This is a genomic window from Paludibacter sp. 221 (assembly GCF_010501035.1).
In the GTDB taxonomy this organism is placed as follows: Bacteria; Bacteroidota; Bacteroidia; order Bacteroidales; family Paludibacteraceae; genus QVMH01.
Window position 1 is genome coordinate 23812 of sequence record NZ_QVMH01000002.1, and the last position, 57671, is coordinate 81482.

Here is a 57671-nt window from a genome sequence, read left to right on the forward strand (position 1 = left end):
GGTAATGCTCTATCTGTATCTAAAGCCCCGCATGGGGCGGGATATCTATCTATATCATAATCTCGCCTCTGCGAGGCTTGTTTGCTTGCCGTAAGCTACGCTACGCTTGCATACGGTTATGCATCTCTCGCCACTGCGTGGCTTCCTTTTAGTTTATTTGTGTTCAGTTTCTGTTTCACAGGCTTTTTAATCCCCGTGATTTATTAACTGTGGATTTTAAATCTGTTATTAGAAACACTCGTAGCTAACTCAACTCACTTTCCTTCAGGCGTTCTGCGTTTTCGGCTATTATCAGTTGGTCTATTACGCCTTGTATGTTGCCATCCATAAAGTCCGACAGATTGTAGATGGTATAGTTTATACGGTGGTCGGTGATACGTCCTTGCGGATAGTTGTACGTCCGGATTTTGGCCGAGCGGTCGCCTGTCGAAACCATTGTTTTGCGCTTCGACGAAATGGCCGACAGGTGCTTTTGCAATTCGATATCGTACAGTTTGTTCCGCAGCATTTGCAATGCCATCTCGCGGTTAGCCAACTGCGAGCGTGATACCTGACATTGTATCATAATGCCTGTAGGCTTATGCGTAAGCTGCACCTTTGTTTCCACTTTGTTTACGTTTTGCCCTCCCGCACCGCTCGAACGTGCTGTTTGATATTCGAGGTCGGCAGGGTTTATTTCCACGTCTACCTCTTCTGCTTCGGGTAGTACGGCAACTGTGGCAGCCGAGGTATGCACACGCCCTTGTGTTTCGGTTTGCGGCACACGCTGTACGCGGTGAACTCCCGATTCGTATTTCAGCGTGCCGTATACGTTTTCGCCAGTTACCTCGAAAATTATTTCTTTGTAGCCGCCTATAGTGCCTTCACTTTCGCTCGTTACCTGCATTTTCCAGCCTTTGGATTCTATGTACCTTGTGTACATCTTGAATAGGTCGCCGGCAAAGATAGCCGCTTCGTCGCCGCCAGTGCCCCCACGTATTTCCATAATTACGTTTTTTCCGTCCTCAGGGTCGGCAGGTATAAGCAGTAGTTTTATGTTTTCTTCCATACCGGGTAGCTTCGGCTCTATCTCTTCAATCTCCATTTTTGCCATTTCCCGCATTTCGGAGTCGCTTTCGGTATCAAGAATCTCTTTTGCCTGTTCCAGATTCGAGAGAGCTGTTCTGTATTCGTCGCGCGCATCCATCAGCTTTTTCAGTTCGCTGTATTCCTTGGTCAGCTTTACGTAACGCTTTTGGTCGCCCAGCACCGAGGGGTCGGTTATAAGTGTGGCTATTTCTTCGAATTTTGGTTGTAACCCGTTTAGTTTTTCTAATAACGATTTTTCTGACACGGTCTTTTTTTATTTAAGTATTTTATAAAATTAATGTTACATGTTTTATTCTTGATTATCAGAGAATAAATTTCGTAACTCGTAACTAAATACTTGTAAAATGTGCTTACAATTTATAAAGTTTACGATTTGTTTTCTTCAAGCAGATTGGCTGAGAATTATTTCTCCTCCATCTTGCTTGTTATATTCGACAATAATCTGGCAAAACGCCATTCGATGTTTTCGCGGTATTGCTTCTTTGTCATCAGGCTATAGGGCTTTTCCAGCCTTACATTTGCTGTGAATATACACTCGATGGTATTATCTGTTCTCTTGGCAATGTCGAACTTGGCATCGACATGATTAATTACGTTGTCGCAACGGAGCATCTCATACCGGATGGTTATCCTATTCCCTTCTTGATGCTTCGATACTGTAGTTTCATACCCTGTATTTGTAAAATCCTTTTTCAGGAGTTTGATACCAATATCCATCACTCCATCCACTTTGTTCTGAGTTTCGTTGTAGTTGTGCGATTTCAGATTGAATGTGATAAAATCGTCTTGTTCCCCTCTTAGTTTCAGTCCTTTCAGTGCCCAGCCGAAAAGCCCTTCCAAGTTGGTGTTGTACTGGTAAACAAACAGGTCTGCGATTTTCTGAACATTTTGCCACGAGGCGTTGCTTGCAATTTTTATGGTTGTAATAAATTCTCCTTTTTTATATTCCGACGAAATATCGGGTTCGCTCTGTTGTGCCAATCCGGTAGTAAAAGCAAGAAAAATGCTTAACGATACTAATATTGCTTTTTTCATATTTCTTCTTTAAAGTATTTAGCAGATGGGTATTTTTGGAGAAAGGAAAAAGGGAAAACAAGAAAGTGCTTTCAACTTTCAATTTTTATCTTTTACCTTAGAGGTTGTTTTAAGTTTTTCACAAAGAAACAGTTATAGTTTTACATATGTCTTTTTCGCAATAAATTATGTCCTTTTTTGAAAAAATTCCCAAAATTTATCTTGTGAGTAAAATTTAAACAACCTCTAAAACCTCACCTCTATAACCCGCAGTTGCTTGCGTTTTCACGTTTTTGAGCTTCGTCTTTCAGGTTTCGCGCCAGTTGCTCAAAACGCCATTCAAGATTCTTTTTATATATTTTCTTGGTAATGAATATATTGAAAAACCATCCGAACTTTACCCTTAAGTCCAGTGTACACCACGCGCTGTTTGCGTTTTCGCGTACAATTTTAAAGGTAGCGTCGGCTTCCCTGATAAATCCGGTAGCCGTCAGTATATCATATTGTACTACCACTTGCTCGTCAGTAAGCTCTTTTTTGTACATTTTTCCCTCGATTGTGATATCGGGTACTGTCAGTATTTTAGGCACGATTACATCCATTTTTCCCCGTATAATCTCTGTTTCGGGGTTGTATTCGCTCGATTTCAGGTAATAAATGATAAACTCATCGCCCTCGCCACGCAGATTCATATCTTTCAACGCCCATGTAAACAGGCTGTCCAGATTGCTCCTGAACTGGATTATAAAATCGTCCATCAGGCTGTTTGTGACCTCTTCCGAAGCATCAATCCATACCTTACATTCGGTAGTGAACCGCCCGTCTTCATAAAAAGTACGAATCGAATCTTCGGGCTCACTTCCGATAAGAGGGAATGAACAAAGAAAAAGAACGTTCAGCAGGATGATAGTATTTTTCATTTATTGCAGTAATCAACCTGTACGAGTTGATTAAGAAACTGTTTTGAATTTTACGAATATTTTTAAGTCTGCTTTTTTTGATATTCTTTCATACTCATTTTCGCCCTTTTTCGTGTTTTTCAATTTAAATTTTTCTCAAACAGCCCGCTGTTATACGAAAAACTTAAATTAAAATCCTTCGAAAAATAACCTATGAAGAAATTCAAAACAATATCTAAATATCCGGATTTCTCACTGCAAAGATATAATAATGTATCCAATTCTGAATCTTAGAAGTTGTTTTTATTCGGTGAATCCTGCTTATGAGAATTTTGAAAGGTGTTTTACGCAAGATTTAAAACAACCTCTAAAGAAGCCGGAGTTTTTTTGCAGGTTTTTCGAGAAATGCCGGGGTACGGCCTACCCGTTTTACAAAAGTTAGCTGCACGCCGCCTGAGCTTAATGCTATTTTACGGCTTTTTGTATAGTAAGTGTAAATCAGGTTGTTGACGTATGAGAGGCTTATACTCCAGCTTTCGGCATTATATCCGGTGGCAAAGCGCGGAATTGCCGTAGGGTAAATCATGAATTTCTGGTCGTTGGTGAAGCCGAGGTTAAAACCTGCCGAAGCAGAAAGGCTGATAAAATACCGTTCTGTTATAGCCCAGTTGTAAGCGTATCCCGCACTTGGGCCTATCTGGAAATTAACTTGTTTCACACAGTCCGGATTACTGAAGAATCCCGGAATATCAGAATGAACCTCGTTGTAATAGATACCGCCTCCCAGCAGAAAACTGCCTGCCGATTTCACTTGCCGTTCCTTTTGGTTGAACGCTGCGCGGTACGAGAATCGTGACGAATTGAAAATATATTGTCCAAAAAAGCCGAGCTTGATTGTTTTCAGGTCAGGATGAGTTTCGTAATTATTTTGATTATTATCGTTGTAAAACCCTTCGTAGTATTGCCCCATGAGGTCGAATACGATTTTTCGTCCGTAATTATGATATTGCAAATCCAACGACCGTGTATGCCCTTTTTCTTTGTCGCGTAGGAAATCGAATCCATAACTGACACTCACTCCCATTTTGCCCAAAGTGAACCCCACGCCTATGCCCGGCGGGCGGTTGGGGTCGTAAGTATTTTCTTCCAACAGGTTTTCGTGAAGCAGGGAGGCTATCTTGTTTGAAGCATATACTTTAAGCGAGAAATTTTGAGCAAAAGGCTTTATATAGGTGCTGTCGGTTTGCGAATAAGAGCAAAGAGGGGTGATGACTAATAATGTGAAAATTATTCGGGTTAAAAAAGGTTTCATAGCGTTGGAGAGTATTTCGCATACAAAAATATTTATTTTTATACATGCGGTTTCAATTTTTCGACGAATGGGCTTTTTTGAACGTCCAATTCTTACTCATGTCGAAAAAACGGTGTTACATGTTTTTATTTTGTAGTAGTAGCATATTTTTATATTTTTTGTTATCTACTAAAGGTTTTTGACAGTTTCGGTGAACTTTTCTTTGTACATTTGTAATGTTTATGTTCGGTTTGACGATGAGATTTAAAATAATTTTTCTTTTCTTGTTCTTTGCTGTGTTTTTTCAGGCTTTTGCCGAAGAAAACATTAAGGGTGCGCCGGGTAATACTCCGGCTCAACCTAAGGTTTTCATCGATATTGAAAAAGCCTTTAATGACTCCTTGCAAATAAAAACAGACCTCCGGCAAATAAATCTTCCTGATTCGGTAAAACCAGATTTGAAGCATGGAGTGTCGGCTGATACCCTTTCGCAGAAGGCCGAAGCGGATACTGTTCCGGCTATGCCTTTGGTTGGTGCGGTTTCGGCTAATGTTGCTTTAAACGATTCGCTCCCTTATGTAGATAGTGTGCAAAATACTGATACACTGGTTTTTGTCCGTGAGCCGTTTGTTCCCGTAATGCTGGATAGCATAGTCTATGTGTCGAACCCGCTTTTTAATGAGCTGGTTTACATGGAAAAAGATGTGGAGCTGGACTGGAAGAAAGATAATCCTTTCACTTTTCATACAGGACTGCAAAAAACGCTTACCGAGCCGCTTGAATCGATAGATATTCCTTCGGCCGACGAAACTCTGTTCGAGCTGAGGAATGGCGCGCGCGCGTACATAGCACAAACCAAGCCCGAACTGTATAAAAAAACCTCCAAAGAGCTACCTAAGGTGAGTTGGAGCCAGTTTCAGGCTATTGTTACCACTCCTGTAGAGCAAATACAACTGGACGAAGAGCATGCTCATGTGCCCGTCACTACAAGCGACCGAATCATTATCCGCCGTAAGAAGATAAGTCCTTGGGTAGGCAGGGCAAATAGTTTGTTGCAGTTTTCGCAAACATATATCTCTCCCAACTGGCACAAAGGTGGTAACAATTTTACTTCTATTTTAGGAGTTTTGTCGGGGCGGTTGGATTATGACAATAAGAAAAAAATAAAGTGGGAGAATAGTGCCGAGTGGCGTGCCGGGTTCAACTCGGTGGATGGAGATACGGTAAGGTTTCTGAATCCTAACGACGACGTTTTTAAAATATACAGCAAGTTTGGGCTGAAAGCCACAGGTAATTTCTATTACAGTACCTCGGCCGAATTTCAGACACAGTTTTTTGAGAATCCTAAAGCCGTGAATTCGCATGAGTTGAAAGCGGCTTTTCTTACTCCTATCCGGGTAAATATAAACGTCGGTATGGACTATAAATACAAAAAGCTGTCGGTGGTGCTGTCGCCGGTATCTTTCAAGTATATATATGCTACAGATACGGTAAATGTGAACCCTAACCAGTTTGGTATCAAGAGTGGAGAGAATAATCTGAAAGAAATTGGTAGCAGGTTGGTGGTCGAGTTGAAAGACTATCGTCCGATACAAGGGTTGAAACTGAACTCGAAATTCAACTTCTATACCAATTACGAAAAAGTGGAAATAGACTGGGAAATCGTTGCCGAATTAGCGATTAACCGTTTCTTGTCTACCCGCCTTATGCTGAATCCGCGATTCGACAATACGGTCATCATGCCCGACCACGAGAAAGCCAAGATACAAATGAAAGAAATGCTCACTGTGGGCTTCTCCTACCGGCTTTATTAAAATTATACGCGTACCGGATAGGAATGATGTAAGACATAATTATAAATCCGCTTTGCTTGGTGCTGAAAGCGGATTTTATATAAGAGGTTGTTAAATTTTACTCGCAAGATAAATTTTGGTGATTTTTTAGGGAAATTTTGACTTCATTTTACGATTTTAGCGGGCTAAATGAGCAAAATGAGAGGTGAAATTTTACAAAAAAGGGCATAATTTATTGCGAAAAAGACATATGTAAAACTATAACAGTTTCTTTGTGAAAAATTTAAACAACCTCTTAGTTCGAAGAATGTGTTTTTGGTGCTTTTTTACAAGGGTATTTCGGCTACTTTTATTTCTTTGCCGAACTCGTCGATGTAAAGGGTGGGGTTGTCATTAAACTTGAATACATACACCAATGTCTTTTCTTCGCTGGTAGTGTACATTTTCGCGTTTTTATGATTGTATAATGGAATGTGGTATTCCATCTGATAGCGCTCGTTGGGGTGTTCTCCTTCTGTTTTTTCCAATAAAGCATTGAGTACAACGGTTGGGACTTTCTCTTTTTCCGACATCTCCCAATATGTAGCGAGCCATTCCTTGTGCGAGTCGAAACATATGGTTTTATATTTTTTTTCGTACACTTCAATGCAGAGTGGCTCTGCGTGTATATCGGCATCAACAATTACAGTTTCGTCGTTGTTGCAATTGGATTGCAGGTACAACAATATGTCTTCGTCTATCTCCAGCGGGCGGTTTTCCCAATCGGTATCAGTTTTTTTGAAAAGGTCTCCATTGCGGCGGAAAAATAAATTTGATATTTTGTTTCCGGTTTCCACCTCAAAAACGTATCTTGGTTCTATCTTTGGGTTTGCTTCCATGAAGTCTACCCTCATAACGTTTCTTATTTTACCGTATTTATTTTCAACTATTGGTACAATCTCTTCCGGATAATTCTTGCTGTTTAGTTCGGTTTCTGTCATTAGCCATTTGCCATTGGCAGCAAACCACGCACGGCAGAAAAGTCCGTCTTTGCGGAACGAACCAACGGGGTAACCGTCAATAATATCCCACTCCAAGTAAAGCGCGTCGGGGTATTTGTCAAACAAAGCGTCCTCTATTTCGGGGGTTACGTAAAATTTCGAGTCGGAATTGCAAGAAGTGAACAACAATAGGATTCCTATTGTCAGTATAGTGATGATTTTAGTTGTTTTCATGTTTCTTTTGACCTTCGTTGTTTAGTCATAAGTAGATGATGCACAGCATCTCTAAATACAAAGATAAAAAGAAATTACCGGAATAATGCAAGAAAGGTGATTTTTTTAACACTTGTGTCTTTCTAACTCGTTTATTATGAGTCTGTTTGGTTGTTTGCGAGGCGGTTTGTGTTAATAATGAGGCATTTGAAAAACTTGTAAAGGGCGATAATTGTTCTAAACTATTGTTTGTACGGTGCTGTCAATATGTCATAACATGCTTGGATGGCATTTTTTTTGTAAAACCATAGCGGTTTCAGACTTTAAAAAACATATAAAATCATATATATTATGGCAAAAGGAAATATAGGGGTTACGAGTAACGATATTTTCCCCATTATCAAGAAGTTTTTGTATAGCGACCACGAAATTTTTCTTCGTGAGATAGTGTCTAACGCGGTAGATGCCACCCAAAAGCTGAAAACGCTGGCATCGGTAGGCGAGTTTAAAGGCGAATTGGGCGACCAGACCGTTCATGTTAAACTGGATAAAAAGGCAAAAACCATTACCATATCCGACCGTGGTGTGGGTATGACTGCCGAAGAGATTGATAAATATATCAATCAGATTGCTTTTTCGGGAGCCGAGGAGTTTGTGAAAAAGTATAAAGACAATGCGCAGGCTATTATCGGGCATTTTGGGCTTGGTTTTTATTCTTCGTTTATGGTTTCTAAAAAGGTAGAAATCATCACACGCTCGTTCAGAGAGGATGCTGTGCCTATGCGTTGGACGTGCGACGGTACGCCCGAATATACTATGGAGGAAACGAAGAAAGAAGACCGTGGTACCGACATTGTGTTGCATATCGATAGCGAGAACAAGGATTTTCTGGAAGAAGCACGCATACAGGAATTGCTGACAAAATACTGCAAATTCCTGCCTGTGCCTATTGCTTTCGGTAAAAAGAAAGAGTGGAAAGACGGAAAAGAGGTGGAAACGGCCGAAGATAATATCATTAACGATACAAACCCGCTTTGGACACGCAAGCCTGCCGACCTGACCGACGAGGATTATAAAAAATTCTACCGCGAGTTGTACCCTATGAGCGACGACCCGCTGTTCTGGATTCACCTCAATGTAGATTATCCTTTCCATCTGACAGGGGTGCTGTATTTTCCTAAAATTAAGAAAAACATTGACCTGCAACGTAATAAAATACAACTTTACAGCAATCAGGTTTTCGTAACAGATTCGGTAGAAGATATTGTGCCCGATTACCTTACCTTGCTGCATGGTGTAATCGACTCGCCCGATATACCGCTGAATGTATCGCGCAGCTACTTGCAAAGCGATGGCAATGTGAAGAAAATTTCGGGCTATATTACCAAAAAGGTAGCCGACCGCCTGAACGATATATTCAAGAAAGATCGTGCACAGTTCGAAGAAAAATGGGACGACCTCAAAGTCTTTATCCAATACGGTATGCTTAGCGACGAAAAATTCTACGAACGTGCCGAAAAGTTTGTACTGCTGAAAAACGTTGACGGCAAATACTTTACATTGGATGAATATAAAAATCTGGTGAAAGCAAATCAGGAGGATAAAGAAAGTAGCCTGATTTACCTTTACACTACCAACAAAGACGAACAGTACAGCTACATTCAGAGCGCTAAAGACAAGGGCTACGACGTACTGCTGATGGACGGGCAACTGGATGTGCACGCAATAAGCCAGTTGGAGCAAAAATTGGAAAAAACCCGTTTTGTACGTGTGGACAGCGATACGGTTGATAAACTTATCCAAAAAGACGAGCACAATGAAGTGACGTTGACCGACGAACAGCGTGATGCGCTGGTTGCTATTTTCGACTCGCAAATGCCGGAGATAGAAAAAACCAATTTCATTGTTACTTTCGAGCATCTTTCGCCTGCCTCAAACCCTGTGTTTGTTACTCAGAACGAGTTTATGCGCCGGATGAAAGACATGTCGGCCATGCAGGGCGGCATGATGAGTTTTTACGGCGAAATGCCCGACAGCTACAATCTGGTGGTGAATACGGCTCACCCGCTTATCGAAAAACTGCTGAAGGATGAAGAATCGGCAACAAAAGATAAGGTAGAGCCTATTGTGAAAAATCTGTCGGATGCTGAAAGCAGAAAAAATGCTTTGAAAGAAAGCCAAAAAGATAAAAAAGACGAGGAAATACCAGCGGCTGAAAAAGAGGAACTAAACGACTTGCAGAAAAAAATAGATGAACTTACAACCGAGAAAAAATTGGTGTACAAAACTTATGCAGGCGAAAATACTCAGGTAAGCCAGCTGATAGACTTGGCATTGCTGGCAAATAATATGCTGAAGGGCGAAGCGTTGGCTAAGTTTGTAAAACGTAGCGTTGAATTGCTATAACAGATAATAGCAGAATTTATATATAGAAAAACCTGCTGGCAAGAAAACACTCTGTCAGCAGGTTTTTTTTATGTGTCTGTGTTCCACTTTTTTCTTAGAGGTTGTTTAAATTTTCCACAAAGAAGCTATTATAGTTTTGAATATATCTTTTTCGCAATAAATTATGTCCTTTTTTGTAAAATTTCACCTTTCAATTTACTCATTTAGCCCGCTAAATTCGTAAAATGAAGTCAAAATTTCCCTAAAAAATCACCAAAATTTATTTTGCGAGTAAAATTTAAACAACCTCTTATAGCGGTTTACTTGTCTGATTCATCGTCCCGCCAGTGCTCCGGCTGGTTCAGTACGTCGGCGCATTTTATTTTTCCTTTTCCCGCGTCAAAACCTTTGTCGCTGATTGGCTGAACCATCCAGTAATCGCTGTATTTTTCCGGAATAGGATAGGGGGGCGGATAACCCAAGTTTTCTGCTCCGGAAATAAATCCGTATTTAGGATAATACTCTTTATGTCCCAAAACAAATACAAGATGTGAGCCTTTTTCCTGCAATAGTTTGATTCCGGCTTTTATCAATGCTCCTCCAATCCCCTGCCGTTGATATTGAGGTTTTACTGCCAATGGTGCGAGAATGTGCATCATTGGCTGTTCCTGCTCGCTGTCGAAGCGGGCTCTGGTAAAAAGGATATGGCCAATGGCTTCTTCATTGCAGAATGCAAGCAGCGACACGATAGGCTCGGCAGTGTGGTCGGTTAGTAATCCGGCTACCAGTTCGGCTTCTTTGTCGTAACCAAATCCTTGTTTTACTACGGTCATTATATCGTTGAGGTCGTTCGGATTCGTTTCTCTTATTTGGATATTATTTGAAATCATTTTTTGTGATAATATTGCTGAGTTGACATGGGGATATAATGATTCCTTGTCAAATCTTTGTTTGTAAATATGTATAGACATGAAAATAACTCCGGCATGAACAGCCTGAGTAAAAACGAGAGGATAACCTTAAGCAGAAATGCTCAAAGGTTATTTACTTCACCAAATCCTTCTTAAAATTAATAAACATCCAAAAGTTTTAGTTACTGCAAAGATATTTAAAAATATGCGATTTATAAGCGAGTCAAATAAAAGAATAGCTTGTTTTTTTAGTTCCATGACAAAAAACTGAATAGCAATCAGTAATTTACTGACATTAAATGATTTTGTTTAAGTTATCGACTTCCTTTTGCCTTGATGCAAAAGGAACAAAAACTAATTTCATTGAAGCGCCTACGCTCAGCAAAATTCAAGTAAACTTGATTCAGCTTTCGCTTAAACGGCGCATTCAAAACTGTGCCCGCTTCGCACGAAAAACAGTTCCCCCAATCCCTCCAAAGGGGGACTTTTTAGCCTCCCCTTCGGGGAGGTTTGAAGGGGCTTCTGTTTTTTCGGCTCACCGGACAAGGTCAAAAGAGCACTTATAATAGATTGAAGAAATATTCGACATTTTTTTGTCATGTACTGAGCTGCAAATAATTTGTAATGATTTTGTTTATAGTTTTTTAATGATGGTTTTATAACCATGAAAAACTATATATAAAACAACTGATTACATTTCTTGTTTTTAATAAGTGTAGTTTCAACTGGCTATACTTGTTGAAATAACTTGTTTTTCAATAAAAAAAGTTACATTTGTAATAATAATTTAAAAATTAAAGAGCAAAATATATAGTTTATGGAAGTGACCAGATTGTTTGATTTACTGGATAATTATTTGGAAAAATTCCCTCAACAAGATGCAGCATTGGCATGTAAGAGAGAAGGAAAGTGGATAAAATACAGTATTCAGGAGTATATTGAGATAACTAATAATGTTAGTTATGGATTACTTAAGCTCGGAGTAAAGCCGGGTGACAGGGTAGGGATTGTTAGTGGAAACCGTCCGGAATGGAATTTTCTTGATTTTGCAGCTATGCAGATAGGAGCTGTTTCTACACCTATTTATCCAACCATCAGTCAGGATGATTATCGCTATATTTTGAATCATGCTGAAATGAAAATTATCTTTATAGAAGGTAAAGACCTTCGTAGAAAGTTAGAACCAATTTTGCCCGAAGTAAAGACTTTGGAGCATATATATACTTTTGTCGACCAGGGCAATGGCTATAGTTATTTAGACCAATTGATAGAAATAGGAAAGCAGAATCCCCGTCCGGAAGAGCTTAGGGCGATGAAAGAAACTATCAATGAGCACGATGTTGCTACTATGATATATACTTCGGGCACAACAGGCAATCCCAAAGGGGTAATGCTTACACATAGCAATATCGTCAACAACTTTAAGAATGTGGCACATACTCCAGCCAAATGGAGTAACAAGGCTTTGAGTTTCCTGCCTATTTGCCACGCATACGAGCGGGTTATGGTATATCTTTACCATTATCTGGGCATGTCGGTTTACTATGCGGAGAGCCTTGCTACGATTGCGGAAAATATGAAGGAAGTGAATCCTACGATGATGACCTGTGTGCCGCGTTTGCTGGAGCGGATTTATGATAAACTGTATGCTGCCGGAAAAAAACAAAAAGGAATCAAGAGAAGCCTTTATTTCTGGGCTTTCAATTTGGCTACTCAATATCAAATAGATGGGACAAGTGCTTGGTATAACAGGAAACTGAAAATAGCAGATAAACTTATTTACTCCAAATGGCGAGCTGTGCTGGGAGGAAACTTCGATATTATTGTTTCGGGTGGTTCTGCTATACAGCCTCACATGGCAGCTTTCTTTTCGGCAATAGGGATGCCCGTATACGAGGGGTATGGTTTGAGTGAAACTTCGCCTGTTATTGCAGTAAGCCAGCGTGGTAAGAACGTACGCAAGTTTGGTACGGTAGGGCCTCCATTGCCGGGTGTCGAGGTGAAAATAGGTGAACGCGACGAAATCCTGTGTCGTGGGCATAATGTGATGAAGGGTTATTATAAAAATCCGGAATTGACCGCCGAGGTTATAGATAAAGACGGGTGGTTTCATACAGGCGATACAGGTAAATTCACTCCCGAAGGACTGCTTATTATTACCGGCCGTCTGAAGAGTATCTTTAAAACGTCTTTTGGTAAATATGTCAATCCTCAGTTGGTCGAATCCAAGTTTGCCGAATCTCCTTTTATTGATAATATAATGGTAGTGGGCGAAAACCAGAAGTTTGCTGCAGCACTTATCGTTCCTGATTTCACGTATCTGAAAGAGTGGAGTAAAGAAAATGGTATTAAATATACTAACCCGGCTGAAATGATACAAAATCCTGAGGTTGTGAAAGTATTTAAAGCCGAAGTGGATAAATACAATCAATTTTTTGGAGATTATGAACAGGTCAGACGTTATAAGCTATTGCCTGACGAATGGACTCAGCAGAATAGTGCGCTTTCTCCTACGCTTAAAGTAAAACGAAATGTAATAGGAGAGAGGTATAAAGACGAAATCGAAAAACTATTTCAATAAAAAATAATACGTTTAAGGAGCCGGCTGATAGCTGGCTTCTTTGTTTTTAGTCAAAAAAAATTTTAGGGTTTGCAATTTTTGTAAGATTTGAGCGACTAATATAGAAAGCAGACGAAAAATGAGTAAAGCGGATATAGAAAAAAAGTTTATAGAAACAATAAAAGAAAATGAGCGGGTTATTTATAAGGTGTGTTTGTTTTATGCTTCAGACGAATTTCCCTTGAATGACTTGTATCAGGAAGTAGTGCTGAATCTATGGGCTGCATTTCCAAAGTTTAAGAATCAAAGTTCTTTTTCCACCTGGATTTACAGGATTGCCCTTAATACTTGTATTTCGGGGATGAGGAGAGAGATGCGACGCCCTAAAGGTAGTGGCTTTTCAAGCGAATTGCAGAATTCATTGATTGAGCCGGAGGATATGGGCGAAGAAATAAAAGAAATGTATCACCTTATTCACAACTTGAAAACAATGGAACGGGCAGTAATTCTGCTTTACCTCGAAGAAAAAAGTTATCAGGAAATAGCTGATATAACAGGCTTGACGGTTAGTAATGTGGCTACAAAACTAAAGCGCTCAAAAGATAAACTAAGAAACAGTTTGAATTAATCACGAAAGAGGTTGTTTATTTGAAATCCTTTTGCAATAAGATTTATTCAAAACTGCTTTTTAAACAAATGTCGAATTATTAAAATCAGAGTATTATGGAAATAGATGAATTAAAAAAAATATGGGTGTCATTAGACCAACAAATTGGGAAACAAAATATTGTGAAAGAAAACATACTTAAAGAAGTTATTCTTGCCAAATCGGATAAAGCGTTAAGCCGGTTGTTGAATTTTGACATTTTTGGATTGGTGTTAACCATAGCTGTAATCCCGTTTTTGTTGTTCGTTCTTTCTCAGGATGTACTTAAACCTGAAATCCTACGCATATTGCTTTGGTTTTTTATTGCTTATATGATAATAGACCTCGTTCCAATGATATGGAGAATGGTTTTGCTGTCGAAAGTGGACTTCTCGAAAGATGTTGCAGGTAATATAAAGAATATCCAGCGTTATAATGTGTTTATCAGGGTGGAGAAAACCATTACTTTTGTTGTGATAATGCCGATACTTATCTTTTATCTTGTTTTTCCTGTTTTTAGTATGAATCTTGAGTTATGGAGGGCAGGTGCTCTTATTGGGGCTTGCCTTGTAACCATTCTCTTTGCTTACTGGCAATATAAGAGGGTATATGATAAAAACATTAGTTCTATGTTGAAAAGCCTTGAAGAGCTAAGGGATTTGAAAGAAGAGTAATGCGTTTATAGCTTTTCATTTATAATGCTTTGGGGATGTCTCAAAAGGGAAAAGAACGCCGCTCGATACTTCGCTTGGCGTAGCCAAACGAACAAGTTCGAGCGGCGTTCAAAAAAGACTTTTTAGCCCCTTTTTTTATTAACATAGCTTCGTTGCTTTGTTTGCCCAGCTTACTTACTATTTGTATTTTTGTTGAGTGAAAAAAAGGTATTTTCTATATTGCTCCTATAAAGGTACGGCTTATCATGGCTGGCAGGTACAGCCTAATGGTGTGTCGGTGCAGGAGGTGTTAACCGATGCTTTGCGTACAATACTGCGTGCCCCTCATTTGGATATAGTAGGGGCGGGAAGAACTGATACGGGGGTGCATGCTAAAATGATGGTAGCGCACTTTGACGCTAAAATTGTTGATTTTACCCTTAATGACTTATGTGGTAAGTTGAATAGTTTTTTGCCTGCTGATATTGCTGTGGAAAAAATAGCCGAAGTGAAACCGGATGCACATGCCCGGTTTGATGCTGTGTCGCGTAGGTACGAATATCATGTTGTGCTGCAAAAAAAAGTTTTTACAACAGATTTTGCTGCGAGGATTCATCATCCGCTTGATTTTGAAAAAATGAATGAAGCTGCTGCTGTGTTGTATGAGTATCGTGACTTTACAAGTTTCAGCAAGTTGCATACCGATGTAAAAACTAATAATTGCACAATAACGCATGCCCGTTGGGCTAAAGAGGGCGACGAGTGGGTGTTTACAATAGAAGCAGACCGTTTTTTACGCAATATGGTGCGTGCCATTGTTGGGACACTTTTTGAAGTGGGCAGGGGAAAGCTGTCAGTCGAAGGCTTTCGGGCAGTTATTGAAGAGAAAGACCGCTGCAAGGCCGGAACATCTGCGCCCGCTCAAGGCTTGTTTCTTGTAGATGTAAAATATCCGGAAGAAATTTTTAAAACATAGAATTTGTATGAAAGAAAAAACACTGAGGGGGTGGCTCATCTTCTGGACTTTATTTATTAGCGTTGGGGCTTTGGGTGGAGCATTTATGATGTTTTATGATACCTCAGGCGAGGCTTTGGGTATGGCTCCTATGCTTCCGTATTTTCAGGTTTTGCCTTTTGCCGACGTTTTATTCCGTAACTTTTTAATACCGGGCATTGCCTTGTTCTTTGTGAATGGGGTGACGAATCTTATTGCATTTTACTTGTTGATGAAGAAAAATAAATACGGAAGCATCGCGGGTATGTGTTGCGGAATAATTCTGATGCTTTGGATTTGTATTCAGTTCTATATTTTCCCACTGAACTTTATATCTACGATTTATTTCCTTTTTGGAATACTGGAGGTTCTAACGGGCTTTTTGCTATACAACAGAGAAAAGAGCTCGTCTCATTGATTTGTCCTTTTATGTAAGGGTAACCAAAATCTAGAAGATTTATGTCCGTTTGAGATTAAAACTCTTGGTTTAAGACTAGTTAAGTAAAGATATGGATTACTTAACTAATCTTGAACCTTTCATATAAATACTCTTCATTTAAAATCTAAGTTGAATGAAAAAACATCCATATCAGAACGAACGATTAAGCATCATCTCACCTTCTTCATTAAAAATCTTCACGTGAATTTTACGTGGTGTGGATTCTACCCACAAAATGCTTTTATTGTCATTTATTACTATCGGAAACGTATTGTCATACTCGCCCGTCTCAATCAAAGCGTGGCGGTGTGTATGCCCACTAAACATTATATCTATATTGCTATTATTCAGTACCGGCATGAAAAGCCTGTTGACCTCACTCAAACTATGAGCTCCGGGACGGGGAGGTTTCGTAGTGTCCACATTTACCGGATGTCCGCCAAAAGGTGGTATGTGGATAATAACAATACGCTTGCGGGCATTGACAAATTCATCGGTCAAAACAACTTTTTTCAGCCACTCTGCCTGCTCCTCCCTATACTGGTCGAAAGCCGTGATTCCGTAATACTCCCGATGATGGTCGTACTTATCCTCGCCCGAATCCAATACCAGAACAGCCGTTTCGCCATACATATACAACCCATAATACTTACCATCAGGACGCAGCACATACTCCTTAAGCCTGCGGGCTAAAGGGCCCCTGGTTTCGTGGTTTCCTCTGGTGATTATAAACGGTTTTTCGGTAGCAAACTCATCTACCGACACGTCAATAAAACTTGTAAAAGGCTGTTCGGGTTTATAAAAGTAAGTCATTATATCGCCGTTAAGAAAAACAGCATCAGCATCTTTCAGAGGGACATGTGATAATAGTTTTTTATACTTTTCGGAGTTGTCGTGCATATCATTCACTACAACGAAAGCACTTTTTTTAGCCCGGTTATCTACCGTTTTAAAATGATACCATCCCGAAGCAATACTGTCGCCATAAGCAAGGGTATAGGGCTGAAATTTTGTAATTTCTTTCGACACCAAACGGTACTCGTATGATGTATTAGGGGTCAGGCCTGTTATTTCTATCGTATTCATCGTATTATATGCCTCTATAAGCCCATCGTTATATGCACAATACTTTTGAACATTTTCACTTCCTTGTTTGCGTAATTCTACATAAGAAAAGCCTTTGGACGATGTCGTAAAATACACATATGTGCCTGTATCCGTAGTACCCTGCAAATAAGGGCCATGATTAAATACATATTTATTATCTGTATTCTCCGACTCTTGCGCATTAACAAGAGTAAGCGAAAAAAAAGCCATAAAACACAGCAGGATGTTAATTGAGTTTTTCATATTCTTATAAATATTTTTGAATTTAAACGTTATTTTCTATTTTTGCCACTCTTTTTCAACCTACATCAGCAACAACACAATACACTAAAAACAAGAAATACATACTATAATATCCTCTAAAAAAAAGAGAATTAAAATTACTTATTTTAATTCTCAAAAATACATCTTTTTTAAAGGATAAGTTAAACAAAATGTATTTTTCTTTTGTTAGAAGGGCAAAAGAGTAAGAAAATGAATGTAAAAATTAAAACAATAGAAATAATGAAATCAAAAAAAGCTATTTTACTGGGATTAATACTGGTGCTGGCATTTCCTATTGCAGCACAAATTACATCAACTGATGCACAGTTGCGTTCGCAAGAATCTAAAGCTGCAGAAGATGGATGGCATGCCGGAGGAGTAACAACCGTAAACTTCTCACAATTGTATCTGAGCAATTGGGCTGCCGGAGGTGAAAACTCATATTCATTAAACGGATTAGTAAGTTTGTTTGCATCGTACAAGAAAAACTCGCTGACATGGGACAATACATTGGATATGGGTTACGGATTCGTAAATCAATACCAATCGCAAGGATACCGTAAAACTGATGATAAATTTGAATTCAACTCGAAAGTAGGTTACAAGGCGTTCTCCGATTTCTACTATTCCGGTTTATTGAATTTTAAAACTCAGTTTGACAAAGGTTACGACTATAAAGCAGACCCCGAAGCCTTGAACCCTATCTCTAAGTTTTTAGCTCCGGCTTATTTAACGGCTGCATTGGGGCTAAGCTACCAGCCTAACCGTTATTTCAGCGCATTGATAGCACCTGTAACAGGACGTATGACAATAGTAAACGACGAAAATCTTTCGAGCATCGGTGCTTTTGGAGTTGACCCGGGAAGCAAAACAAGAATGGAGTTTGGTGGTTATATCCGTACCATTTACAGCAAAAACGATTTTAAACCGGAGTTTTTAAAAAATGTAACTTTAACCTCTAAACTCGATTTATTTTCGAACTATCTGGATAATCCTCAGTACATCGACGTAAACTGGGAAGTGCTTATATCTCTGAAAGTAAACCGTTTCTTATCGGTGAACCTGAACACTAATCTGGTATATGACTATGACGTTAAATTTGCTGACCCTGATGGCGGAGAGCCTAAAGATAAGGTTCAGTTTAAAGAACTGCTTGGGGTCGGATTCTCACTGAATTTCTAAATACAAGCCTGATATAAAAAAGAGAGGATGTGTCAAAACTACGATTTTGTCACATCCTCTTTTTCTTTAAAGATTTATCTTTTCGTTTCTTTTAAGCCGTTCTCTGGTTATCTTCTTGCCATTTGATTCGTTTTTCCTAGTATATAAATTTAAAACAGTTTCTAATTGTTTGGGGTATTCACGGCGCAAAGTAGCATCGATATACATCAAATAAAAATGCTTGAAGTTTTTGAAACTACTAAAATGATAGAGTATCAATATGGTCATGATCTCACTATCGGACATTTGATGGTTGCGATTTCTCCTTTTTATGTCGGTATTGCAAGGTAATGCCTTATTTTCGTTAACTAATTGTGCATATCCTTTACAAAATTCATTTGCGGCACAAAATACTTCTGTAACTTCGTCTTGGGTAAGTAAGCTCATATTGTTGTATGAGCTTATTGTTTGTCAAACTTAGAGATAACAATTTTATGCTTACTTACCTAATTTTTAATACACTTTTCTTATCTGGAACTCAGGTTATTATTAAAAACAACTTTACATAAATAAAAAACGCTGTAAAAATCTAATTTACAGCGTTTTTATTGTTTTTATTCAGGCTTTGTTTATGCCATTTTATTTGACTTCTTCAAAATCTACATCAGTCACATCATCTTGCGAATTTGCTCCGCCTTGATTTTGTTGTTGTCCTCCGAAATCAGCTCCCGGCTGAGGACCTCCTTGTTGTGCGTTTTGAGCATTATACATTTCCTGACTTGCAGCTTGGAATACTGTATTTAACTCATTAGTTGCAGCATCAATTCCGGCAAGGTCTTGCGCTTTATGGGCTTCTTTCAGCTTGTTCAACGCAGCTTCAATCGGGCCTTTTTTATCTGCAGGAAGTTTGTCGCCAAACTCGTTCAACTGTTTTTCGGTTTGGAAAATCAAACTGTCGGCATGGTTCAATTTGTCGATTTTTTCTTTTTCCTTAGCATCAGCTTCAGCATTGGCAGCAGCTTCGTCTTTCATACGTTTGATTTCTGCATCACTCAGTCCCGAAGAGGCTTCAATACGTATATTTTGTTGTTTACCAGTAGCTTTATCTTTAGCCGAAACGTTCAGGATACCATTCGCGTCAATATCAAATGTCACTTCGATTTGAGGCACTCCACGTGGGGATGGTGGTATTCCGTCCAGATTGAAACGGCCAATGGTTTTATTTTGGTTAGCCATAGGGCGTTCACCTTGTAGAATATGAATTTCTACCGAAGGCTGATTGTCGGCAGCAGTAGTAAACGTTTCAGTTTTCTTAGTAGGTATTGTAGTATTTGCTTCAATCAGTTTAGTCATTACACCACCCATAGTTTCAATACCTAACGAAAGCGGAGTAACATCAAGCAGCAATACATCTTTCACTTCACCTGTCAATACACCACCTTGAATTGCAGCGCCTACAGCAACTACCTCGTCAGGGTTTACACCTTTCGAAGGAGCTTTGCCGAAGAATTTTTCTACCGCCGACTGAATAGCCGGAATACGGGTAGAACCTCCTACCAAGATTACTTCGTCTATATCACCTACGTTAAGTCCTGCACTTTGCAAAGCTGTTTTACAAGGGTTAATCGTGCGTTGCACAAGGTCGTCTACCAGTTGCTCAAATTTAGCACGGGTAAGTGTACGAACCAAGTGGCGTGGCACGCCATCCACAGGCATAATATATGGCAGGTTAATTTCGGTAGAAGTAGTATTCGACAATTCGATTTTAGCTTTTTCAGCAGCTTCTTTCAAACGTTGAAGAGCCATCGGGTCCTTGCTCAAATCAATTCCGCTATTCTCGTTTTTGAACTCGTCAACCAGCCAGTTGATAATGCGTTGGTCAAAGTCGTCACCACCAAGGTGAGTATCACCGTCAGTCGATTTTACTTCGAAAACACCATCGCCCAATTCGAGTACCGATACGTCGTGAGTACCACCACCACAGTCGAATACAACGATTTTCATATCCTTGTTCGATTTGTCGAGACCGTAAGCCAAAGCAGCAGCAGTAGGTTCGTTCACAATACGTTTTACGTTTAGTCCGGCAATTTCGCCTGCTTCTTTCGTAGCTTGGCGTTGCGAGTCGTTAAAATAAGCAGGCACGGTAATTACCGCATCGGTAACTTCAGCACCAAGATAATCTTCGGCTGTTTTTTTCATTTTTTGCAAAATAATAGCCGAAATTTCCTGTGGAGTATAAAGACGTCCGTCGATGTCAACACGTGGAGTATTATTATCGCCTTTCACTACTTTATATGGCACACGGTTTACGTCTCCCTGTACCTGATCCCATGCTTCTCCCATGAAACGTTTGATAGAGAACACGGTTCTTGTTGGATTAGTAATAGCCTGACGCTTAGCAGGGTCACCCACCTTGCGTTCGCCACCATCCAAAAATGCAACAACCGAAGGTGTTGTGCGTTTACCCTCGCTGTTGGAAATAACGATAGGCTCGTTACCTTCCATCACAGCCACACAAGAGTTTGTGGTTCCTAAGTCAATTCCAATAATTTTTCCCATAATTAGTATGTTTTATTTTTATATTATTCGATAGTATTTTTTACTTTAAATCCTTATACTGTTTGTTGTCACAAACAATCTGCACCTCTTTTTACAAACGATATGCCATCCGGAATATGACAGTTTATTTTACGATTCGAATGACAAAAAAGATGTTTTCAGCCTTCAAAATCGCATTTAAAACTGACAAAAGGACAGTTGATGTCATGAAAATTTCATTCTGAACAAAAAACATATACCTTTGTACATCTACAGAGAATCTTTTGTTAAAGTCGTATGTTATAAACAATCTAACCACAAATTAGTTTTTTACACCACAAATATTTTAAAACCCAAGCAGGAAAGCCAATGGCGACAGTTTACTTAGGATTAGGAACCAATCTGGGCAATAAGCGCGAAAACATTGAGAACGCAATTTATTATATATCCCAGCAGATAGGAGAAGTAATATCTATTTCTTCTTTTTTTGAATCTAAACCGTGGGGATTTATGTCTGAAAATGACTTTTTAAATGCAGTTATTTCTGTCACTACTACAATTTCGCCTACTCTGTTGTTGGAAAAAACACAGGAAATAGAGCGGGAAATGGGGCGGAAAACAAAAACAAAAGAAGGTGGTTATTCCGACAGGTTGATTGATATCGACATTCTGTTTTATGACACGCTCGTATTAGACACTCCCAAATTAAAAATCCCGCATCCATTAATTCAGAAGCGGGACTTTGTATTAATTCCGTTAGCAGAAATAGCACCGAACTTAGTCCATCCGGTACTGCAAAAGAGCATACGCGAAATGATTAAAACATTGAATCGTTGAACTGTCAGCAAAACAACTATCAATTAAACGCTCCTACAGTTCACCCGTTTTTCACTTCACATCTGCCGAATGATAATCTTTCAACAGCTCTAATGCTTTGCGGTAATCCTTTTCAAAAACATACACTTTAAGCCCTTCGTCTATATCTTTGAACATTGGGAATAGTTCCACCACCTGTTCCTCGCCCACAAGAGCTTCAATACCATTTCTTTTCAATATCTCACTATCCAAATTAGCATTCGCTATATTTTCGTACGTCTTTAATGCAACAACTTTATCTTCCATAATCCTTATGTGTGTTTTAATTATTACTCTTTGTAAATATAACGATATTTCACGAAAAAATGTTTAAGCTCATGCGAACTTTTATTATTTTTACATCATTAAATACATACACTCACACAACATCTATTACATTGATTCAGAATAAAATATGAAAGTTTACAAATTTGGAGGAGCATCAGTACGCTCGGCAGAAGGGATAAAAAACATAGCAGATATAGTTTCAAAAGAAACTGAAAACCTGTTTATCATCATATCGGCTATGGGAAAAACAACCAATGCGATGGAAATTGTATTGGAGAATTTCATGAAAGCCGACCGCCAAGCAGCACTAAATAAATTGGCCGAAGTAGAGGCATACCACTCCCAAATTGTAGCCGAACTGTTTGAGCAAGATACCGCAGGAACAGAAGTTTTAAAATCTGTTTTCGGCGAAATAAAAGGGCATATCAATACAGGCATTGGCGACGATTACGACCGTTGGTACGATTGTTTAGTGTCGTACGGTGAGGTTATTTCCACTAAAATTATATCTGCCTATCTGAATAAATGTAACGTAAGTAATGCGTGGCTGGATATGCGTGAACTTTTGGTTACGGATAGCAACTACCGCGAAGCAAACGTACGGATGGAAGAATCGCAGGAAAAAATGGAAAAATCTGTCGATTTCAGTAAAAGTAAAATTTACATAGGTCAGGGCTTCATAGGCGCCAATACTCAAGGCAACCCCACCACACTTGGCCGCGAAGGCTCTGACTATTCAGCAGCCGTAGTAGGAAACTTGCTTGATGCCGAAAGCGTAACAATATGGAAAGACGTACCGGGCATTTTGAATGCTGACCCACGCTTGTTTGAGAATACGGTACATATCCCGGAAATGACATATCTTGATGCTGTAGAATTGGCTTACAGCGGGGCACAAATAATACACCCGAAAACCATAAAACCACTACAAAACAAAGAGATACCACTCTATGTTCGTCCCTTTGGCAACCCTGAGGCAAGCGGCTCGGTAATTAAGGCAACGGTAGAAAACCCTAAAGAAGTTCCGGTTCTAATCGTACGGAAAAATCAGGTGCTCGTTACCATACGCCCGCGCGATTTCTCTTTTGTACTCGAAGAAAGCCTGCCTTGGCTCTTTACCATTATACACAAACACAGGCTGAAAGTATCGCTTATTCAGAGTTCGGCTATCAGCATTTCGGTAGGAGTAGACAACACCCGCTATCTGGAAGGTGCATTGGATGAGTTGGCAAATGACTTTAAGGTGTCGTACAACACGGGGATGGAACTGCTCACCATTCGCGGAATAAACCCTGACATCGAAAAAGAAACTACAGCAGGCAGAGAGATATTGCTTTCGCAGCGCACACGGCGAATAGGACGTTTCTTGATGAAAGAAGTTTAGTACATGACAAAAGTTACTCAATATCAATAAACTTTCAAAGTTGTATCTTATTCAGAAAACTTACGACATAATTTACAGTTGCATCAAACCAAGGATTGAAGAACCAGAATGTATGAGGGCTATCGTCAATCTCATGTGTTTCGGAATATATGCCCATACTATCCAGTTTTTGCACCAATTCATCTCTCCCATTATGAAAACGGGGGATAGAGCTATTAATAAAACATACCGGAACCGAGTTGCCCGACACATGAGACAGAGCCGAAGCATCTTCCCAATTACAGGGATTCTCGCTATACGTACCTCCCAGCCAAGTAGCATCCACAGGCATTTTGGTCTTTTCGAGCCTTGCACGTTCAGCCCGTTCAATAGTAGCCTCGTTCAGAAACGTTGATATACCATCAATATTTACTACCGCTCGGATATAGCTGTCTTTATTCGCCGTGCCCACAAGACACGCCAGTTGCCCACCTGCCGAGCAACCCGAAATTACTATCCTGTTTTTATCTATTCCTAATTTTCCTGCATTTGCATACACCCACTTCACAGCATCCTCCACATCCTGTACTCCGGCAGGATATAATGCTTCGGGAATCAACCTGTATTCCACAGGGATACATACAAACCCTTCGCGTGCAATGTGGGTAGCCAAGGGAGTTTGCATCGAAAGGTCGCCCGAATTCCAGCCTCCTCCGTGCACCATGAGCAGTGCAGGATATTCCGCTTCATTATCCGGACGATACACATTCAAGTGAAGGTTTCTACCTTCCCCTGTCTTTTTGTAAACCACTTTCTCCTCAGCATACAAACCTTCAAATACAGGCTTCACTATTTCAATATAGGGTCTTTTCTTTTTTTCCTTTATGTAACTGGAATAAATGGTATAGGAGGTATCACGGGGTACTCCATCAATTAAAACCACCTGAGCCGAAAGAGGCAATGCGATGATTAAAAACAAAAGCAGACAATAGTTCTTCATAACATGTTTTTGAGAAACAAAATTAATAAAATCGCTCCGATTATGATAGTAAAATAAAACAAGACATTAACCGTTATAAATTGTAAAAAATCGCTCATTAATTCGTAAGTCCTCATTTCCAGGCGGATAAAATTACCGTGTTTCAAAAAAGCTTATTATCTTTGTAAAATTGTTTACAAAGCAAAAGCAGTATTAAAGTGGACAAACACGTTTGCCCCGGAATTAAAATTGTAATAAACCGAAATTTGTTTACCTAACCACGTTTTTATTATTTCTATGTTCAAAAAAATTTACTTAGCACTTGCCCTCCTCACGGCAAGTACATCTTTTATAAAAGCGGGCGACCATCTACCCGAACTGAATGTAAGCAAGCTACTACAGGACTATTTAGATTACAAACACCTTTACGACTCAATTAATGTTTACGAAAGGATGCTGAACGATTATTCAGACGACCTGATGGAAGATCATCCGGCCGACGATATTTACCGCAACATCTGGACACGGGAGAGGCTGAATCCGTACAAGATACCGATTGACAGTATTCCCGATTCAATCAGGATTGACTGTCGTAATTTCGTACTGCCTGTTCCGGGAAACATAACTTCACGCTTTGGGGCACGCCGCTACCGCTATCACTATGGCACCGATTTAAAACTGTACGCAGGCGAACCTGTAAAAGCTGCTTTTTCGGGCAAAATCCGTATTATAGATTACGAGCGCAGAGGCTATGGCCACTATGTGGTTATACGCCATAAAAACGGGTTGGAAACTGTATATGCCCACCTTTCAAAAGTATTGGTTGAGCACAACCAGCAAGTGAATGCCGGCGACACAATAGCCTTAGGAGGCAATACGGGACGCTCAACCGGACCACACCTGCATTTTGAAATACGCTATTTGGGCAATGCTATAAATCCGGAAAACATCATTGACTTCAACACCGGAATACTGAAAGAAGACCAATACCTGATTACTAAAAACCAAACTTTTTATTACCAAAAAGAAGTACAAGCCCTGCAAGCTGCGAAATACATCATCGTGCGCAAAGGAGACACCCTGAGCCACATAGCTTCGCGCAACGGCACAAGCGTAAAGCGGATATGCCAGCTAAATAATATGTCGATAAAATCAATTATCCGTCCCGGACAGAAAATCAGAGTAAGGTAAGCGATAATTTATTGATAATAAACAAGACACATGTCCGGTAATCTCCCTCTTTACGACTACCGGATTTTTTCATGATATAAGAAATGAATATATCAGGAGATAATTTTATCACTTTAAAAAATTATTTACTTTTGTACTACAACGTAAAACCATTTTTCTTTCACTTATGAAAAAGATATTTGTAATACTATCAGTCCTTACCATCGTTTTGGCATCGTGCGAAAACAATAAAAAGTTTAAAGTACAAGGCGTGGTTGAGAACGCACAAGGAAAAATGCTGGTATTGGAGCATACAGGAATCGTAAAAACACAGGGCATAGATTCCATGAAAATACTTGCGTCAGGCAAATACACGTTAAAGGCTATGCGCCCTGAATATCCCGACTTCTATCGCCTCCGCATTGAGAATAAAACCATTGCATTTGCAATCGATTCTACCGAAACTGTTACTATAAATGCAAATTTAAACAACTTCGCAACGGATTATACCATCGAGGGGTCGTACGATTCGGAACTAATCAAAGAATTGCGCCTTTCGGTCATCAATATCCAAAATATGATTAACAGCCTGAAGCCCGAAATGGAACAGGACGAACGGATGAAAAAGGTAGATGAAATAGAAGAAGAACTTGAAAAGCACAAAGCGAACGCCCGAAAAATAATTATGCAAAAGCCTGTTTCTACAGCAGCTTATTTTGCATTATACCAACAAATAAACGGACAATACATTTTCTCGCCTTACCTGCAAGAAGACTATCCTTATTGGGCTGCTACGGGCACTGCCTATCATACATTCATGCCGAAATACGACCGTAGCAAGAATATTTACAATTTTGTGTTGGGAGCATTGAAAGAAAAACAAGCAGCCAAACAACAAGAAGCATTAAACCAATTACTCCAAAATCCCACCGCCGGATATATAGATATCGTATTACCGGACAGAAAAGGACAAGAAAAGAAACTATCGGAACTGGAAGGGAAGGTTATACTCATTGATTTCTCCACCTACGAAGCGCCGGAAAGCATCGAATATACTTTTTCGCTACGCGACCTCTATAATAAATATAACAAACGAGGATTCGAAATATATCAGGTTTCTCTGGACCGTAATAAGCTGCTTTGGGAAATTTCTATCGAAAACATCCCTTGGGCTTGCGTACGCGACGAAAACGGGCCAAGCAACCGTTTTGCCTTACTGTACAATGTAAGTAAAATCCCAACCACATTCCTTATGAACAAAAAAGGCGACATTGTTGCACGCGACTTGAATTTCGGACAATTGGATAAAGAAATAGACAAGCTGTTGAAGAGTAAGTAGTGGGTAGCGAGTAGAAAAAACGAGGATTAGGGTAAATAGAGGCTTTATGGCAAAAACATACGAGTATCACATGAAAGTGCGTGATTACGAATGCGACGCACAAGGAGTAGTGAATAATGCGAATTACCTGCATTATTTCGAAGCTACACGCCACGAGATGATGGAGTCGTGCGGGCTGAAACTACGCGACCTGACTGCTGCCAATATCATCCCCCTATTGCGCAATGCAAATGTTAGCTATCGTCATTCGCTGCGTGGCTCGGACGAGTTTATCAGTAAAATATCAATCGAACGCGAGGGGCTTCGCTATTATTTTCTGCAAGAAATCCACCTTGTACCCGATAACACCCTTTGCGCTAAGGCCGAAATAGAAATAGTTTGCCTGATTGACGGGAAAATAGCCAAACCCGATTTATTTGACAAAGCATTTGCAGACTACCTTGTATGGCGGAAAATATGACAGAAGAAGCGTATGTGCATCTGAACGGGCATAGTCTTTTTGTAAAAAAGATTAACAACTGCCCGGACGCCAACGAAAAACCTGTGTTGATATTTCTGCACGACTCATGGGGCTGTACCGAAATGTGGGAAGATTTCCCCGAAAAACTGGTAAAATTAAGCGGCCTGAATGGCTTGGTATACGACAGGCAGGGATATGGCAAATCCTCACCTTTCAATATAACGGCAAGAACCAACAATTACCTGCACGATGAAGCACATGAGCTAATCGACTTATTGAACTTGTGTGGAATAAAAAACGCTGTGCTATACGGACACAGCGACGGAGCAAGCATAGCATTAATAGCTGCCGCACTCTATTCCGACAGGATAAAAGGCTTGCTGCTGGAAGGAGCCCATAGTTTTGTAGAAGAATCGGGAAAAAATGCGGTAAGGCAATCACGCGAGAGGGCAAAGCACTCAAGCCTAATAAAAAGTCTGGAAAAATTTCATGGCGACAAGGCACCGGAACTATTCAGGCTCTGGCACGAAACTTGGCTGAACGACGGATTCGTCACATGGACAATTGTACCGCTATTAAAAGACATCGCATGTCCGGTATTGGCATTTCAGGGAGAAAGCGATGAATTTGGAACTATCAAGCAGCTAAGTGTTTTAGAAAAAGAGATACCATCACCAACCATCATTACCGAAATACCAAAAGCCGCCCACACTCCCCGAAAAGAAGCTGCCGAAGAAACGTTAAAATGGATTGAATCCTATTTCTCACAAAACCAGTTCTTCTGAATTTCCTTTTACATTCACATCTGCCGAGCACACAGCTCCCACCCTCGCACAAAACAAAAAAACAGGATAAATACTTATTTGTTGCTATTTAATGTCTAAAAGTAATTCATTATCTTTGAAGTTCGATTTAAGAACATACAAGCCTCTTGAAAAACAGACTGTTAATAAGTAATTTAACAAAAAAGCAAAACATACAAACTTTACACAAATGAGAAACAACCTTAGTTCTTTAATTACGCTTACACGAATTCCGCGAAAATACTATCAACCGGATGATGTGTTTGAGCTTTCGCGCGTAACACGTTTAGAAAAAATCCCGACCGAAATTTTCGAAACAGAAAAAAAAGGTGCTAAAAAAGTAGCACTTGAAATTGCTGAACTCATCAGAGAGAAACAAGCAGCAGGAGAAAACTGCGTGTTGGGATTGACCAACGGGCAATCGACTACCGGAATATATTCCGAGCTAATCAAAATACACACCGAAGGAGGGCTGAGCTTCAAAAACGTTATTGTATTCAATCTTTTTGAGTATTTCCCTTTAGCAAATAATACGAAGGGCTGCTTTCTGCAAATGAAAGAAAACTTTTTCGACCATGTAGATATTCTGCCCGAAAACATACATACGTTGGATGGCACGATAGATAAATCGGAAATCATAGCCGCATGTGCCGCTTACGAAAAAGAGATAAAAAAAGCCGGTGGAATAGATTATCAACTGCTTGGCATAGGCCGTACAGGCAACATCGGATTCAACGAGCCGGGCACACAGGCAAACTCTGCAACACACCTGATACTGCTCGACAACGCATCGCGCAAAGACGCTGCCGAGCTATTCGGAACATTGGATGCTGTGCCTATCAGTGCCATAACAATGGGTATAGGCACTATACTGAAAGCAAAAAAAATAGTATTGGTGGCATGGGGCGAGCACAAATCTACAGTAATTAAAGACGCTGTAGAATCTCCCGTATCAGAAGCAACTCCGGCATCTTATCTTCAAACACACTCCGATGCAAAAGTCATTATCGACCTCAACGCAGCTGGCGAGCTTACAAGAATAAGTCAGCCTTGGCTGGTTACTTCATGCGAATGGGACGATAAGCTGATTCGCCGTGCTATCGTATGGCTATGCCTGAAAGTAAAGAAACCAATACTGAAACTGACCAACAAAGATTATAACGAGAACGGACTGAGCGAGCTATTAGCTCTGTACGGCTCGGCATACAATGTCAATATAAAAATCTTCAACGATTTACAACACACCATCACAGGATGGCCGGGCGGTAAACCTAATGCTGACGACTCGAACCGCCCCGAACGTGCATTGCCATACCCTAAAAGAGTACTGATTTTCAGTCCGCACCCCGACGATGATGTTATCTCGATGGGAGGCACATTCAAACGCCTTATCGACCAAAACCACGAAGTGCATATTGCATACCAAACTTCGGGCAACATTGCTGTGGCCGACGATGAGGTTATACGCTTTATTGCTTTTCTGAAAGGGTTTAAAGATATGTTTGACAAAGGCAATAAGGTATTGGAAGACAAATACGTTGAATTTAAAGACATACTTTTAGGTAAAAAAGAAGGTGAGCTCGATACACGTGAAATATTGGAACTGAAAGGTTTAATCCGTCGCGGCGAAGCCAAAGCAGCATGTCGCTATGTAGGATTACCGTCGAAAAACATTCACTTCCTTAACCTACCTTTCTACGAAACAGGAACAATACAAAAAGCCCCTATCAGTCAGGCCGATGTAGATATAATCATAAAACTGCTTCAGGAAGTCAAGCCGCACCAAATTTACGTGGCAGGCGACCTTGCCGACCCACACGGAACACACAAAGTGTGTTTGGATGCAGCTTTAGCAGCTATCGACGAACTTAAGGGCGAAGCATGGCTGGACGACTGCCGTATATGGATGTATCGCGGAGCATGGAAAGAATGGGAAATAGACCATATAGAAATGGCTGTGCCTATCAGCCCTGAGGAGTTGCGCAGCAAACGTAACGCTATATTGAAACACCAGTCGCAAATGGAAAGTGCGCCTTTCCTTGGCAACGATGAACGCCTGTTTTGGCAACGCTCCGAAGACCGCAACCGTGCCACTGCCGACCTGTATGCGCAGTTAGGTTTAGCATCTTATGAGGCTATCGAAGCCTTTGTTCAATATATTCCTATTGAATAAGAATGTCTTAACCATAAATTAATTGGATTTTAGGATTGCCTTGATTTCTTTTTAATCAAGGCAATCTTGTAATCAAGAAAATCATATTCAAGACTTACTTTATAGAAAAATAACTTTTCCCTTTAGCCTTTATTTCCGTATTTTTGTAAAAATAAAAATAAACTACTATGAATATAACCGACCGTTTTCTGAAGTATGTAAGCCATCCTACCACTTCGGACGAAAATACAAAGATGACTCCCAGCACTCCGGGACAAATGATATTTGCAAAATATCTGGTTGAAGAACTGACGTCAATCGGGCTTACTGAAATTGATTTAGATAAGAATGGCTACATAATGGCAACATTACCGGCCAACACAGACCAGCAAGTACCCGTTATCGGCTTTATTGCCCACATGGATACAAGCCCCGATATGAGTGGAAAAAACATCAAACCACGTATTGTGAAAGAATATGACGGCAACGATATTTTGCTGAACGAAGATAAACTAATCGTACTGGAAACTGAGAAATACCCCGAAATTCTCCAATACAAAGGGCAGAATATTATCGTAACCGATGGTACTACGCTTTTAGGTGCTGACGATAAAGCCGGCATCGCCGAGATAGTTTCGGCAATGGAGTATCTGATTGTCCACCCCGAAATAAAACACGGTAAAGTACGTATCGGATTCACTCCCGACGAAGAGATAGGACAAGGTGCCGACCATTTTGATGTAAAAAAATTCGGAGCCGAATGGGCTTATACAATGGATGGAAGCGAAATAGGCGAACTGGAGTTTGAAAACTTCAACGCAGCCTCGGCCAAAGTAACTTTCAAAGGGCTGAACGTGCATCCGGGCTATGCAAAACGTAAAATGCGAAATTCAATGCGTATTGCACAACAATATGCTACCATGCTCCCACGCCACGAGACTCCTGAGCACACCGAAGGCTACGAGGGTTTTTATCATCTGGTAGGGATGGAAGGAAAGGTAGAGCAGTCAACACTCAGCTACATTATTCGCGACCACGACCGTGACCGCTTCGAACGCCGCAAAAAAGAAATGCAACACCTTGTAAATAAAATAAATGCTGAATTTGGTGAAGATACCGCCGGCATCGAAATAAAAGACCAGTACTACAATATGCGCGAAAAGGTAGAGCCTGTAATGCACATTGTAGAGTTGGCTAAAAAGTCGATGGAAGAACTGGGTATTAAGCCAAATATCAAACCCATACGCGGCGGTACTGACGGCGCACGCCTTTCGTTCGAAGGGCTTCCGTGTCCCAATATATTTGCAGGAGGACATAATTTTCACGGACGTTTCGAGTACCTGCCTATACCATCGATGGAAAAAGCCATGCAGGTAGTGGTCAAAATAATTGAAAACGTAGCCGCACCCACTAAATGAGGGACTTAGCGATAGGTAAAAACAGGCTCCTGACATTTTGAATAACAAATACAACAAATAAAAGTCTTGACTCTTGGTTCTTGACTCTTGATTCTAAATAAAACAAATGAAAACAACACCATTTACAGAGAAACACATTGCACTTGGTGCAAAAATGCATGAATTTGCAGGTTACAACATGCCCATAGAATATCCTACAGGCATTATCGAAGAACACTTAACCGTACGAAGCGGAGCAGGAGTGTTTGATGTATCGCACATGGGTGAGTTTTGGGTAAAAGGGCCAAAGGCCTTGCCTTTCCTCCAAAAAGTTACAACCAACGACGTATCAAAACTTGCAATAGGAAAAGCACAATACACATGCTTCCCCAACGGGAAAGGCGGTATTGTAGACGACCTGCTGGTATACCGTTACGAAGATGATAAATACCTGCTGGTGGTAAATGCATCGAACATTGAAAAAGACTGGAACTGGTGTGTAAAAAACAATACAGAAGGGGCTGATTTGGAGAATGCGTCGGATAACATGGCGCAGCTTGCAGTGCAAGGCCCAAAGGCAACCGAATTGTTACAAAAACTAACAGCGGTAAACCTCTCGGAAATTCCATATTATAGCTTTAAAGTAGGCGATTTTGCAGGAGTTGACAACGTAATCCTTTCGAACACAGGATACACCGGAGCAGGCGGTTTCGAGTTATATTTCTACCCCGAATACGGAGATAAGATATGGAACGCCCTTTTTGAAACAGGAGAAGAATTTGGGCTGAAACCTATCGGATTAGGCGCACGTGATACACTCCGTCTCGAAAAAGGCTTTGCTCTATACGGAAACGATATTGACGATACTACTTCGCCTCTTGAAGCAGGCTTAGGCTGGATTACCAAATTCGTTGATGGCAAAGACTTTATTGACCGCCCATTTTTGGAAAAGCAAAAGGCAGAAGGCGTAAGCCGCAAACTGATTCGTTTTGAAATGGTGGAGCGCGGAATACCACGCCACGGATACGAGATAGCAAACGGAGAAGGCGAAATTATAGGCAATGTTACATCAGGCACAATGGTTCCGGGTACAAAGTCTTACATTGGTATGGGATATGTAAAAACAGAATATACACAGCCCGACACCAGAATCTATATCGTTATCCGCAACAAAAACATTGAAGCAAAAATAGTTAAGTAACATACATTATTTACTTAAAATTATAATAGCAGGTTTTCTTACAATGGCTTTTTACCTGAAGAAAACCTGCTATTTATTTGGGGCTATTCAGTAAATAGTTTCAAAATAGCATGAGCCAGTTATCAGTTCATGCAATTTTTTTTTAAGAGGTTGTTTAAATTTTACTCGCAAGATAAATTTTGGTGTTTTTTGTGAAAAAGACAGATGTGAAACAATAACAGCTTCTTTGTGAAAAACTTAAACAACCTCTTAGGCTTTCTTTCTCTTATGGAGTGACAATCACTTTCAATGTTCTTTCTTCTAAGCCGATTCTGGCTTTTATGATGTATGCTCCGGCTTCGTTAACGTTCACTTCTGTTAGTCCGTTTGCACGTCCGGAATCAATTATTTTACCCGATACCGAGATTACTTTGTACTCATAGTTTTCTGTACCTTCGATAATGATGGAATAGTTCTTTGTGTACACATTGAGGCCATTACCGGATAGTTGTTCATCGTTTGTAGAGGTTCCTTTTGTAATGCTGATGAGGTTTGTTTTGCAAGCGGTATTGTCTTTCAGGTAAATATATCCTGCGTTGTATATTTCGCAGAATACATTTCCTGCAGGTACTTCGATAAACTGGAACTTAGCATCTTCCACTTCGTCATAGTCTTCTCCCGCTATCAGTTGCTCCTTTTTCGAACCGTTTTGGCGATACCATGTGAATGTAGGATAACGTCCTTTTTCATTATAATAATACCCTACACCTTTTTTGGAAACGTACCATTTGCTCAAGTCAATAACGTCATTGGTAGTGTATGAATCATTTACTGTATATTCAAAAGACTGAGGCATATAAGATACCGTAAAAGTTCCTTCCGGTAAATCGTTCAAAGATATATTGTTATTATAACAATCTACAGAAAAGCCGCTTACGGGATTTGGAGGTAGAATAAGTGATGTTATCTTATTATAAGTACAGTCAAGTTCTTTCAGATTTACATACTTGCTTACATCCAATGTAGTTAATGCTCCTGCCCTACAGGTTAGATTAGTTAATGCTTCAGCATTTTCCGGTAAAACCAATGTAGTGAAATTACTGTTAGCACTACTGTTCTGATTCGATGTTTCTAAGGTGGTGAGTTTGGATAGTTTACTCACATCCAGCCCATTCAGGTAGGTGTAATTACTTATCACTTTTCTTAGTTCATTATCTACTGTGTTTGGCAAAATAAGTTCTGTTAAATTCCCGTTGCTTGAACAATTCAGATTTTCCAGTTTTGTATAGCTGCTCACATCCAGATTTGTGAGGTTGTTGTAACTTACATCTAATGTTTTAAGTTTTTGCGTTTCTGACGGTAAAATTACCGATGTAATTAAGTTGCTGCTGCCTTTGCATTCCAACGTTTCCAACGCGCTTGCTTTGCTAAAGTCAGCCGTACGTAAATACTTCGCATTACTTGATGTACTGAACAGTTTGATTTTTTCGGCATCGCCATACACTTTGATGGTAGTTCCTTTTGGTACTGTACTGAATGTTTCTCCTGTTGTAGTATTTGTAATTGTACGTACATCTTTTACTCCATTACCCCAGTCAATTTTGATTTCAGTATTAGCTTCTGTAGCCGCAAATTTCAATCCTACATTATAGGTAGTAGCTGTGTTTGTAAACAGCATAATCGGGTCTTGAGCCGGAACGATAGTTGCTAAGCTTGTTTTACATTTTTCTCCTCCACTAAGGTCAGGATAGCTTGGGTTGTAAATAACACAATATACTTCTCCTGCCGGAATTGTAGGGAATTGGAATTTAGCATTGTCAACAACCGTGTAATCCGTACCTTCTTCCAATGCCGTAGAACTTCCATCCTTATACCATGTGAAAGTAGGATAACGTCCTGCTTCATCGTAATTGCTTCCGTATCCCTTTTTAGCTACATACCATTCGCTCAAATCGATAATGTCGTTTGTCTCGTACGATTCAGCGAGAGTGTATTTGGCAAACTGCGGATAATAAGATAAATAAGAGAACTGTCCCTCAGGTAATTTATTCAGATGAATATAATTGCTTGAACAATCCAGATTCAGATTTGATTTAGGATTGGCAGGAATGATAATATCTTCTAACTGGCAGAAAGAACAATCTATATACGTCAAATTATTGTATTTGCTTAAATCCAAAATGTTGTTATCCATTTTAACACTACTACATTCCAGATGTTCTAATACATCTGTATTTTCGGGCAGTAAAAAACTTTCTAATTTACTTGCACCCGAAACAATTATTTTTTTGAGCTTTGCGTATTTGCTTACATCCAAGTTTGTAAGTTTCGACAAATAAGCATAGTCTATCTCGTTTAGTTCATTCCCTTCAGCAGGAGGCAGGGTGATTTCTGTTAAATTCGAGTTTCTTGAGCAAATCAATGTTTCCAGCTTTGTATATTTGCTTACATCCAGACTTGTAAGATTGTTGCTGCTTACATCCAGTTTTTTCAGGTTTTGAGTTTCGTCCGGCAGAACTACCGATGTAATTAAGTTGCTGCTGCCTTTGCATTCCAGTGTTTCTAGTCCGCTTGCTTTGCTGAAATCAGCAGTACGAAAATACCGGGCATTATTTGAAATACTGAATAGCTTTATTTTCTGCGCATCGCCATACACTTTGATGGTAGTTCCTTTTGGTGCTGCAGTGAATGTGTTTCCTGTTGTAGTGCTTGTAATTGTACGCACATCTTTTACTCCATTACCCCAGTCAATTTTGATTTCAGTGTTAGCCTCAGTTGCTGCAAATTTCAATCCAATACTGGCAGTAGTGGCTACATTTGTAAATTGCATAATTGGGTCTGTTGCCTGAATGATGGATGTGAGAGTGGTTTTACATTTTTCCTGACCGCTCAGGTTCGGGTAGCTTGCATTATAAATAACACAATATACCTCTCCGGTGGGAATCGTCGGGAATTGGAATTTAGCATTGTCAATAACTGTGTAATCTGTACCTTCTTCCAACGCAGTAGCGCTTCCATCCTTATACCATGTGAAGGTAGGATAACGCCCTGCTTCATCGTAATTGCTTCCGTATCCTTTTTTTGCTACATACCATTTGCTCAAATCGATAATGTCGTTTGTTTCGTACGATTCTTCGATGTCGTATTTGGTGAATTGCGGCATATAATACAGATTTGAGAATTGTCCTTCGGGTAATTTATTCAATGGGATATAATTACTGGAGCAATCAATACTTAGATTTGCTTTTGGACTGGCCGGAATGATAACTTCTTTTAGTTCCGAATACTGGCAATCTACATAGGTCAAATTGCTGTATTTGCTTAAATCCAGAATGTTGTCATTTACTTTACTGCTGGTATATTCCAGATATTCTAATGCATTCCCGTTTTCGGGGAGGGTAAGGTTTTCTATTTTGCTTAGGTATGTTGCTGTGATTTTTTTAAGTTTTGAGCATTTGCTTACATCAAAGTTTGTAAAATTCGACAAACTTCCTAAAACAATTTCTTGCAATTCATTATTTTCTCCGGGAAAGGTTAACGAAGTAAGCAAGCTGATACTTTTGATGTTGATATAAGTCAGGCTTTTGTAATTGCTTAAATCCAACGACGCGATTTTTCCACTGTTTATGGTTATCTTTTGCAGATTTGTTGTTACTGTAGGCAGAACGAGTGTTGTAAGGTTGCTGTTGCTTGTTAGCTCAAGCGTAGCTAATTTGCTCATACCGCTTACATCCAGGTTTGTAAGTTTCGACCAACTTCCTAAAATTATTTCCTGTAGGTTGTTGTTTTCTCCAGGGAGGGTTAATGTGGCGAGTAGGCTGGTACTTTTAATATTTATATAAGTCAGATTCTTGTAATCGCTTAAATCCAACGACGCGATTTTTCCACTGTTTACGGTTATCTTTTGCAGATTTGTTGTTACTGTAGGAAGAACAAGTGTTTCAAGGTAGCTGTTGCTTGTTAGCTCTATTGCGGCTAATTTGCTCATACCGCTTACATCCAGGTTTATAAGCTTCGTCAAACTTCCTAAAATTAGTTCCTGCAGGTTGTTATTTGCTCCAGGAAAGGTTAACGAGGCCAGAAGGCTGTTGCTTTTAATGTTGAGGTAAGTCAGGTTTTTATAATCGGTGAAATCCAATGATGCGATTTTTCCACTGTTTACAGTTACCTTTTGCAGATTTGTGGTTACTGTAGGCAGAACGAGTGTTGCAAGATTGCTATTGCCAGTTAGTAGCTCAATAGTTGCTAATCCGCTCATGTTGCTTGCATCAATGCCTGTAAGCTGTGATACGCTCGACATTTTCAGGTATTTAATCTTTGTGGCATCCCCATATACACTTACCGTGCCTGTCGGGGCTTTCACTATATTTGTAGATGCAGTACCCACAATGTGTTCTACTGTTGTTCCATTACCCCAGTCTACTTGTATGGCTGTGTTATCTTCAGTAGCTTGCAGTACAAAAGTCATATTTGTCTTATTTGTACTGGTGAAGGTATTGCTGATGGTAAGTATTGCATCTTCAGCGTATATTGATACGGTGGATAACAATGCTGCTATAAAGAGTAAAATTTGCTTTTTCATATTTTTCTGAATTTGATGGTTAATAATAGGTAAAAACCGCTCAGGGATAAGTTTTGCACTCACGCCTGAGCGATTTTCATCAAATTAAGGGTTAGGATAAAACTATTTATTAAAAAACTAACGTTTTAGAGTTTAATAATTTTGACTGGTTTGGATTGTGAATCTCCATTCATATTTACGATGTAAATTCCGCTGTTCCAGTCAGATGTATTAATGGTTGTTATATGAGAGTTCAGAATCGTCTCATACACTTTTTTGCCGCTTATATCAAATACTGATATTTCTCCTCCTACATTCTCTGATTCGATAGTAAATTCCTCATTGAATACGGTAGGGTATATGTTGAAGTTGGCTGCTTCTACGCTTTTGTCAGAACTTTCGTAACCAAACTTATGGAATGTAACACTTGGTGCAAGGTAGAAAGACAAACCTTCCAAATCATAGAACGGATATGGTAACTCGTGAAGCGGATACCAGCCTTCTCCTACTTTCAGTTCGGGTGTAGGTGGCTCGTCCGTTTCAGGAATGTATGCGAAAGCCTTTGTGTCGCGATTGGCTTTATAGAAGCAGATGAAACCCATGTAAGTTGCAGATGATTCTTTGAGCGATTCGTCAATCTCTATTGCTACGTAGAATGTACCTTCTACCTCAACAGGGGTGTCAAATGTTATTTTGCAATCCCTTTTTTCTGAAATAACAGAAGTTGTTCCGAATGCTTTGCTCATGGTTGTCTGGTATGATCCAAATACTTTATCAGGATCAGGAACGCCTTCTGCATCTCCATAAATTTTTACGGTTACGGGCTTTGTCCTGTCTTTTGAAGCAACTTTGTATTCATACAGCATGAGCGATACGGCGTTGACGCTGAGTTTTGCACCTTCGGGCATGTCAAATTTTTCGGCAAACGCTTTATAATAACGGTTGAATCCGCTTACATATTCATAACCATTGTTCATCAGGTCTTCAGGACGGTAGAGGGATTTGCCATCTATCTTTTCCTGGTTTGAAATTATTCCTGAAATTTCTTCGCTTCCCAAAACGCATACGTTTACAGTATCTTTATATGTGGCAGAACCATTGAAATTAGTTGCGGTAAGCACGGGTTCATAATACCCGCTTTCGGTATAATAAACCGTAGGGTTCTCTTCTGTGGAACTTGCCGGATTTCCTAATGTTTCCCAACTGTAGCTTGAAGCGTATTTTGACCTATTGATAAACGTAATAGGTTGGTCAGGATATACGTATCTGAAGTAGTTTTTTACGTTGTTGGTAGACGAAGGGTCGCTGGCAGCCGACCAGATTCCTCCGGTGGTTATATAATCAGCTTGTACGGCAGGTGGATTGTCTTCTGCATATACTTCGAAATTGTCGATACAAATACCGTTTGACATACCGTTATCGGTATAAACGTTGAACGCGAAATAATAGATGCCCGACGTTTCGGCTGTAAATTTACATTCGAATTGCGTCCATTCCAGAAATCTTGTTCCTTTTATGTCTTCCAGAACAACGGTTTGCCCTTCTTTGGTTTGTGATGTTCCTACGGTGAATTTTATCTTATCACTCAGATTACCATTTGAAAAACCGGCTGCGTATAGCCAGAAGCTTGTATAGTAGGTTTTTCCGGCCTGCAGATTGAATCCTACGCTGAATGCCCAATCGTTGCGAGGATAGGTAGCATTATTATCCGAAAACTGCAAATAATATGGTTTCGTGTAAGGAACGCAATAAGCGTCGTTCCATGCTCCCATTTTTACGTTCGATTTACTGTCGGCAAGCCATCCGTCAGGTAAGACAGTTCCTTCCGCATAGGTATCAAAGTTTTCGAAATACGGAAGTGTTGCAGTACCTTGTGCTACTACTTTCACTCCTGATACTGTCAAGAGAAAGAAAATTAAGAGGTAAATGCATTTTTTCATAAACGTTAATTTATTAATAATTAATACTATGTTTTTTATTTTGAAAGTATAAACCAGATTTTTTCAGGATCGTCCAGTCGGGTGAACGAAATTTCGTTCGGAATTTTAAGATTATTATAAACCAGCTCATACGGAGCTTCATCAGTGAGGTATAAACGGAAAGTACGGAAATACTCATAATAGAACAGTAGCGCCATCTGGTCACCTACTGCCTCTTCGTCCAATGATAACCTGACCATTCTATTCCCGTCTCCTTCGTATCCGTCTTCCATTGCTTGTTCTTTTGTCAGTGCATAAAATCTCAGATAAAAGTTTGCATTAAAAGCCTGCTTGTCATTCCGCGAGTAACTATATAACGAAAGCAGTTCATATGGGCTTCGCAGGTAAACGAATAGCAGTTGCTCGTTTGCTTTTTTATCAAGGTTTTCTACAATTTCATTCCACAAGCTTGTAAACCGTGTTCCCATCCTTTCCCCATCAAAAAACCAGTTGCCCCTTTTATTTATAAAGGCTTGGTTCAGCGGCATATGGTTTATTTGTGCAGTAACATTCTCGTCTATACATATCAGGTTGGCATTGTTTCCCGACCATTTGAAATGCTGTAACGTCTGGTTGTGAACTTTTACAGGTTCTTTGAACTTTATACCCTCCAGTGTGTATATATATGGCACACCATCAGTTTCAGAGATGTCGCTTGTGGATAGATAGCGACCTATTTCGGCCGATTCGGAAAAAGATATTTTCTCGTTATTTACCTGCAATTCCATGGTAAAACCGGGATTGTATTTTATAATCGTATCCAGTTCTCTCGAAAAGTCCTGCCATGTTTTGTCTTTCGGAAATTTTACCATGTTCATCTTTATTCCATGTTTTTTCCCTTTCAGGCTGATGGTGTCATTATTTGCCGACATGATTATAAATTCATAATCTCCCTCATAGCCCAGCCCGTCGGGCTCAGGGTCGGAAAACTGGTGCAGTATGCGGTTATAGGTATCGAAGCTCAACAGAGGCCCCATATCTGCTTTTAGCGCAAACAGGCTGGTTATCTTTTCGTTGTCTTCTTTTAATATCGGTGTTTCTCCTGTAATGCTCACTTTTCCGTCCTTGCTGAAATTCAGATACAGGTTGAAGCCTCCGAATTTAGTATCGTTCGGGTAGTATTCGAGCAACCAGCCATTTTCGGCAGAGCTTAGGATTTCCAGATATTCTTTTAGAGTATTGTCTATCCTGTCTCCATCCCCGTTCCCGAAAATATCATCTTCCACAAAGGAACATGCGAAAGTGCTGAAAGCTATTAACAGAAGTATTATGTATTTTGCCTTGCTCATTTTCTTTAGTCGTTTAAAATAGATTCAATGTTTTGCGCGCGTCTGCTGATAATGTTACGAAGCTTATGAATATCAATATCCCAGGTGATATTCAGCCATTCCTCTACGATGTCAAATTTTTTCTCAATTTTTTTAGCCCCTTCTTCTCCTGCTTTGTCCAGCATGTTTTGCCAGTATTCGTCGGAGTTTACAAGATACATGGCTATTATTTCCACGAAATCTTCTTGTGGCTCCCTGCTTGCATAAGGTGTTACGAAACCAAGCTTCCATGCCTGTTCTGTAGTTCGGTTTTGCCAGCCTGTAGAGGAGTAATCGGCTGCCGATATGAGGTTAAACTCAACCGGAATTTCTTCGTTCTGGTGAAGAATGTGACTGAACTCGTGGTGCATTGTCTCAAAATAATACTCATTCAGCATTTCTATATCCGTGGGGTCAATGGCGTTTACTTTGTAAAGTATAACCTTTATTCCTCCTTCGGCCGTACCAAGCACTTCAGTTCCCGATGAGGAATTGATAGCCGCCGAACCTACCAACTGTATTACCTTAGGTGCGTATGTGCGCATGAAGTCCTTGTTCACTCCTGTTGCATCAAATAGTTCATCGTAAGCTTCCAGCCACAGGTATTTTATTATCTTAGCCAAGTCCTTCGACTTTTCCATATCAGCCGGAATCAGATTGTAGGTCAGGTCGGCTTCTCCGTCGTCCAGCCTGTATTTGAAGTCGATATTATACTCTTTTACATACGTATTGAGCAACCATTTGTCAAATTCATTTCTTTCCGGTGGATTGGTGTCGAAAATACTTGGGCCAAGTTTTTCTTCCGAGCATCCTATCAGCGAAGTGAATAATATGATTGATATAAAATATGAAAATGCTTTTTTCATCTTGTTTTTATATTAAGTATCCTATTAAAATCTAATGTTATGTGTTTCATTCTCGGTTTATAAGGAAATGATACTTGTAACTTATAAGCTAAATATTTGTAGCTGTTTATCTCGGATTTGCTTCCATACCTGCAGCTATCACAGCCGATGGAATTTGAATCACTCTTCGTAAATCATCTTTCTTCAACACATCATCGTCCTGACCATATATCGCGTGTTTTACTTCAATTCCATAACGTCTTATGTCGAACCAGCGCAAGCCCTCGTGTATAGTTTCGCAACGGCGGAAATGTAGTACACAATGCAGGAAGTTAAGTTGCTTTTCGTCTGCAATTTCAAATTTTGGATTCAATTCGGGTGTCAGTACCGATACCGCAGTGCTGTAGTAATCTTCTATTTTGGTTTCAGTCAGTTCCGGCACTCCGCTTACAGTTCTTTTGTTATACCATGCTGCCAGGTCTTTAGTAGCATTAACATAGTCTTTTTTATGAACGTATGCTTCGGCACGGCATAGCAGGGCTTCGTCGGTAGTGAATACCGTATTCACTATATTGAGAAACCCTGTTCCTGCCACCGGGTCGCTATATTCGATGAGAAGGTTGTATTTCGGAAAATAGGTAACCCTGTCAGTTCCAAAAACTTTTGCTGCCGGATAAAAGTACTCGGAATCTACCCAAGGTCCCGGTCCCCATAGGGTTTCTTCCAGCTTCTTCATATTGTGTGCATATCGGTACCATGTACGATAACCCCAATGGTTGTACGTCCATTGCGAAGCGGCAGGCATCAACAACAGATTGCAAGGCGGATTAGATTGTATGTACTCTATTGCGACATCTTTATTCGATGAGAAACTTAGATAGGATTCGTAATCACGCAACACTTTTTCGGGGTCGTTTCCTATTGCCTTTGTTGCATAAGTGATACACTTATCATAATTTTCATAATACAAGTTGAAGCGTGCTGCAAAGGCATAAGCCGCTTTTTGGTTGAAGTGATACTTTATAGCCGATTTTTTATAGTATGAATCGCTTATCAATGGTAATGCTTCTTCAATGTCGCGGTTTATTCTTTCGTAAACGTCGGCTACCGTTCCTCTTTCGTATTTACCTTCTACAATTTTTTCCGATTCTTCTACATAAGGTATTCCCAAATCGGTAGTGCTGGTTTGCTTATTGTAATGCTGGCTGAAAATGTTGACTAAAATAAAATGAGCATAGGCACGGCATATCAACGCTTCGCCTTTGTGCGGTGAATAATCATCAGGATTGTCAACCGATTCGATAAACTGCAAGGCATGGTTTGCTGCTGCAATTGACTTATAATACAGTTCCCATACAAATTGTGGTGTGTCTTGCTGATTGTCTGTGAAGTTTTCCCATTTATAGCTTTCTTCCACTGTTTTGTTGAAAAAAGTATATAAGGGCCCATTGTCGGTTACGTTATCCGACATGAGTTCTGTCATTTGCACATAAGTGCCGGTAGGGTAGGCCGAAACTAATAACTGGGCTACTTTTTCAGCATTATTCAATTCTGTCCTGTTATCCGGCATTTGGTTGAGGAAACCATCACACGATGTAAACAGGATAGTCGCTGTAATCGAGAGTATATATATAATCTTCTTTTTCATATCTTTTTATAAGCTAACCCTTAATGTTACGGTGAATTGTTTTGGTACAGGGGTAGAAACACCTCCCGAACGGAAAAACTCAGGGTCTTGTCCGTTTAGTTTTTTGTCTGCATACAGCAGGAATAAATTAGTACCCTGCACTTTAAGTTGCAGGCTATTCAGGTTCAAATGTTGTATCCATTCTTTTTTGAAATCGTAACTCAGCGATATTTCTTTCATGCGGATGAATCCCCCGCTTGCTATGCGTATGTCCGAATAGTTGTAGGCATTGTAAGCGTATTTCAGATTTGGTATATCCTTTTCCTGCCTTACGCTGGCTATTACGGGCACGTTTGTTTTCAGTTTGTCGCCCGGCATGCGCCAGCGGTTGTTAAACTCACGCGGCATAGCATCCATATCCGTGTATTTGCTTTTGAATACAGGGTCTAAGCGCACTACATTTCCGAACGAATAGGTGATAAACAGATTAAGACTGAAATTCTTGTACGTAAACAAGTTACCGAAACTACCGTTGATGGTAGGGTCGGTAGGGCCTTCGTATTTTAGAAATCCTTTCTTTTCTATCTCCTGGAAGTCGATATCCGTAATTGTTATTTCGTCGTTTTGGTTAATGAACATAGGTAGCCCGTCTTCGCTTAGTCCAACAAAAGGTATGGAGAAAAGCGAGCGTACGGGGCGGCCTTCCTCTGCATATCCCGCACCGGAAATTAACGCCATTACCCTTGTACGCGAATCGAGTTTGGTAATTTCATTTTCAGAAAATCCGAAAATAAAATCCGTATTCCATTTGAAGTCTTTGGTAACAATGTTTTTTGTGGATAACGTGAACTCTATACCATGCGATTTCATGGAAGCTACGTTTGCATATTTTCCAACTTCACCTCCGGCTCCTTGCGTGAATATAGGGCCTATCAAATCGAAATTGTTACGTGTATAAAAGTCGGTACTTAGGTTAATCCGGTTTTTTAGGAAACCCATATCCGCGCCGATATTAAATTCGTGTTTCTTTTCGTAAGTGAGTTCGCTGTTTTCCAGACTTTCTATTTCCAGTCCCGACTCTTTTACACCTGCAAACGGGCGGAAAGGTGAATAGTTGCGGTAAACCACATGCGAGTTAGTGACAAATGCGGGGCCACGGTCGGCAGTCAAGCTGTATGATGTTTTCAGCGTGAAGTGCGATAATGCAGGGGTAAGCGCCGAGAAGAATTTTTCCTCGTGCATATTCCAAGCCAGGGCCACATTCCACGTAGGCAACCAACGTGCCGCGCGGGATTTACCTAAGCGGTTTGAGCCTTCGTAACGCAGCGTTCCATTTATGGTATATTTACCTTCGTACGAGTAAGTTGCCATGCCGAAAAACGCAAGGTTTCGCGAGTATGTCACATAATTGTAGTAATACTGGTTATTTTGCTCAATTCCTTGTTTGAAAATAAGGTAATCATAAAACGGCACACCACCTTTGTCGTATTGATATCCCCAACCTCTTGAGTAGTATTGTCCACGGTCTACCGAGTTTGCTTCTGTCCCTCCAAACAGCCGTATAAGGTGTGTGTCGTTGATACTGGTGTTGTAATTCATACTTGCACGCAAGTCGTACCCCATCATTTTGTATTCGTTCTTATCAAGAATCCCTCCTTCGGGTAATACTACAACGGGAAGGGCGTTGGCTTCTTCCAGATTTTTGTACAGCAAAGGGTTTTTGTCACGGATAATTGCGTCGCCTGCAGCACGGTAAGCCTCAGCCTGATTCGATTTATCGTGCATGGTATGTTCCTGCGAAGTAGTCTGATACTTTACAGCACCTAAAACACTTGCTTCCAACCCTTTTATGATTTTCCAGTTTAGTTCCCCTTGAAATTTCAGGTCGACAACGTCCAGTTCGATATAATTTCGTTCCAGTTCGCTTTCTATGTTGAAAGGAGCATAATTGCGTGTGTAATATTCCAAGTCGCCCGATTCGTTTCTTAACGCCAATGTACGTGATGTATTCAGGGCATAGCTGTAGGGGTTTATATCGAAGTCGCGGCGTACTTCGCCACTTACTACGTTTACCTCTTGGCTAAGTGTTCCCGGAGCTTTTTGCTTCCGGTACGAGCTATTCGATAGCAATGTCAGTGTCAGGTTTTTAGCCAGATTGAACGATGCGTTTGTATTCGCAGTATAACGGCTCACGGAGCTAGCCTTTGTCCATCCCGGGTCTTGAAATACACTCAACGAAGCGTAATACCTTGCTTTGTCGCTTCCCGAACTGATGCTTATCGCGTGGTTTTGGGTCAGGTTTGTATTGAACAGTTCGTCAAACCAGTCTGTGTTGCGCATTTCGGCTTGTTGCAAATATCGGTTGCGGGCTTCCGGTGTGTTTTCCAGTTCCCATGCTTGTTTTACAGGGTCGTAGGTATTTGTAAGCTGGTACATTTTTCCGTATACTCCACTGTTCGACACACGGTATGAATCAGCAAAATTGAACCAGTTTTTCTGATCCATTTCGTTATATACGCTCATCTGGTCTTGCGAGTTCATGATATTGAAGTCGCGGTAGCTTGGCTTCAGTCGTGTTGTAAATTCTCCGGTGTATGTAATGCGGTTTACGCCTACCTGACCACGTTTTGTGGTTATTACTACCACACCCGCCATTGCTCTGGCTCCATAAATAGAGGTTGCCGAGCCGTCTTTCAGTATCTGAAAACTCTCTATATCATCGGCACTCAATCCGGCAATGGCTGAGCTTATAAGAGTAATCGCATCGCCCGACGATAAGTCGTCCGAGTCAATCTCTACAGCGTCTTCCATAATTACGCCATCCACTACCCATAGCGGTTTCGAACTGCCATATATGGAGGTTGCACCACGTACACGGATTTTTGGAGCAGTACCGAAAGTACCTGATACGTTTTGTACTGAAACTCCGGCAGAGCGTCCCTCAAGCGCACGGCTTACGTCAGGTATCCCGTCCAGACGTGCTTTATCTCCTTTTATATTGTCGCTGGCTCCGGTAAACAAGCGTTTGTCCACAGCCACCATACCTGTTACTACTACTTCTTCCAGTATTTGTGAGTCTGATTTCAGAGTGATTTTCATAGGAGCATCTTTTATGCCTGTCTCCTGTGTCTCCATGCCTATATAAGAGATAACGACACTTTTGGCTCCGTCGGGAACAGCTAAATGAAAATTTCCGTCGAAATCTGTAATTGTACCTACACTCGGAAATTCTTTGAAAAAAACGGTAACCCCCGGCAGCGTTTCACCCGATTCGTCGGTGATAACGCCTGATATTGTTTTCTGCTCCTTTGGCGGGTTGTCTTTCAGTTTGAAAATCTGGATGTATTTGTCCTTTATCTCATAACTCAGGTTTTGCCCTTCCAGAATAACATCCAGTGCTTCGGAAACGCTCTTATCCTTAATTTCTGTTGTAATTTTTTTCTTAAGGTCAATATCGTTTACATTGAACCATAGTGAGTATGAAGTCTGTGATTTTAGTTGTTCAAGGGCATCCTTCACGGTTACATCCTTGAGGTTTAATGTAATGTTCTTTTCCTGAGCCGATATTGTAAACTGGCAGCACCACAGGAAAAGAAGCATAACTCCTGCCTTTACAAGGCTTCTCATGTTTGTTTTATACATCAATATAAAGTTTTATATTTTTCGGAATAGAGTTTTTTACTTTCTTGAAATGACGATTTCGTTCTCTTTGATAGAATAATGCAGATTGTTGTTTTTCGCCATTATTTCGAGAATTTCAGTGATTGTTTCTTCGTTACGGAAATCGCCGTAGAAACGTTCATTTTGCAATGTAGCGTCTTGTACTTCGATTTTTACGTTGTATACACGTTCCAGGTCACGGGTAATCTGGCTTAGCGGTTCTTCATCGAAAAACAGGATATTGCGTAGTGTAACGTGTGGTGTCCGTATAGATGCCTTTACACCTGTTTCTTCGTCTTTTCCTATTATCTCCAACGATTCTGATTTAGGCTCAGTCCATTTAGCATAAGCTAATGCGTCTACTTTTTTTACATTGACTTTTTCTTCTTTTTTGTCGATAAAAGCCTGTTGGTTAGGTTCTAATAGGATAGGTGCCTTCTGGTTTTTAGCATTGGCTACAGTCAGGCTTCCTTCTACCAGAGTAACCCGCGCGCTTTCGTCTTCCAGATAAGACTTGAAGTTAAACTTGGTTCCTAATACATGTACTTTTACTTCGCCCGACTGAACATGAAAAGGCAATGACTCGTTTCTTTCTACATCGAAGTAGCCTTCGCCATCTAATATAACATCACGGTTGCTGCGTCCGAAATTCTCTTTGTAAGAAAGCCGGCTTCCTGAGTTTAGCCATACGGTAGAGCCGTCGGGCAGGATAACTTTGGATTTGGAACCGAAGGGGATTTCTATTGTTTGTGCAAGTTTATTATCGTCCGTACCGGGTTGGAACAGATAGATGGAAACTATGCCTAAGGCAAAAGCAACTACGAATATGGCAGCATAACGTGCCAAATGAGGAAAAATGCGTTTTTGGGTGCTTTTTTCCGTGATGCTTTTTGTTTTTCCTACAAAACGGAAATAGGCTGTTTCTGCTTCACCTTCGAAACGTGATTTGTTTTTGATTATACACAGGCTTTTCTGAAGGGCGTAATAATCGTTGTACTCTTTTTTATTTACGTCGTTGGCATTGTACCATTCTTTTAAATAAATGAGCTCATTCTCAGATATTTTACCTGACAACTGTTTCTCAATAAGCGTGTAAACGTTGTATTTTTGTTCCATGATTTTTTCGGTCTTACTTAAATAAGACGAAAAAAGGAACTATAGGGGGTAGTGGAGAAATTGATTTTTTTTAATAAAAGAGCATGTTTTTGTAAAAAAAAGCATCAGAATGTTATAAAGAGTTGCATTTTTTCTAATAAAAGAAATGAAAATAGATGGCAATGGTTACTGCCAAAAATTCTTTCAATCCGCTGCGAAGAATACCAAGCGCCTGCTTGATATGGTATTTCACCGTATTGATAGAAATGTTGAGTTCTTCCGCTATCTGATTGTACGTTTTATCTTCGTAGCGACTCATCATAAAAACCTTGCGGGTTTCGGGAGGCATAGTGTCGGTTATATCATTTATTTTATTTTGTAACTCCAAAAGTAAAATTCTTTCAAATAGTTCTTCGTCCGGAGTGAAGCAGTCTTTCTCTTGTATTTCATCGTAGTTTACAGCACTTGTTTCGCTTTTGTTTTTTCTGATAAAATCAATGCTCCTGTTTCGTACTGCACGCAAAAGGTAGGATTTGATTGAAACGGATATTTCCAGTTCCTTCCTTTTTTCCCATACATTAAGCATTACATCGTCGGCAATATTGCGGCTGGCGTGGTCGTCCCTCACATACTCATAGGCTACGGCACACATAAGGGCGTAGTAATTGTCGAACAACAATCTGAATGCCTTCATATCGCCCAAACGGATTTTTTCTATGAGTTGTTTGTCTTGCATGAAACTGAAATACCTTTTCTGGAATACTGTTAATAGAAACGGGGATGGGGTTTTTTCTCAAAAACCGAGAGTCTGATAACAAAACGAATGCAAAAGTATGTATTTGATTACAAATTTCTTTAATTTCGGAGAGTTAAAAAATAAAATTCGTATTTTTTTGATTCGTTTGCATTTCAGTTTTGATTTTATTATTTGTTATATCTGCCCGGGTTACATGTCATTAAATTGCATTATCTTTGTCCACCTTTTTTGCTAAAAATATGACTTCGAATAAGAATATATTCAACATAAGCTATCCTATCTTTCTTACGCTTGCGGCTCAGAATATCATTAATGTAACTGATACGGCATTCTTAGGCAGGGTAGGCGAGGTGGAGCTTGGAGCGTCTGCCATTGCGGGCGTTTTTTACATTGCCATTTATACCATTGGGTTTGGATTTAGCCAGGGGGCACAAATACTGATAGGACGCCGCAATGGTGAAAAAAACTATTCGCTCATTGGCCCTATTTTTAATAACGGGTTAGTATTCAATTTTATTTTATCAATTGTCCTGTTTTTTCTGGCATTTTTTTTCATGCCTGGACTGATGAAGTTGCTGGTTAGCTCGGAGCAGATTTACCATGCGTCGCTCGAATATCTCGACTGGCGTATCTATGGCTTTTTCTTTTCGTTTTTCAATGTAATGTTCCGTGCCTTTTATGTAGGCACAACGCGGACACGGGTTTTAACGGTATCAGCTATTATTACGGCAGGCACTAATGTGTTGTTCGATTACCTGCTTATATTTGGTCATGGCGGATTTCCTGAGTTGGGAATGGCAGGGGCAGCAATAGCATCGGTCATAGCCGAAGCAGTTACTTTGTTGTATCTGGTAATATATACATTGGCTTCGGGCAATGTGAAGAGATATAATTTATTCAGGTTTGAAAAGGTAGAAGTAAAAACGGTGAAGCAAATATTGGATTTATCAATATTTATTATGTTTCAGAATTTTATTTCGATATCTACATGGTTCTTTTTCTTTATCTTTATCGAACGTATGGGCGAACGTCCGCTTGCGGCTACAAACGTGGGCAGGAGTATGTATGTGTTGCTGATGATTCCCGGTTCGGCTTTGGCTACCACTACCAATACGCTGGTGAGCAACCTGATAGGTGCGGGATATAAGGATAAGGTAGTTCCGTTTGTTAATAAGATGGTGAGGATTGTGCTCATACTCATTGTGCCTATTATGGCTTTTACATTTATGTTTCCTGAATTGTTTGCACGGATATATACTAACGACGCAGGTTTGATAGCTGCTTCAATTCCTGTTATGAGGGTTGTAGCAGGCGCGGTGATAGTTTGTGCTGTGGGCAGTATTATATTTAACGCCTTGTCGGGAACGGGAAATACCCGCACTGCGTTTGCGATTGAGTTTATAGTGCTGTTCTTTTATTTAGCATATATTTATTATACAGCTATTGTTCATCCTACTACAGTATCGGTGGTATGGTTTTCGGAGTTTGTTTATTGGATTCCGATTGGTGGATTGAGCTATTTATATCTGCTGAAAGGTAATTGGCGGAAGAAAGAAATATAGGGTAATTATTAGTTGTTAATTATTAGTAGGAAGTAATATAAAACGTACATAGATATGAATATAGACCACATTGCTATATGGACTGATGATTTGGAACGGCTCAGGGACTATTATGTCAGCTTTTTTGGTGGTGTATCCAACCAAAAATACGTGAATCCCAAAACGTTGTTTGAAAGCTATTTCATTAGTTTCGGGTCGGGTGCGAGGCTTGAAATTATGAAAATGCCGGAGATTCCAGCTAATCAGAATGACTTGGTGAAACAATATAAGGGGTTGATACATATTGCGTTTGGCGTAGGTACAACGAAAGAAGTGGATGACAAGGCAGAACAGTTGAAAAAAGCAGGTTATCAGATAATAAAAGGGCCGAGAATAACAGGTGATGGGTCGTATGAGATTGAAACACTGGACCCCGATAATAACAGGATTGAGGTAGTTACAAATAATATATAGACAGTCTTAAGTGTATGGCAAAAACAAAATCGGTATACGTTTGTCAGGGTTGTGGTAACGAGTCGCCCAAATGGATTGGGAAATGTCCATCATGCGGCGAGTGGAACACCTATGTGGAGGAGATTATAAGTAAGGCAATCGAGCCGAAAGTGCATATAGCCGGAGTGGAGCTTGTGAAGCAAAAGCCAGTACTGATTTCGGATGTGGAAGCTACAGAAGAGAGCCGGATTGATACGAACAACGGTGAGTTGAACCGTGTGCTGGGAGGTGGGCTGGTATTGGGCTCGCTGGTGCTGATAGGAGGGGAGCCCGGTATAGGTAAGTCTACTTTAGTGTTGCAGGTAGTGCTGAATCTGAAAGGCAAACGGACGTTGTACATTTCGGGCGAGGAGAGTGTGAAGCAGTTGAAACTGCGTGCCGAACGGTTGAAATTTGATAATCCCGATTGTTATATCGTAAGCGAAACTTCGCTTGAGCAAATTTTTGTACACATACAAAATGTACAGCCCGATTTGGTTATAATCGACTCTATTCAAACGGTTTCAACCAGTGCTATCGAATCATCGCCCGGGAGTGTATCGCAGGTGCGTGAATGTGCATCGGCCATTTTGAAATTCTGCAAAACTACGGCGACACCCGTGTTGCTTATAGGGCATATTAATAAGGAAGGAAGCATTGCCGGCCCTAAAGTGTTGGAGCATATTGTGGATACGGTACTCCAGTTCGAGGGCGACCAACATTATATGTACCGTATATTGCGTGCTATAAAGAATCGTTTCGGCAGCACGTCGGAGCTGGGTATTTTCGAGATGCAGCAATCGGGGCTTCGTGAGGTAAGTAATCCTTCGGAGTTACTACTGTCGCAAAATCACGAGGGGCTTAGTGGTGTGGCTATAGCTTCGGCGGTGGAGGGAATCCGTCCTTTCCTTATCGAAGTTCAGGCGTTGGTAAGTTCGGCGGCTTATGGCACTCCTCAGCGTTCGAGCACAGGTTTCGATTTGCGGAGGTTGAATATGCTATTGGCTGTGCTCGAAAAACGTGCCGGATTTAAGCTGGCACAGAAAGATGTATTCCTCAATATTGCAGGCGGACTGAAAGTGAACGACCCGGCTATTGACCTGTCTGTGCTTGCTTCCATATTATCGTCGAATGTGGATGTGGCAATAGAAAAGCATGTATGCATGGCGGGCGAGGTTGGGCTTTCGGGCGAGATACGCCCCATCAACCGTATTGAGCAGCGTATTTTTGAAGCTGAAAAACTGGGATTCAAAAAAATGCTTGTTCCCGATTTTAATATAAAAAGTATTGATTCCCGAAGGTTGAATATAGAACTGATAAGGGTAAAGAAAGTAGAAGAGGCTTTCCGTGTTTTGTTTGCTTGATTACTTTAATTGTTTCCGTTAAATATTTGTTGTAAAAGCATAAAGCCTTTACATTTGCATTCACATTCTTCGAATGAAAATTGAAGAATGAAAATTGAAAAATGAATCTTTCTCTACAAATAACACCTCAGAAAAATGCCTTTACAAACGTTAAAATGTTTGTAAATAGCGTTATTATGTTAGAGAGAGAGAGAGAGAGAGAGAGAGAGAGAGAGAGAGAGAGAGACTAAACTATTTACCATTCACCCATTTATCATTTACTATTTCCGTAAATGGGTATCATTTCTTACCATTCCTTTTTTTCTCTTATTCCATTTTATTTCTTTACTTCCTTTTATTCCCTTACTCCTTTGTTCTTTTATATCCAACTATTATAGGGCGAGAAATTTTTCGCTCCTGCGGTTATTTGTTTTCCCTTGTTTTCTATTCGTTTCATTTAATGAATGTTGGTTGTGTAAAAAGCGTATGCACCTATGCAGATGGGTACATGCGCTTTTTTTGCATAGTTGCTTTCGCTCGCGCGGAGGCTGTTGCACACAGAATACACGGACAAAACGGAATAACACGGATGGATATGAATATATTAAAGAATCAAGAATCAAGAGCCAAGACAAAAGATAGAACAAACAGCAACACCGTAATTATCTCCGTCAAGCGGCTTTCAACCCGCTTGACGGAGATAATGGAAGAGATACCCTTTGTTCAGCGTAGCGTCTCGCTATTGTCGCTGATAGGAGGATAAAATATATAACCAGGCGGAGCTTGGCTTTTAATAGCAGCGTAGCGGGACGCTACGCTGAACAAAGGCGTAAAACGGGTGAGAGGAAAAAGGAATCGAACAAAGTAGTGTACCTACGGCACGCTTGTAATGAGGTGGCTTACACTGTTACCAAACTTAAATCCCTACGGGATATTTTAAAAATAGGAATGATGGATAACAAATGTAGGGGCGAAAAATCTTTCGCCCGATAAGAAAGAAGAAAGCATTATCCGTAAAGCGGACTCGAAGCCGCTATACGGGACGGGAATAAGACCAAACACTTGTAACTCGTAACTATTAACTTGTAACTAAATAATAATTAATAACTAACATTTAATAATTAGAATTATGAACAGACAACGTTTTTCAAAGATTTTCGTAATCTTATTTACAATGCTATTTGTAGCATTAAATGGCATTATTGCCCAAGTAACAATAGGGGCAGATAAAGAACCAGAAAGTTTCTCCGTTTTGGAGATTGTGGGTAATAAAAGTGGACTTCGTTTGCCTCAACTGACAACAACACAAAGAGATGATATGACGAATAGTAATGAGTTTAAAACTTTGGCTGATACGCAGGCCAGAGGGCTTATGATTTACAATTTGGATATAGACTGTATGGAAACATGGAATGGTATAATGTGGCTTTCAAGCTGTGGGGATGCGTTGGCTTCTTCTGTCAATTCCAGTTTTAATATCAAGACCCACCCCGATGAGTTTACGAATATCGCATTATCCAACAACTCTGCTATAACGCTGGAAGTGGAAGCGGAAGACCCTGATGATGAAAGCGCGGTATTTAGCTATCAATGGTATAAACAAACTTTCGAGCAACAAATACAGAATAGCAAGGGGACAAAAATTAATGGAGCTAATAACTCTACGCTATTAGTTGATATAGATAGGAATGTACGTAGTAATACCAGCTATTATTGTGTGGTTTCAAGGGGTTCGGAACAATTAAAAAGTAAGTCGGGGCGGGTTTTAATTGGTGGTTGCGGAGCCTATTTAGGTGCTAACTCTACAGGGTGGAGAGAGTTTCAGTGTCATAATATGGGGGCGAATGTAAATTCGGATCCTTTTACTCCGTCTTCAGCTATTCATGGAGCAAAATATCAATGGGGCACTGCTTTTTTTGCATATAATAGTGAAACAGATCAGGCTGATTGGGGAGCGGCTTCGTCGTGGACTTATCCTGTAACTACTTCGACTTGGACAAGCAACCCATGTACGGCTCAAGGAAATGGCTGGAAAATGATGACGAGAACGGAAGCGGAGGCACTTATTACAAATAATAAAATTAGCTATATAGGGAATGACTGGTCGTACAATAATGGGAATTTTTCTACAGGTACTTATATAGGCGAGTATCTTTTCTTTCCGGCATCAGGAACACGAAATTGGAGTAATGGTCTTCCTTTTTATCGCGGGGGTGTTGCTGGCATATTTACTACCGATACTCAGAGTGGTGACCAAGGAAGAATGTGGCATCTTTGGGTTGGTAAAGATAATATAAAGTTGAATACAGGTTATAAATCGTGGGGTATGACTATTCGCTGCTTGAAATAAGACCTTTGATAAAAAGTCTTACAGGATTCAATACATATAATCCTGTAAGGCTTTTATATGTTTTACTTTTCGGGGATGTTCAAGCTTATTGTGCGGTTGCTGCTGTTATAGCTTCCTAAAATGCCCAGTCCTCCCTTTACATTGCTGTAAATTTGTATCGGCTCGGAGAATAAACCTCCAAAGTCGCTTGATGCTTCTGCCTCACTGCGTGTTTTCAGATATAAATAGTAATCGCGTGAGATGCTTTGCAGTTTGGCCGTAAGTTCGATACGGATAAGTTCCTCCTCCTCTTCTTCGGGGTCGGAATATGGGTTGTAATACATACCATCAGGGTTGGGTTGCTGTTTGCTTTCGTAATAAGAGTAGTAATTAATCGGTATTCTTAGCGAAAAATCTTTTCCATCGTACAGGTCGTCGGCAAATTCGTTATAAGGCTCTATACCTCCTTCGAAATCGAGTAAATCCATTTGGCTGCCTGCCAACGCATCTTTTACATAAAAATAAGCCGGACGAGTTTGTATAGTGCCACCCGAATAGTATTCAGTTATGTTAAGTACCAGCCGATAGTAGTTTTGTATGCCTCCGGGGTCCGAAAATTTCAGGTTTACATCTACAAAGCAGTTGTGATTAATTCCTATCGTATCATACTTGTTGTTTGTAATATACATAAGCGAGGCCGATTTGTTTACCCTGTAGTTGCCGGCTTCCACACTTGTCAAGGAGATTTTTTCTTTTATGTCTGTTGAGGTTTCTATCTGTTCGTAGCCACTGCTCAGTACTTTTATTTTTATTTTTTCTCCCGGAGTTGGGGTGTTATTTCCTTGATAGTAACCATCGGTGGTATAGCGTAATACTTCTTCCGAACCGTTCTCGTATAATATGCTTACCTCAGCGTTTTCTATGTTTTTGAACTGACTGCTTGGGGTGGTAAAGAAATGACTTTCGGACAGATGCACCTTGATGAGCGAATCGGGCGTGAGGAATCCGTTTACTACCAGCATAGGCTCAGTTATTTTTCCTTTGAACTCAATCTCCTGTTCGCATGCGGTAAACAGGCCGCATCCGATAAATAGTGTTATTGCTGTAATTATTATATGTTTTGTTTTCATAATAAGTAGTTGCGAGTTACGAGTTACAAGTTTCATTATCTGATAATTGAGTATGAAATGTATAGGATTGATTTTTTGTAAACAATTCGGTTTTTAGAATTTGAAAGTATAGCTTATAGATGGTATAATAGGAAAAATGGTTATTTGTTTCAGTACTTTGTATTCTATCATTTCATAAGTCCAATAATCTCCTTCGGGCACATATATGGCAGGCCCTTCCGTCTGTTTCGTCCATTGTGTTATCATGAACGGGTTCATCTGGTTATATGCATTGTATATGCTTATATTCCATGTGCGCACTCCACGCTTTTTCTGCTTGTGGAAGTTTATGCCTAAATCCAGCCTGTGGTAGTTGGGGTAACGGTAGTTGTTTCGTTGCTCAATGTGGCTTATGCTTCCTGTACTGCGCCATGGGGAAGCATCGGGTACGGGATAGGCGTAATAATTTTGCAATCCGAGCGTACCGCAGTTGCCTGTGCTGAATACCCATGTTCCGGATATGTCTATCTTGTCGTTGAACTTGTGCGATACAACTACGCTGAGGTCGTGTCTGCGGTCGTACTTGGCGGGAAACTTCAACCCGTTGTTCAATTCCTGACCGGGTCGGTCGAACAGGCGTTCCGATTTCGACCATGTGTAACCCACCCATCCGGTGGTTTTTCCGATGGTTTTTTGTGCCAGCAGTTCTACTCCATACGACCATCCTTGCCCCATGCTTACTTTATCTTCCCAGCCCGAATTGTTGCCAAGGAATGTAGCCCCATCTTTGTATTCGAGCAGATTGCTCATCGACTTGTAATAACCTTCGATTGATAAATCGCATATGTCAAGCAGGTTGTAGAAGAATCCGGCCGAAAACTGGTGCGACTTCATCGGTTCGATGCGCTTGGTTACAGGCACCCACAGGTCGGTCGGCAGGCTTATATTGTTGTTCGACAGCAGGTGAATATACTGGTTCATATAGGCGTATCCCCCTTTGAACGACAGTTTGTCGCTAAGTAGCACACGCATGCTAAGGCGGGGCTGCAACGACTGGTAAAACTCTTTTTGTACATAGAAGTTGGAGTAATGCAGCCCTACGTTGGCTTTTATTATATTACCGATGCTTATGTTGTCTTCGATGTAAAAAGCGCTTTCGTGGGCACGAATATTGTTATCTCCCATTGCCGTATCCAGTTTTTGTTCGTATCCGAAATCATTTTCCTGAATTTTGGCCGATGTCACTCCCGGTTTAAAATTGTGGTTGAAATAGCTTGCTCCGAATTTTATGTCGTGGTTGGGGTTGGGAGTATAATCAAAGTCTACCTTTGCCGAGATGTCTTCTATACCCGATTTGTATTTCATGGTTATGTCGTACGAGTAAGTGTTGTGAGGGTCGTTGTCCAAAATCCCTTTATCTTCCATGCCGATATCCATATTGAACCGGTAGCGTGTGAATGCTCCGGTTACGTTCATAAACAGTTTGTTGTTTATAATATGGTTCCAGCGCAAGGCTGTTATTAAGTTGCCCCAGTCCCAGTCGGTTTTCATCGTAGTGCTTCCGTAGTATGCGTCATCTTCCTTTATGTTGGCATATATGGCATCGTCGCCCATGTAGAAACTAAGGTAGAGGCGGTCTTTGTCCGAAAACTTGTGGCTTACCTTTGCATTTAAATCATAGAAATAGTACCCGGCACGCAGTTTTTCCATACCTTCATTTCCTTCCATATTAGATATGATTTTCAGCAATGGTTGTGCTATAATGTCGAAATAAGTTCTTCGGGCTGAAATGTTGAATGTTGTTTTTTCGTTGAACAGCGGCCCTTCCAGATTTAGTTTTGACGATATAAGCCCGACCGAAACCGTACCTTTTAGTTTTTTGTTGTTGCCGTCGTTCATGCTGATATCCAGTACCGACGATAACCGTCCTCCGAAACGTGCGGGAAATCCGCCTTTGTACAGCGTAACGTTTTTTATGGCATCGGCATTGAATACCGAGAAGAAACCGCCCATGTGGTTTACATTGTACACGGGTATGCCGTCGAGCAGAAATAAATTCTCGTCGGGTCCTCCTCCGCGCACATAAAATCCGGCCGAGCCTTC

General features: G+C 40.3%; 43 protein-coding genes (1 of these 43 running past the window's edge). 22 read left to right on the top strand and 21 right to left on the bottom strand.

The annotated features are described in order from the left end of the window. Positions 1-244: 244 nt before the first annotated feature. The 4 genes from prfA to D0T49_RS00675 form a co-directional block, all read right to left on the bottom strand. Positions 245-1333, bottom strand: a complete 1089-nt coding sequence (gene prfA, locus D0T49_RS00660; protein ID WP_163628641.1) for a peptide chain release factor 1 — start codon at positions 1331-1333, stop codon at positions 245-247. Positions 1334-1491: 158 nt separating this feature from the next. After that, a complete protein-coding gene (locus tag D0T49_RS00665) occupies positions 1492-2124 on the bottom strand; it encodes a hypothetical protein (RefSeq protein WP_163628643.1) in 633 nt (210 codons plus the stop codon). A gap of 239 nt (positions 2125-2363) precedes the next feature. Next, positions 2364-3023, bottom strand: coding sequence for a hypothetical protein (locus D0T49_RS00670; protein WP_163628644.1), 660 nt, complete (start codon positions 3021-3023; stop codon positions 2364-2366). 346 nt (positions 3024-3369) lie between these two features. Beyond that, entirely contained in the window at positions 3370-4314 is a 945-nt protein-coding gene (locus D0T49_RS00675; RefSeq protein ID WP_163628646.1) for a DUF4421 family protein, read from the bottom strand. Between the two features lie 236 nt (positions 4315-4550). Between D0T49_RS00675 and D0T49_RS00680 the strand changes: the two genes are divergently transcribed. Continuing rightward, on the top strand, positions 4551-6107 hold the full coding sequence (locus tag D0T49_RS00680) for a DUF3078 domain-containing protein (RefSeq protein ID WP_163628648.1): 1557 nt from the start codon (positions 4551-4553) through the stop codon (positions 6105-6107). A 305-nt stretch (positions 6108-6412) separates the two neighbouring features. Here the strand turns inward: D0T49_RS00680 and D0T49_RS00685 are convergent, their stop codons facing one another. Continuing rightward, positions 6413-7300 (bottom strand): PepSY-like domain-containing protein, encoded by an 888-nt coding sequence (locus tag D0T49_RS00685; protein WP_163628650.1) that lies wholly within the window; start codon positions 7298-7300, stop codon positions 6413-6415. Positions 7301-7630: 330 nt separating this feature from the next. Here D0T49_RS00685 and htpG point away from each other — a divergent pair, with 330 nt between their 5' ends. Then, positions 7631-9685, top strand: a complete 2055-nt coding sequence (gene htpG / locus D0T49_RS00690; RefSeq protein WP_163628652.1) for a molecular chaperone HtpG — start codon at positions 7631-7633, stop codon at positions 9683-9685. Positions 9686-9984: 299 nt separating this feature from the next. On the opposite strand, the gene D0T49_RS00695 is transcribed toward htpG, so the two are convergent. Further along, on the bottom strand, positions 9985-10554 hold the full coding sequence (locus D0T49_RS00695) for a GNAT family N-acetyltransferase (protein ID WP_163628654.1): 570 nt from the start codon (positions 10552-10554) through the stop codon (positions 9985-9987). An 838-nt stretch (positions 10555-11392) separates the two neighbouring features. Between D0T49_RS00695 and D0T49_RS00700 the strand changes: the two genes are divergently transcribed. From D0T49_RS00700 to D0T49_RS00720, 5 genes are all read left to right on the top strand, one after another. Next, positions 11393-13156, top strand: coding sequence for a long-chain fatty acid--CoA ligase (locus D0T49_RS00700; RefSeq protein WP_163628655.1), 1764 nt, complete (start codon positions 11393-11395; stop codon positions 13154-13156). Between the two features lie 118 nt (positions 13157-13274). Continuing rightward, positions 13275-13763, top strand: a complete 489-nt coding sequence (locus tag D0T49_RS00705) for an RNA polymerase sigma factor (RefSeq protein ID WP_163628657.1) — start codon at positions 13275-13277, stop codon at positions 13761-13763. A gap of 95 nt (positions 13764-13858) precedes the next feature. Continuing rightward, entirely contained in the window at positions 13859-14455 is a 597-nt protein-coding gene (locus tag D0T49_RS00710) for a hypothetical protein (protein WP_163628660.1), read from the top strand. 196 nt (positions 14456-14651) lie between these two features. Then, positions 14652-15410, top strand: coding sequence for a tRNA pseudouridine(38-40) synthase TruA (truA, locus tag D0T49_RS00715; RefSeq protein WP_163628662.1), 759 nt, complete (start codon positions 14652-14654; stop codon positions 15408-15410). 7 nt (positions 15411-15417) lie between these two features. Further along, positions 15418-15846 (top strand): hypothetical protein, encoded by a 429-nt coding sequence (locus D0T49_RS00720; RefSeq protein WP_163628664.1) that lies wholly within the window; start codon positions 15418-15420, stop codon positions 15844-15846. 171 nt (positions 15847-16017) lie between these two features. On the opposite strand, the gene D0T49_RS00725 is transcribed toward D0T49_RS00720, so the two are convergent. Further along, the gene (locus tag D0T49_RS00725) at positions 16018-17217 is read right to left on the bottom strand and encodes an FN3 domain-containing metallophosphoesterase family protein (protein WP_163628666.1); all 1200 of its coding nucleotides are present in this window, start codon (positions 17215-17217) and stop codon (positions 16018-16020) included. 231 nt (positions 17218-17448) lie between these two features. On the opposite strand from D0T49_RS00725, the gene D0T49_RS00730 reads away from it, so the two are divergent. After that, positions 17449-18420 (top strand): DUF3078 domain-containing protein, encoded by a 972-nt coding sequence (locus D0T49_RS00730; protein ID WP_163628668.1) that lies wholly within the window; start codon positions 17449-17451, stop codon positions 18418-18420. 66 nt (positions 18421-18486) lie between these two features. On the opposite strand, the gene D0T49_RS00735 is transcribed toward D0T49_RS00730, so the two are convergent. Together D0T49_RS00735 and dnaK are read right to left on the bottom strand one after the other, a co-directional pair. After that, positions 18487-18846 carry a hypothetical protein gene (locus D0T49_RS00735; RefSeq protein WP_163628670.1) on the bottom strand — a complete coding sequence of 120 codons (360 nt, stop codon included), beginning with the start codon at positions 18844-18846 and terminating at the stop codon, positions 18487-18489. 192 nt (positions 18847-19038) lie between these two features. Beyond that, positions 19039-20958, bottom strand: a complete 1920-nt coding sequence (dnaK, locus tag D0T49_RS00740; protein ID WP_163628672.1) for a molecular chaperone DnaK — start codon at positions 20956-20958, stop codon at positions 19039-19041. A gap of 348 nt (positions 20959-21306) precedes the next feature. Between dnaK and folK the strand changes: the two genes are divergently transcribed. After that, positions 21307-21774 (top strand): 2-amino-4-hydroxy-6-hydroxymethyldihydropteridine diphosphokinase, encoded by a 468-nt coding sequence (gene folK / locus D0T49_RS00745; RefSeq protein WP_163628674.1) that lies wholly within the window; start codon positions 21307-21309, stop codon positions 21772-21774. A 51-nt stretch (positions 21775-21825) separates the two neighbouring features. Here folK and D0T49_RS00750 read toward each other — a convergent pair whose 3' ends face one another. Continuing rightward, entirely contained in the window at positions 21826-22059 is a 234-nt protein-coding gene (locus tag D0T49_RS00750) for a hypothetical protein (RefSeq protein WP_163628676.1), read from the bottom strand. Between the two features lie 148 nt (positions 22060-22207). Between D0T49_RS00750 and D0T49_RS00755 the strand changes: the two genes are divergently transcribed. After that, complete coding sequence (locus tag D0T49_RS00755) at positions 22208-23464, top strand: aspartate kinase (protein WP_163628678.1); 1257 nt, start codon at positions 22208-22210, stop codon at positions 23462-23464. A 34-nt stretch (positions 23465-23498) separates the two neighbouring features. Here the strand turns inward: D0T49_RS00755 and D0T49_RS00760 are convergent, their stop codons facing one another. After that, positions 23499-24443: an alpha/beta hydrolase gene (locus D0T49_RS00760; RefSeq protein WP_163628680.1), complete on the bottom strand. Its 945-nt coding sequence runs from the start codon at positions 24441-24443 to the stop codon at positions 23499-23501. A gap of 276 nt (positions 24444-24719) precedes the next feature. Here D0T49_RS00760 and D0T49_RS00765 point away from each other — a divergent pair, with 276 nt between their 5' ends. From D0T49_RS00765 to gcvT, 7 genes are all read left to right on the top strand, one after another. Continuing rightward, positions 24720-25613 carry a M23 family metallopeptidase gene (locus D0T49_RS00765; protein WP_163628682.1) on the top strand — a complete coding sequence of 298 codons (894 nt, stop codon included), beginning with the start codon at positions 24720-24722 and terminating at the stop codon, positions 25611-25613. A 166-nt stretch (positions 25614-25779) separates the two neighbouring features. Further along, on the top strand, positions 25780-26931 hold the full coding sequence (locus D0T49_RS00770; RefSeq protein ID WP_163628683.1) for a TlpA disulfide reductase family protein: 1152 nt from the start codon (positions 25780-25782) through the stop codon (positions 26929-26931). Positions 26932-26977: 46 nt separating this feature from the next. After that, positions 26978-27391, top strand: a complete 414-nt coding sequence (locus D0T49_RS00775; protein ID WP_163628684.1) for a thioesterase family protein — start codon at positions 26978-26980, stop codon at positions 27389-27391. Beyond that, positions 27388-28176: an alpha/beta fold hydrolase gene (locus D0T49_RS00780; RefSeq protein ID WP_163628685.1), complete on the top strand. Its 789-nt coding sequence runs from the start codon at positions 27388-27390 to the stop codon at positions 28174-28176. The genes D0T49_RS00775 and D0T49_RS00780 overlap by 4 nt, the downstream gene beginning before the upstream one ends. A gap of 208 nt (positions 28177-28384) precedes the next feature. Beyond that, positions 28385-30367, top strand: a complete 1983-nt coding sequence (locus D0T49_RS00785; protein WP_163628686.1) for a glucosamine-6-phosphate deaminase — start codon at positions 28385-28387, stop codon at positions 30365-30367. A 167-nt stretch (positions 30368-30534) separates the two neighbouring features. Beyond that, a complete protein-coding gene (gene pepT / locus D0T49_RS00790) occupies positions 30535-31764 on the top strand; it encodes a peptidase T (RefSeq protein ID WP_163628687.1) in 1230 nt (409 codons plus the stop codon). Positions 31765-31870: 106 nt separating this feature from the next. Further along, positions 31871-32944 carry a glycine cleavage system aminomethyltransferase GcvT gene (gcvT, locus tag D0T49_RS00795; RefSeq protein ID WP_163628688.1) on the top strand — a complete coding sequence of 358 codons (1074 nt, stop codon included), beginning with the start codon at positions 31871-31873 and terminating at the stop codon, positions 32942-32944. Between the two features lie 265 nt (positions 32945-33209). On the opposite strand, the gene D0T49_RS00800 is transcribed toward gcvT, so the two are convergent. The 8 genes from D0T49_RS00800 to D0T49_RS00835 form a co-directional block, all read right to left on the bottom strand. Then, on the bottom strand, positions 33210-37505 hold the full coding sequence (locus D0T49_RS00800) for a leucine-rich repeat domain-containing protein (protein WP_163628689.1): 4296 nt from the start codon (positions 37503-37505) through the stop codon (positions 33210-33212). Positions 37506-37630: 125 nt separating this feature from the next. Beyond that, a complete protein-coding gene (locus D0T49_RS00805) occupies positions 37631-39424 on the bottom strand; it encodes a T9SS-dependent choice-of-anchor J family protein (protein ID WP_163628690.1) in 1794 nt (597 codons plus the stop codon). Between the two features lie 35 nt (positions 39425-39459). After that, complete coding sequence (locus D0T49_RS00810; protein WP_163628691.1) at positions 39460-40752, bottom strand: DUF4302 domain-containing protein; 1293 nt, start codon at positions 40750-40752, stop codon at positions 39460-39462. Positions 40753-40757: 5 nt separating this feature from the next. Next, positions 40758-41636, bottom strand: a complete 879-nt coding sequence (locus D0T49_RS00815; RefSeq protein ID WP_163628692.1) for a putative zinc-binding metallopeptidase — start codon at positions 41634-41636, stop codon at positions 40758-40760. Positions 41637-41742: 106 nt separating this feature from the next. Continuing rightward, positions 41743-43263: a RagB/SusD family nutrient uptake outer membrane protein gene (locus D0T49_RS00820; RefSeq protein ID WP_163628693.1), complete on the bottom strand. Its 1521-nt coding sequence runs from the start codon at positions 43261-43263 to the stop codon at positions 41743-41745. 6 nt (positions 43264-43269) lie between these two features. Then, positions 43270-46884 (bottom strand): SusC/RagA family TonB-linked outer membrane protein, encoded by a 3615-nt coding sequence (locus D0T49_RS00825; RefSeq protein WP_163628694.1) that lies wholly within the window; start codon positions 46882-46884, stop codon positions 43270-43272. Between the two features lie 36 nt (positions 46885-46920). Continuing rightward, positions 46921-48018, bottom strand: coding sequence for a FecR family protein (locus D0T49_RS00830; protein WP_163628695.1), 1098 nt, complete (start codon positions 48016-48018; stop codon positions 46921-46923). Positions 48019-48151: 133 nt separating this feature from the next. Further along, the gene (locus D0T49_RS00835) at positions 48152-48733 is read right to left on the bottom strand and encodes an RNA polymerase sigma-70 factor (RefSeq protein WP_163628696.1); all 582 of its coding nucleotides are present in this window, start codon (positions 48731-48733) and stop codon (positions 48152-48154) included. Positions 48734-48993: 260 nt separating this feature from the next. Here D0T49_RS00835 and D0T49_RS00840 point away from each other — a divergent pair, with 260 nt between their 5' ends. From D0T49_RS00840 to D0T49_RS00860, 5 genes are all read left to right on the top strand, one after another. After that, positions 48994-50316 carry an MATE family efflux transporter gene (locus D0T49_RS00840; RefSeq protein WP_163628697.1) on the top strand — a complete coding sequence of 441 codons (1323 nt, stop codon included), beginning with the start codon at positions 48994-48996 and terminating at the stop codon, positions 50314-50316. A 54-nt stretch (positions 50317-50370) separates the two neighbouring features. Then, entirely contained in the window at positions 50371-50769 is a 399-nt protein-coding gene (locus tag D0T49_RS00845; RefSeq protein ID WP_163628698.1) for a VOC family protein, read from the top strand. Positions 50770-50783: 14 nt separating this feature from the next. Beyond that, positions 50784-52151, top strand: a complete 1368-nt coding sequence (gene radA / locus D0T49_RS00850; RefSeq protein WP_163628699.1) for a DNA repair protein RadA — start codon at positions 50784-50786, stop codon at positions 52149-52151. A 574-nt stretch (positions 52152-52725) separates the two neighbouring features. Then, positions 52726-52893, top strand: a complete 168-nt coding sequence (locus tag D0T49_RS00855) for a hypothetical protein (RefSeq protein ID WP_163628700.1) — start codon at positions 52726-52728, stop codon at positions 52891-52893. Positions 52894-53259: 366 nt separating this feature from the next. Continuing rightward, positions 53260-54480, top strand: a complete 1221-nt coding sequence (locus D0T49_RS00860) for a hypothetical protein (protein WP_163628701.1) — start codon at positions 53260-53262, stop codon at positions 54478-54480. A 62-nt stretch (positions 54481-54542) separates the two neighbouring features. On the opposite strand, the gene D0T49_RS00865 is transcribed toward D0T49_RS00860, so the two are convergent. Together D0T49_RS00865 and D0T49_RS00870 are read right to left on the bottom strand one after the other, a co-directional pair. Next, positions 54543-55589, bottom strand: coding sequence for a DUF4249 domain-containing protein (locus D0T49_RS00865; protein ID WP_163628702.1), 1047 nt, complete (start codon positions 55587-55589; stop codon positions 54543-54545). 93 nt (positions 55590-55682) lie between these two features. Continuing rightward, positions 55683-57671: the 3' portion of a TonB-dependent receptor gene (locus D0T49_RS00870; protein ID WP_163628703.1), read on the bottom strand. It continues 474 nt past the right edge of the window; 1989 of the gene's 2463 nt are visible here — the last part of the coding sequence; its start codon lies off the right edge, out of view — the gene reads right to left on this strand; its stop codon occupies positions 55683-55685.

Excerpts from the sequence above, each read along its gene's own strand:
- D0T49_RS00810 (WP_163628691.1), bottom strand. The coding sequence starts at position 40,752 with ATGAGCAAGGCAAAATACATAATACTTCTGTTAATAGCTTTCAGCACT.
- D0T49_RS00765 (WP_163628682.1), top strand. The coding sequence starts at position 24,720 with ATGTTCAAAAAAATTTACTTAGCACTTGCCCTCCTCACGGCAAGTACA.
- D0T49_RS00820 (WP_163628693.1), bottom strand. The coding sequence starts at position 43,263 with ATGAAAAAGAAGATTATATATATACTCTCGATTACAGCGACTATCCTG.
- D0T49_RS00865 (WP_163628702.1), bottom strand. The coding sequence starts at position 55,589 with ATGAAAACAAAACATATAATAATTACAGCAATAACACTATTTATCGGA.
- D0T49_RS00855 (WP_163628700.1), top strand. The coding sequence starts at position 52,726 with ATGAATATATTAAAGAATCAAGAATCAAGAGCCAAGACAAAAGATAGA.
- dnaK (WP_163628672.1), bottom strand. The coding sequence starts at position 20,958 with ATGGGAAAAATTATTGGAATTGACTTAGGAACCACAAACTCTTGTGTG.
- D0T49_RS00680 (WP_163628648.1), top strand. The coding sequence starts at position 4,551 with ATGAGATTTAAAATAATTTTTCTTTTCTTGTTCTTTGCTGTGTTTTTT.
- D0T49_RS00710 (WP_163628660.1), top strand. The coding sequence starts at position 13,859 with ATGGAAATAGATGAATTAAAAAAAATATGGGTGTCATTAGACCAACAA.
- D0T49_RS00785 (WP_163628686.1), top strand. The coding sequence starts at position 28,385 with ATGAGAAACAACCTTAGTTCTTTAATTACGCTTACACGAATTCCGCGA.
- D0T49_RS00695 (WP_163628654.1), bottom strand. The coding sequence starts at position 10,554 with ATGATTTCAAATAATATCCAAATAAGAGAAACGAATCCGAACGACCTC.
- D0T49_RS00825 (WP_163628694.1), bottom strand. The coding sequence starts at position 46,884 with ATGTATAAAACAAACATGAGAAGCCTTGTAAAGGCAGGAGTTATGCTT.
- D0T49_RS00720 (WP_163628664.1), top strand. The coding sequence starts at position 15,418 with ATGAAAGAAAAAACACTGAGGGGGTGGCTCATCTTCTGGACTTTATTT.
- radA (WP_163628699.1), top strand. The coding sequence starts at position 50,784 with ATGGCAAAAACAAAATCGGTATACGTTTGTCAGGGTTGTGGTAACGAG.
- D0T49_RS00755 (WP_163628678.1), top strand. The coding sequence starts at position 22,208 with ATGAAAGTTTACAAATTTGGAGGAGCATCAGTACGCTCGGCAGAAGGG.
- D0T49_RS00705 (WP_163628657.1), top strand. The coding sequence starts at position 13,275 with ATGAGTAAAGCGGATATAGAAAAAAAGTTTATAGAAACAATAAAAGAA.
- gcvT (WP_163628688.1), top strand. The coding sequence starts at position 31,871 with ATGAAAACAACACCATTTACAGAGAAACACATTGCACTTGGTGCAAAA.
- D0T49_RS00770 (WP_163628683.1), top strand. The coding sequence starts at position 25,780 with ATGAAAAAGATATTTGTAATACTATCAGTCCTTACCATCGTTTTGGCA.
- pepT (WP_163628687.1), top strand. The coding sequence starts at position 30,535 with ATGAATATAACCGACCGTTTTCTGAAGTATGTAAGCCATCCTACCACT.
- D0T49_RS00725 (WP_163628666.1), bottom strand. The coding sequence starts at position 17,217 with ATGAAAAACTCAATTAACATCCTGCTGTGTTTTATGGCTTTTTTTTCG.
- D0T49_RS00860 (WP_163628701.1), top strand. The coding sequence starts at position 53,260 with ATGAACAGACAACGTTTTTCAAAGATTTTCGTAATCTTATTTACAATG.
- D0T49_RS00750 (WP_163628676.1), bottom strand. The coding sequence starts at position 22,059 with ATGGAAGATAAAGTTGTTGCATTAAAGACGTACGAAAATATAGCGAAT.
- D0T49_RS00830 (WP_163628695.1), bottom strand. The coding sequence starts at position 48,018 with ATGGAACAAAAATACAACGTTTACACGCTTATTGAGAAACAGTTGTCA.
- D0T49_RS00675 (WP_163628646.1), bottom strand. The coding sequence starts at position 4,314 with ATGAAACCTTTTTTAACCCGAATAATTTTCACATTATTAGTCATCACC.
- D0T49_RS00780 (WP_163628685.1), top strand. The coding sequence starts at position 27,388 with ATGACAGAAGAAGCGTATGTGCATCTGAACGGGCATAGTCTTTTTGTA.
- D0T49_RS00775 (WP_163628684.1), top strand. The coding sequence starts at position 26,978 with ATGGCAAAAACATACGAGTATCACATGAAAGTGCGTGATTACGAATGC.
- D0T49_RS00760 (WP_163628680.1), bottom strand. The coding sequence starts at position 24,443 with ATGAAGAACTATTGTCTGCTTTTGTTTTTAATCATCGCATTGCCTCTT.
- D0T49_RS00735 (WP_163628670.1), bottom strand. The coding sequence starts at position 18,846 with ATGAGCTTACTTACCCAAGACGAAGTTACAGAAGTATTTTGTGCCGCA.
- D0T49_RS00835 (WP_163628696.1), bottom strand. The coding sequence starts at position 48,733 with ATGCAAGACAAACAACTCATAGAAAAAATCCGTTTGGGCGATATGAAG.
- htpG (WP_163628652.1), top strand. The coding sequence starts at position 7,631 with ATGGCAAAAGGAAATATAGGGGTTACGAGTAACGATATTTTCCCCATT.
- D0T49_RS00845 (WP_163628698.1), top strand. The coding sequence starts at position 50,371 with ATGAATATAGACCACATTGCTATATGGACTGATGATTTGGAACGGCTC.
- D0T49_RS00685 (WP_163628650.1), bottom strand. The coding sequence starts at position 7,300 with ATGAAAACAACTAAAATCATCACTATACTGACAATAGGAATCCTATTG.
- D0T49_RS00805 (WP_163628690.1), bottom strand. The coding sequence starts at position 39,424 with ATGAAAAAATGCATTTACCTCTTAATTTTCTTTCTCTTGACAGTATCA.
- D0T49_RS00800 (WP_163628689.1), bottom strand. The coding sequence starts at position 37,505 with ATGAAAAAGCAAATTTTACTCTTTATAGCAGCATTGTTATCCACCGTA.
- D0T49_RS00670 (WP_163628644.1), bottom strand. The coding sequence starts at position 3,023 with ATGAAAAATACTATCATCCTGCTGAACGTTCTTTTTCTTTGTTCATTC.
- D0T49_RS00700 (WP_163628655.1), top strand. The coding sequence starts at position 11,393 with ATGGAAGTGACCAGATTGTTTGATTTACTGGATAATTATTTGGAAAAA.
- D0T49_RS00665 (WP_163628643.1), bottom strand. The coding sequence starts at position 2,124 with ATGAAAAAAGCAATATTAGTATCGTTAAGCATTTTTCTTGCTTTTACT.
- D0T49_RS00815 (WP_163628692.1), bottom strand. The coding sequence starts at position 41,636 with ATGAAAAAAGCATTTTCATATTTTATATCAATCATATTATTCACTTCG.
- D0T49_RS00840 (WP_163628697.1), top strand. The coding sequence starts at position 48,994 with ATGACTTCGAATAAGAATATATTCAACATAAGCTATCCTATCTTTCTT.
- D0T49_RS00730 (WP_163628668.1), top strand. The coding sequence starts at position 17,449 with ATGAATGTAAAAATTAAAACAATAGAAATAATGAAATCAAAAAAAGCT.
- folK (WP_163628674.1), top strand. The coding sequence starts at position 21,307 with ATGGCGACAGTTTACTTAGGATTAGGAACCAATCTGGGCAATAAGCGC.